This window comes from Aromatoleum sp. (assembly GCF_035254505.1).
Taxonomy (GTDB): domain Bacteria; phylum Pseudomonadota; class Gammaproteobacteria; order Burkholderiales; family Rhodocyclaceae; genus Aromatoleum.
The window spans coordinates 1-44198 of sequence record NZ_DATFAO010000049.1 but is presented as its reverse complement, the minus strand read 5'-3'; the positions used below and the strand labels follow the sequence as shown (position 1 = coordinate 44198).

At 65.8% G+C, this 44198-nt stretch carries 32 protein-coding genes; 15 read left to right on the top strand and 17 right to left on the bottom strand.

Translation table 11 applies throughout. The features are described 5' to 3' along the window. Nucleotides 1–105 precede the first annotated feature (105 nt). The 5 genes from VJ673_RS08840 to def all read right to left on the bottom strand — a co-directional run bounded on the left by VJ673_RS08840 (nt 106) and on the right by def (nt 3308). Nucleotides 106–372: a hypothetical protein gene (locus VJ673_RS08840; protein ID WP_324125709.1), complete on the bottom strand. Its 267-nt coding sequence runs from the start codon at nt 370–372 to the stop codon at nt 106–108. Beyond that, a complete protein-coding gene (gene mobB / locus VJ673_RS08835; protein ID WP_324125708.1) occupies nt 373–885 on the bottom strand; it encodes a molybdopterin-guanine dinucleotide biosynthesis protein B in 513 nt (170 codons plus the stop codon). Between the two features lie 22 nt (nt 886–907). Beyond that, entirely contained in the window at nt 908–1753 is an 846-nt protein-coding gene (gene htpX, locus VJ673_RS08830; RefSeq protein WP_324125707.1) for a zinc metalloprotease HtpX, read from the bottom strand. 107 nt (nt 1754–1860) lie between these two features. Continuing rightward, nucleotides 1861–2808 (bottom strand): methionyl-tRNA formyltransferase, encoded by a 948-nt coding sequence (gene fmt / locus VJ673_RS08825; protein WP_324125706.1) that lies wholly within the window; start codon nt 2806–2808, stop codon nt 1861–1863. Then, entirely contained in the window at nt 2805–3308 is a 504-nt protein-coding gene (gene def, locus VJ673_RS08820; protein ID WP_324125705.1) for a peptide deformylase, read from the bottom strand. Before def ends, fmt begins: the two co-directional genes overlap by 4 nt. A 162-nt stretch (nt 3309–3470) precedes the next feature. Between def and VJ673_RS08815 the strand changes: the two genes are divergently transcribed. From VJ673_RS08815 to VJ673_RS08800, 4 genes are all read left to right on the top strand, one after another. Further along, entirely contained in the window at nt 3471–4496 is a 1026-nt protein-coding gene (locus tag VJ673_RS08815; RefSeq protein ID WP_324125704.1) for a LysM peptidoglycan-binding domain-containing protein, read from the top strand. A gap of 17 nt (nt 4497–4513) precedes the next feature. After that, entirely contained in the window at nt 4514–5686 is a 1173-nt protein-coding gene (dprA, locus tag VJ673_RS08810) for a DNA-processing protein DprA (protein WP_324125703.1), read from the top strand. Nucleotides 5687–5704: 18 nt separating this feature from the next. Continuing rightward, a complete protein-coding gene (locus tag VJ673_RS08805) occupies nt 5705–6172 on the top strand; it encodes a Smg family protein (RefSeq protein WP_324125702.1) in 468 nt (155 codons plus the stop codon). Nucleotides 6173–6280: 108 nt separating this feature from the next. Continuing rightward, entirely contained in the window at nt 6281–8890 is a 2610-nt protein-coding gene (locus VJ673_RS08800) for a DNA topoisomerase III (protein ID WP_324125701.1), read from the top strand. A 37-nt stretch (nt 8891–8927) separates the two neighbouring features. On the opposite strand, the gene VJ673_RS08795 is transcribed toward VJ673_RS08800, so the two are convergent. Both VJ673_RS08795 and VJ673_RS08790 read right to left on the bottom strand, forming a co-directional pair. Continuing rightward, a complete protein-coding gene (locus VJ673_RS08795; RefSeq protein ID WP_324125700.1) occupies nt 8928–10100 on the bottom strand; it encodes an FAD-dependent oxidoreductase in 1173 nt (390 codons plus the stop codon). Between the two features lie 70 nt (nt 10101–10170). Next, on the bottom strand, nt 10171–11127 hold the full coding sequence (locus tag VJ673_RS08790) for a hydrogen peroxide-inducible genes activator (RefSeq protein WP_324125699.1): 957 nt from the start codon (nt 11125–11127) through the stop codon (nt 10171–10173). 164 nt (nt 11128–11291) lie between these two features. Here VJ673_RS08790 and VJ673_RS08785 point away from each other — a divergent pair, with 164 nt between their 5' ends. The 9 genes from VJ673_RS08785 to VJ673_RS08745 all read left to right on the top strand — a co-directional run bounded on the left by VJ673_RS08785 (nt 11292) and on the right by VJ673_RS08745 (nt 26376). After that, a complete protein-coding gene (locus tag VJ673_RS08785; protein ID WP_324125698.1) occupies nt 11292–13334 on the top strand; it encodes a TonB-dependent receptor plug domain-containing protein in 2043 nt (680 codons plus the stop codon). 2 nt (nt 13335–13336) lie between these two features. Continuing rightward, nucleotides 13337–14560: a glycosyltransferase family 4 protein gene (locus VJ673_RS08780; protein WP_324125697.1), complete on the top strand. Its 1224-nt coding sequence runs from the start codon at nt 13337–13339 to the stop codon at nt 14558–14560. Nucleotides 14561–14753: 193 nt separating this feature from the next. Next, nucleotides 14754–19181, top strand: coding sequence for a beta strand repeat-containing protein (locus tag VJ673_RS08775; protein WP_324125696.1), 4428 nt, complete (start codon nt 14754–14756; stop codon nt 19179–19181). 238 nt (nt 19182–19419) lie between these two features. Then, entirely contained in the window at nt 19420–19923 is a 504-nt protein-coding gene (locus VJ673_RS08770) for a hypothetical protein (RefSeq protein ID WP_324125695.1), read from the top strand. A 90-nt stretch (nt 19924–20013) separates the two neighbouring features. After that, complete coding sequence (locus VJ673_RS08765; protein WP_324125694.1) at nt 20014–21486, top strand: DegQ family serine endoprotease; 1473 nt, start codon at nt 20014–20016, stop codon at nt 21484–21486. A 211-nt stretch (nt 21487–21697) separates the two neighbouring features. Beyond that, the gene (locus VJ673_RS08760; RefSeq protein ID WP_324125693.1) at nt 21698–22171 is read left to right on the top strand and encodes a c-type cytochrome; all 474 of its coding nucleotides are present in this window, start codon (nt 21698–21700) and stop codon (nt 22169–22171) included. Nucleotides 22172–22262: 91 nt separating this feature from the next. Next, a complete protein-coding gene (locus tag VJ673_RS08755) occupies nt 22263–22907 on the top strand; it encodes an RluA family pseudouridine synthase (protein WP_324125710.1) in 645 nt (214 codons plus the stop codon). Nucleotides 22908–23037: 130 nt separating this feature from the next. Beyond that, entirely contained in the window at nt 23038–24993 is a 1956-nt protein-coding gene (locus VJ673_RS08750; protein ID WP_324125692.1) for an aconitate hydratase, read from the top strand. Between the two features lie 24 nt (nt 24994–25017). Continuing rightward, the gene (locus tag VJ673_RS08745) at nt 25018–26376 is read left to right on the top strand and encodes an NAD(P)/FAD-dependent oxidoreductase (protein WP_324125691.1); all 1359 of its coding nucleotides are present in this window, start codon (nt 25018–25020) and stop codon (nt 26374–26376) included. Between the two features lie 16 nt (nt 26377–26392). Here VJ673_RS08745 and VJ673_RS08740 read toward each other — a convergent pair whose 3' ends face one another. The 7 genes from VJ673_RS08740 to VJ673_RS08710 all read right to left on the bottom strand — a co-directional run bounded on the left by VJ673_RS08740 (nt 26393) and on the right by VJ673_RS08710 (nt 37312). After that, nucleotides 26393–27088: a cytochrome b/b6 domain-containing protein gene (locus tag VJ673_RS08740; RefSeq protein WP_324125690.1), complete on the bottom strand. Its 696-nt coding sequence runs from the start codon at nt 27086–27088 to the stop codon at nt 26393–26395. 107 nt (nt 27089–27195) lie between these two features. Beyond that, the gene (locus VJ673_RS08735; RefSeq protein ID WP_324125689.1) at nt 27196–27777 is read right to left on the bottom strand and encodes a Tll0287-like domain-containing protein; all 582 of its coding nucleotides are present in this window, start codon (nt 27775–27777) and stop codon (nt 27196–27198) included. 69 nt (nt 27778–27846) lie between these two features. Next, nucleotides 27847–33588, bottom strand: coding sequence for an excinuclease ABC subunit UvrA (locus VJ673_RS08730; RefSeq protein WP_324125688.1), 5742 nt, complete (start codon nt 33586–33588; stop codon nt 27847–27849). A 3-nt stretch (nt 33589–33591) separates the two neighbouring features. Beyond that, nucleotides 33592–33990, bottom strand: a complete 399-nt coding sequence (locus VJ673_RS08725) for a hypothetical protein (protein ID WP_324125687.1) — start codon at nt 33988–33990, stop codon at nt 33592–33594. A gap of 128 nt (nt 33991–34118) precedes the next feature. Then, entirely contained in the window at nt 34119–34676 is a 558-nt protein-coding gene (gene efp / locus VJ673_RS08720) for an elongation factor P (protein ID WP_324125686.1), read from the bottom strand. Between the two features lie 57 nt (nt 34677–34733). After that, nucleotides 34734–35897, bottom strand: a complete 1164-nt coding sequence (gene earP / locus VJ673_RS08715) for an elongation factor P maturation arginine rhamnosyltransferase EarP (protein WP_324125685.1) — start codon at nt 35895–35897, stop codon at nt 34734–34736. A 701-nt stretch (nt 35898–36598) separates the two neighbouring features. Then, nucleotides 36599–37312, bottom strand: a complete 714-nt coding sequence (locus VJ673_RS08710) for a pseudouridine synthase (RefSeq protein ID WP_324125684.1) — start codon at nt 37310–37312, stop codon at nt 36599–36601. A 62-nt stretch (nt 37313–37374) separates the two neighbouring features. On the opposite strand from VJ673_RS08710, the gene VJ673_RS08705 reads away from it, so the two are divergent. Next, entirely contained in the window at nt 37375–37845 is a 471-nt protein-coding gene (locus VJ673_RS08705) for an SRPBCC family protein (RefSeq protein WP_324125683.1), read from the top strand. Between the two features lie 77 nt (nt 37846–37922). Then, on the top strand, nt 37923–38924 hold the full coding sequence (locus VJ673_RS08700) for a recombination-associated protein RdgC (RefSeq protein WP_324125682.1): 1002 nt from the start codon (nt 37923–37925) through the stop codon (nt 38922–38924). Nucleotides 38925–38939: 15 nt separating this feature from the next. Here the strand turns inward: VJ673_RS08700 and VJ673_RS08695 are convergent, their stop codons facing one another. The 3 genes from VJ673_RS08695 to VJ673_RS08685 all read right to left on the bottom strand — a co-directional run bounded on the left by VJ673_RS08695 (nt 38940) and on the right by VJ673_RS08685 (nt 44077). After that, the gene (locus VJ673_RS08695) at nt 38940–42323 is read right to left on the bottom strand and encodes an EAL domain-containing protein (RefSeq protein WP_324125681.1); all 3384 of its coding nucleotides are present in this window, start codon (nt 42321–42323) and stop codon (nt 38940–38942) included. Further along, on the bottom strand, nt 42296–42727 hold the full coding sequence (locus VJ673_RS08690; RefSeq protein WP_324125680.1) for a response regulator: 432 nt from the start codon (nt 42725–42727) through the stop codon (nt 42296–42298). Before VJ673_RS08690 ends, VJ673_RS08695 begins: the two co-directional genes overlap by 28 nt. A gap of 126 nt (nt 42728–42853) precedes the next feature. Then, the gene (locus VJ673_RS08685) at nt 42854–44077 is read right to left on the bottom strand and encodes a CaiB/BaiF CoA transferase family protein (protein WP_324125679.1); all 1224 of its coding nucleotides are present in this window, start codon (nt 44075–44077) and stop codon (nt 42854–42856) included. Nucleotides 44078–44198: the final 121 nt, after the last annotated feature.

Genomic DNA, 44198 nt, shown 5'->3' with positions numbered 1-44198 from the left:
TACTGACTTACTTTTGAGCACTCAATGCTTGCAAAGCGCAGACTCCGAAGAATCCGCTTGCGCCTGCCGTCACCGAGCACTCACACTTATCGGTTGTCCAATTTTTTAAAGAACCGCTGCCGAAGCAGCGAGAAAGAGATTTTGACAAACTTCCTTGTCGCCGTCAAGTACTGCTGTGTTTTTTATTTCCTTCAACACCGCCGCGCTCAACGCTCTTTCCTCTTCCCGCCGCCGCCGCATCTGCCGGCAACGTCGCGAAGAGGGGCGCATTGTATAGAGTTCCGAATATTCGTCAACTGCTTCAACCAACAAATCCTGGCGAAGGTTCAAAGTCCCGCCACGACGAATCCGAGGGCTTGAGAAAACCACCATTCAGGAAACGTGGAGCGTCGTCTGTGTAAACAAGTACTCGACGATGAAGTTGGCGACCGCCTGCGGATCGTTGATGTCGAGCAGCGGGAGTGCGGTGGCGACGTCAGAGTCGCTCGCGATCGCGACAATATAAGGATCGTCGGGGAACAGCAGCGGTGCTCCGACTTCCGCGCGATAAACCTCGATCTTGGGGATCGGTGCGCGCTTGAAGCCTTCGACGAGGACGAGATCGCAGTCGGAGAGCTTGGCGAGCAGGACATCGAGCGGTATTTCGGCGTCGCCGCGCAGTTCGTGCGTCAAGGACCAGCGCCGGCCGGAGCTGATCATGACCTCTCGGCAGCCGGCATGACGGTGCCGCCACGAGTCCTTGCCTTCGTGGTCGATGTCGAAAGTGTGATGGGCGTGCTTGACGAGGGAGACCGTGAGGCCGCGGCCGTCGAGGAGGGCGATGACGCGCTCGATGAGGGAGGTCTTGCCGCTGCCGGACCAGCCGGCGAATCCGATTACCCGCATTCGCGCGGCCAGGTCTGTCTACTTAACGAGCGGCGAGTTCGCGCAGGCGCGCGATACGCTCCTCGGTAGAGGGGTGGGTCGAGAACAGGCTGCGCAGGCCGTCGCCCGAGAGCGGATTCATGATCATCATCTGCGCGGTTTCGGGATGTTCCTCGGCCGTGTGCATCGGGATGCCGCGGGCGTAGGCGTCGATCTTCGCGAGCGCGCTCGCGAGTGCCTCGGGGTCGCCGGAGATCTCGGCTCCGCCGCGGTCCGCACCGAACTCACGGGTGCGTGAGATCGCCATCTGGATCACCATCGCGGCGATCGGAGCAAGGATCATCACGAGAATCTGCAGCGCCGGATTCGGACGATCGTCGTCCCGGCTGCCGCCGAAGAACATACCGAACTGGGCCAGCATCGAAATCGCGCCGGCGACGGTGGCCGAGATCGTCGAGATCAGGATGTCGCGATTGCGGACGTGCGCCATCTCGTGGGCCATTACGCCGCGGAGCTCGCGCTCGGAGAGCATGCGGACGATGCCCGTCGTGGCGGCGACGGCCGCGTGCTCGGGATTGCGTCCGGTCGCGAAGGCGTTGGGCTGATTCTCGTCAATGATGTAGACGCGCGGCATCGGGAGACCGGCGCGCTGGGAAAGGCCGCGGACCATGTTGTACAGGTAGGGCGAGGTGGCCTCGTCGACTTCGCGCGCGTTGTACATGCGCAGCACCATCTTGTCCGAGAACCAATAAGCCCATACGTTCATCGCGCCGCCGAAAAGCAGTGCCATCAGCATGCCCTTCTCGCCCCCCAGCATGGCGCCGACCGCACCGAACAGTGCGACGATGCCCGCCATCAGGATCGAGGTCTTGAGCCAATTGCCGAACATGATGCGTCTTCCTTCCTTATGGGTGAGGGAATGTCAGTCTATTAAATGGGGCCGGTCGCCGTGGATTCAAGCGCCTGCGGGGGCGAGGATCGGAAGCGCCGCCGGAATCAGACTGCCGAATCGAAGCGTTCGCCTGCAGTGACCGGAAAACCGCGCAGAAATTCCCCCGCCGGCATACGGCGGCTACCAGGCTTTTGCAGCTCGGTCACGCGTAGCGCCTGCTCACCGCATGCGATAACCACGCCACTATCATCGGCGGCGAGAACGATCCCCGGGTCGCCTCGGCCGCTGACCGGCTCGGCCGACCACATCTTCACAGGTACCTCGCGCAGCGTCGCCACCGCACCGGGGAAGGGATTGAAGGCCCGCACCGCGCGCGCGAGCTCGATCGCGGAACGCTGCCACGCGAGAGCCGCCTCGGCCTTGCCGATCTTCGCGGCGTAGGTCACGCCGTCGCCGGGCTGAGGAATCGGCCTAAGCTCGCCTTTCGGCAGGCGCCGCAGGGCCTCGACGATCATGCCGGCGCCGAGTGTGGCGAGACGGTCGTGGAGCGTCGCGGTGGTGTCGTCGTCGGCGATTGGAACCGCGCCCTTCATCAGCATCGGTCCGGTGTCGAGCCCCTCGTCCATCTGCATGATCGTGATCCCGGTCTCGGCATCTCCGGCCTCGATCGCGCGATGGATCGGCGCGGCGCCGCGCCAGCGCGGGAGCAGCGAGGCGTGGATGTTGAGGCAGCCGAAACGCGGCAGTTCGAGCACCGCGCGCGGCAGGATCAGACCGTAGGCCGCGACGACCAGCACATCCGGCGCACACGTGACGAGGGCCGCCCGCTGTTCGTCCGTGCGCAGCTTTTCGGGTTGATCGACGGGAATCCCGTGCGTGAGCGCGACTTGTTTGACCGGGCTTGCGGTCAGCTTCATGCCGCGACCGGCGGGCCGGTCGGGCTGGGTCAGCACTAGGGGTACGGAAAAGCCGGCATCGAGGATCGCTTCGAGTGCGGCGGCGGCGAACTCCGGCGTGCCCGCGAAGGCGACGCGCAAAGCGGGGGCGCTCACGCGGTGATCCGCGCTTTCTTGGCGAGCCGCGTCTTGATGCGGTTCAGCTTCAGCGGTGACAGGTATTCGACGAAGACCTTGCCCTCGAGGTGGTCGAGCTCGTGCTGGATGCACACGGCGAGCAGGCCATCCGCTTCGAGCTCGAAAGGCTTGCCGTCGCCGTCGAGCGCGCGCACGCGCACGTGCCCGGCGCGGCACACGGTTTCGTAGATGCCAGGTACCGACAGGCAGCCTTCCTCGCCAATATGCTCGCCTGACTTTTCCAGGATTTCGGGGTTGATGAAGACTCGCAGCTGAGAGCGATCCTCGCTGATATCGATCACGACGATGCGTTTATGTACGTCGACCTGCGTCGCGGCGAGTCCGATTCCCGGCGCCTCGTACATGGTCTCGGCCATGTCCCTGACGAGTTGCCGGATCGAGTCGTCGACCGCCTCGACCGGTTTGGCACGGATGTGCAGACGCGGGTCGGGATAACGAAGAATCGGTAATAGCGCCATAAATGCTTGCCGGGTTAAGTCATTACGTGCAGAATTTCAAGTGCTTTGGCATGCAAAGTGGCATGCCGAGGCATTCGAATCGAGACTGCGGATTGGACCCTCGACCGGCGGGTGATGTTCCGGCAGTACGAGAACCCTGTTTGCTTCTATCGGAAGCGAGTGATGACCCGCATTATATTCTCTCTCCTGTTCAGCGTTGCGACCCTTCTCAGCTCCGGCGCAATCGCGGCCCCCGCTGCCCTGGCCGATAACGCGCCCGACAGCTACACGGTGGTACGCGGGGACACCCTATGGGGCATCTCTGGTCGCTTTCTGAAGGAGCCCTGGCGCTGGCCGGAGGTATGGCGCCTGAATCGCGTGCAGATCCGCAATCCGCACCTGATCTATCCGGGTCAGATCATCGTTCTCGACCGCAGCGGCCCGTATCTGACGATCGGCCGGCGCGTCGGCGAGCAGAAGCTGCAACCGCAGGTCTACAGTGAACCGCTCGACACGGCGATCGCGACGATCCCGATGCAGGCCATCGAGCCCTTCTTGACGAAGCCGCTGGTGGTCGATGAAACGCGCCTGGCGCAGGCCGGCACCATCGTCGCCACGGAAACCAGCCGCGTGTACATGGGCCCGGGCGACACGATTTTTGCGAAGAACGTGAAGGGCGAGCAGAAGGTGTGGCAGGTGTTCCGCCCCGCCAAGCCGCTGGTCGACCCGCAGACCCACGAAGTGCTGGGCTACGAAGCTGCCTTCCTCGGCACGGCGCGGGTCACCGAGGCCGGCACGCCCGCGACGCTGGAAATCGTCGAGTCCGTCGAGGAAGTCGGCACCGGCGACCGCCTCGTCGAAGCCGATGCGCCTGAAGTCTTCTCGTATGCACCGCACGCGCCGGACAAGGCAGTCGAAGGCCGCCTGATCGGCATCTACCGCGGCGTTACTGAGACGGGCCGCAACAGCGTCGTCACGCTCAATATCGGTAGCCGCGACGGCGTGGAACGCGGCCACGTGCTCGCACTGCATCGCAATCGCGGGGCAGTTGTGTACAAGGACGACGAGGGCAATAAGGAATCCTTCGTACTGCCGGAAAAGCGCTTCGGCCTCGCGATGGTGTTCCGCGTCTTCGATCGCGTCTCCTACGCGCTCGTGATGGACACCGACGGTCCGGCGACGATCGGCGACAGCGTCCGCAAGCCCTGAGCGCCGCTTCCCTCTCCGTGGAGGACGATCTCGCCGCGTGGCTGCGGCTTACCCTTCTCCCCGGCCTGGGCCCCGAACGCCAGCGCACCTTGCTCGCCGCGTTCGGGCTGCCCGAGCAGATCTTCTGCGCGAGCCGCAGCAGCCTGGCCAGCGTCGTCGGCGGCGACGCGACCGACCTGCTGCTCGCGGCGCCGGATCAAGCTCGCATCGACGCCGCGCTGAACTGGGCGCGCGAACCCGGCAACCACGTCGTCACGCTCGGTGACGCGGGCTACCCCCAGGCGTTGCTTGAAATTCCCGATCCTCCGGTACTGCTGTATGTGAAGGGTGATCTGGGGCTGCTGCAAAGCGCGAGCCTTGCGATGGTGGGCGCTCGGTCGGCGACTCCGGCCGGCCTCGCCAATGCCGAAGCCTTCGCCGCCAGTCTCGCGTCCGCCGGCCTGACAGTCGTCAGCGGCCTCGCGTTGGGCATTGACGCGGCGGCGCATCAGGGTACCCTGGGCGTCCCTGAGGGGCGCACGATCGCCGTGATCGGTACGGGCGCCGACCGCATCTACCCGGCCAAACACCAGGCGCTTGCGCGTGAAATCGCCGCACGAGGGGCGATCGTCAGCGAATTCCCGCTCGGCACCCCGCCCCTGCCGCACAACTTCCCCCGCCGCAATCGCATCATCGCCGGCCTCTCACGCGGCGTGCTCGTCGTCGAAGCGGCGCTCGGCAGCGGTTCGCTGATTACCGCGCGCCTCGCGACCGATTGCGGGCGCGAAGTCTTTGCGATTCCCGGTTCGATCCATTCGCCGCTCGCCCGCGGCTGCCACCGCCTGATCCGCGACGGGGCCAAGCTGGTCGAGACCGCGGAAGATGTCCTTGAGGAACTCGCATGGGGCGCGCCCCTAGCATTGCGAAGCGACGCCGGTCGGTCGTCGAGACCTGTCGGGGCCCCGAGCCCGGCAGGCCGTCGCCGTCCTCGCGCGGCCGCCGCAGCACCGTCTGGACGGCAGCTCGAAATCCCGCAAGGGCCGCCTGAACATGCCATCGTCCTCAACGCGCTCGGCCACGATCCGCTCGACATCGACACGCTGGCGATACGTTGCAGCTTGACGCTCGATGCGCTCTACGCCATTCTGCTTCCGCTGGAGCTCGACGGACAGATCACCCGACTGCCGGGCGGGCGCTTCCAGCGCCTCTGATTTGTGGGGTGCGCCAACATGTTCGATATCCTGGTCTATCTCTTCGAGAATTACGTTCACGCCACCGCCTGTCCGGAGTCGGACCAGCTCGCGCGCAAGCTCTCGGCCGCCGGATTCGAGCAGGACGAGATCAGCGAAGCGCTGGAGTGGCTGACCGGCCTGCGCAACGTCGGCACGACCTCGCCCCTGCTGATGACGCCCGCGCCGGGCTCCATCCGCCTGTATAGCGCTGAGGAGCAAACGCGTCTGGACGCAGACTGCCGGGGCTTCCTTGCCTTCCTGGAGAACGCGGGCACGCTCGACGCGGCAACGCGCGAAATCATCGTCGAACGCACGCTTGCGCTCGACGGTTTCAACGTCAGCCTGGGGCGCCTGAAGGTGATCGTGCTGATGGTGCTGTGGCAACGCGAGCTGCCGATCGACGGACTGATCGTCGACGAACTGCTGGGCGAAGACTTCGACGACGAAGGCTTGCTACCGCAGTAAGGAAGACCGGCGCCGCTTGCGGACGTTACGGCGGCCTGCTTATCATGCGCCGCTTCATAACCCTATTGACTAAAGCCCTTCGTGGCTTTCCAAGGCAGCCACACCGGCATGAGCAAGCAACTGATCATCGCGGAAAAGCCCTCGGTCGCGCAGGACATTGCTCGCGCGCTGGGCGGCTTCACGAAGGAAAAGGACTACTTCGAGTCGGACGAGTATGTCCTGTCGTCCGCAGTCGGCCACCTGCTGGAACTGGTCGTTCCCGAGGAATACGAGGTCAAGCGCGGCAAATGGACCTTCGCCCACCTGCCGGTGATCCCGCCGCAGTTCGCGCTCAAACCGATCGAGAAGACCGATGACCGCCTGAAGCTCCTGACTCGGCTCATCAAGCGCAAGGACGTCACCGGCCTCATCAACGCCTGTGACGCGGGACGCGAAGGCGAGCTGATCTTCAATTTCATCGCGCAGCACGCGAAGACCGACAAACCGGTGTCACGCCTGTGGCTGCAGTCGATGACAGCCAATGCGATCCGGGAAGGCTTCGCACACCTGCGCTCGGCGCAGGAGGTCGAAGGCCTGCGCTCAGCCGCTGTGTGCCGTGCCGAAAGCGACTGGCTGATCGGCATCAACGGCACGCGCGCGATGACGGCGTTCAACTCTAAGACCGGGGGCTTCCACCTGACCACGGTCGGACGCGTGCAGACGCCGACGCTCGCGATCGTCGTCGAGCGCGAGCAAAAGATCCGCCTGTTCAAGCCGCGCGACTACTGGGAACTCGAAGCGTCCTTCGGCTGCCAGGCTGGCAGCTACGCTGGCCGCTGGTTCGACGAGAAGTTCAAGAAGGCCGAGGGCGACGAGCACGCGACGGCCTTCCGGCTGTGGGACAAGGCGCGCGCCGAGGCAATCAAGGCGAAGTGCGACGGCAAGCCGGGCCAGGTCAGCGAGGAATCCAAACCCTCGACCCAGCTCTCGGCGCTGCTCTTCGACCTGACGAGCCTGCAGCGCGAGGCAAACGGCCGCTTCGGCTTCTCGGCTCGGGTGACCTTGCAGATCGCGCAGGCGCTGTACGAGAAGCACAAGGTGCTGACCTATCCGCGAACCGACGCACGCGCGCTGCCCGAGGACTATCTCGGCACGGTGAAGGACGTGATGCGGGCGCTGCCGGACGCGTACGCGCCTTTCGCGAGCGAGATCGCGAAGCAGGGCTGGGTGAAGCCGAACAAACGGATCTTCAACAACGCGAAGATTTCGGACCACTTCGCGATCATCCCGACCGGCACCGTGCCGAAAAGCCTGTCGGAGGCCGAGCACAAGATCTACGATCTGGTGACGCGGCGCTTCCTGTCGGTCTTCTACCCGGCCGCCGAGTACCGCATCACGACCCGCATCACTCGCGTCGTGGACGAGGCCTTCAAGACCGAGGGCAAGGTGCTCGTCAATCCGGGCTGGCTCGCGGTGTACGGCAAGGAAGGCGTCAAGGACGACGAGGATGGCACGGGCGGGGGCGGCGGCGCGCAGCTTGTCGCGGTGCAGCCGAACGAAACGGTGTCGACGGACGACATCGTCGTGAAGAGCCTCGTCACGAAGCCGCCGGCACGCTACAACGAAGCGACGCTGCTTTCGGCGATGGAAGGCGCGGGCAAGATGGTGGACGACGAGGAGCTGCGCGCGGCGATGGCCGAGCGCGGTCTCGGCACGCCGGCGACGCGGGCGCAGATCATCGAAGGCCTGATCGCGGAACAGTACATTCACCGCGAGGGCCGCGAGCTGATCCCGAGCGCGAAGGCGTTCTCGCTGATCACGTTGTTGAAGGGCCTCGACGTGTCCGCGCTGACTTCGCCGGAACTGACCGGTGAGTGGGAGCATAAGCTCTCGCAGATGGAACGCGGCCAACTGTCGCGGCCCGAGTTCATGCGCGAGATCGCCGAGATGGCGCGCGAAGTCGTCGAGCGCGCGAAGCGCTACGAATCCGATACCGTGCCGGGCGATTTCGTCACGCTGTCGACGCCCTGCCCGAGGTGTGGCGGGGTGGTGAAGGAGAACTACAAGAAGTTCGCCTGCCAAGCCTGCGACTGGAGCGCATGGAAGATCGTGGCCGGGCGCCAGTTCGAGATCAACGAGATCGAGACGCTGCTCCGCGAAGGTAAGGTCGGACCGCTGATGGGATTCCGCAGCAAGATGGGCCGGCTCTTCAACGCCGAGATCAAGCTCAATGACGACAAGCAGCCCGAGTTCGATTTCGGTCAGCCGAAGGATGACGGCGAGGGCGCGGAAGCGGTCGACTTTTCGGGCCAGGAAGCGCTCGGCCCGTGTCCGAAGTGCGCCTCACCCGTGTACGAGCACGGCATGGCCTACGTCTGCGAAAAGTCCGTGGGGCCCGAAAAGTCCTGTGATTTCCGCTCCGGCAAGGTCATTCTGCAGCAGCCGGTCGAGCGCGAGCAGATGACGAAGCTGCTGGCCAACGGCCGCACCGACCTGTTGAAGGGCTTCGTGTCGACGCGCACGAAGCGCAAGTTCTCGGCCTTCTTGGTGCGCGGTGCGGACGGCAAGGTCGGCTTCGAGTTCGAACCGAAGGCGCCGAAAGCGGGTGCGAAGGGCAAGGCGGGCAACGGCAAGCCGGCCGACGGCACGGACGCGGCACCTGCGAAGGCCGGAGAAGAGGCGGCACCCGCCCCTGCGGCGAAGAAGCCGGCCACGCGTCGGCGCAGCGCGGAAAGCTGAAAGCACGGTCGGGCCGGCCGCGCGCCCGCGCGCGGAGTCAGCCCGACCACCAGTGTCCGACGTGCGAGAGCAGGCGATGCGTGTCGTCGGTGGTGGCACCGACCAACGCGAAGCCGCGCAACTTCCCGCTGCGGTCATGGAATAGCGCGCGCACGCCGCGGCCCGTCGCGCACTCGTGCCATTCGCCGTCGAGCCCGCGCGGCGGCTCGCAGATAACAGCCTCGCCGTAACCTGTCTGCAGGCGTCGCGAGCGCGGATGCCAGCGGAGCATGCGGTTTGCCCCCCCCGTCAGGACCCCGGCCAGCACGTGCACACTCTCCTCGATGTCGTCGACATGCGTGAAGACGCGGTTTGCCGTCTGCGCGCATTCGCCGACTGCGAAAATGTGCTCGTCCGAACTCCGCATCCGGCCATCGACGACGACCGCGGACGTGACATCGAGGCCGGCCTCGCGCGCGAGCGTGCTGCGTGGGCGGCTCCCAAGGGCCGCGACGACGACCTCGGCGACGAGGCGGGCGCCCGAGAGCGTCGTGATCTCGAGGTCATAGCCACGCTGCTCGATGCGATGGATGCCGTCCTCGATCCACAGGCTCACCCCCGCCGATCGCAGGTCCTCCTCTATGCGGCCGGCGCAGAGCGTCGGGAAGGAGTCGTGGAGCAGGCGGTTCTGCGGTTCAAGGAGCATCACTTCGCAGCCGCCGCGCAGCAGGTTGCCGGCGAGCTCGCAGCCCGGCAGGCCGCCGCCGAGCACCACGACGCGCTTGCGACCGGCCAGTTCGCTGCGCAGATACGTGTATTCGGCCAAGCTGCTAACGGTCAGAATGCGGTCGGTGGCGCCGCCGCGCATCGCGGAAGGGCGCAGGGCTTCAGCTCCGGTCGCGAGGACGAGGCGGGAATAGGCCTGCTCGTCGTTGGCGTGCCCGCTGGTTTCGATACGCAGGACGCGGCGTTCGCGGTCGATGCCGACGACGCGGCAGTGCGGCTGGATCGTCGCCTCGAAGCGGTAGGCCATCTGCTCCGCAGTCGCGACCACCAGTTGGGCGGCCTCGCGGCGCTGGGCGAGGGCCGTGGCGAGTTCGAACTTCGCATAGGCGGCGCCGTCGTCGGCGGCGGCGATCCACACCGGCTGGCGCGTGTCGATATGGCGCAAGCTCCGCAGCAGGCCGTATCCGGCCATGCCCGTTCCGACGATGACAAGGGGTGCGCTCATGTTCGGCCTCACGTGAAGCCCACGTATCACCAACGCTACGCCGCGCGACGGGACGCGGCGCGGGAATGAATCACGCCGCTGCGCCGACCGCAGCGCTTTCTTGCGGCACTGCGGGACCGATCGGGCGCACGCCGGGGAGCTGGCTTTCGAGGATGGCGGTACGCAGCACGTCGATGGCGCCGCTGCGCGGATAGGTGACGCGCCAGGCGAGCACGACGCGGCGTGAAGGTTCGGGGGCTGCGAAGGGGCGCACGGCGACGAGGTTGTTCTGGGCGGGCAGCTCGTCGGCGGCGGAACTGGGTAGCACGGTGACGCCGAGCCCGGTCGCGACCATGTGGCGGATGGTTTCGAGCGAGCTGCCTTCGAGCGTGCGCTGCAGGCCACTGACGCTGCGGCATTGTGGGCAGACTTCGAGCACCTGTTCGCGGAAGCAATTGCCGGCGCCGAGCAGCAGCAGCTGTTCGTCGGAAAGGCGGTCCGGTTCGATGCTTTCGCGGGCGGTCCAAGGGTGCTCGGCGGGCATCAGCACGCGGAAGGGTTCGTCGTAGACCGGCTGCGCGACGATGCCGGCCTCTTCGAACGGCAGCGACAGCACGATCACGTCGAGTTCGCCCCGTTTAAGCGCTTCGAGCAGCCGCGAGGTGTAGTTCTCGGTGATGATGAGCGGCATGCGCGGCGCAAGCCGATGCACGCGTGGAATCATGCGCGGCAGCAGGTAGGGGGCGATCGTGAAGATCACGCCCAGGCGCAGCGGACCGGACAGCGGATCCTTGCCGGCCGCGGCGATCTCATGGATTTGCGCGGCTTCCATCAGGACCTTTTCGGACTGTGCGACGATGCGCTGACCGGTGGCGGTGATCTTGACCTCGGTCGCACTGCGTTCGAAGAGCTGGACGCCGAGTTCGTCCTCGACTTTCTTGATCGCCACCGACAAAGTGGGCTGGCTGACGTGGCATTTTTCGGCCGCGCGGCCAAAATGGCGTTCGTGGGCCAGGGCGATGAGGTAGCGGAGGTCTGTGAGCGTCATGGCTGCAGGCGTGCCTGAGAGCGAATTCGATAGCGTGCGTTGATGATGGTACTCCGCTTGGGATCTTGAACAGGGTCAAAATCCCTTACTGTCGTGTGCCTTATAATGTTTCAAAACGTGTCCTGGCCTTTGTGGCCGCCAGCGAAAAAAGAAGAATCGTCGCCATGCAACGCACTTCCTGCCATGCAGGCCTGCTTCCGGCAGCCCTGCTTATCCTGTCCTGCCCCGCTGCAGGGCAGTCTCTCGAATCCGAACAGTCGTTCTTCGAGCCGCTGCCCGTCGTGCTGACGGTGTCACGGATGCCGAAGCCGCAACGCGAGACGCCGGCCGCGATCACGATCCTCGACCGCGAGCTGATCCGTGCGACCGGGTATCGCGACATTGGACGCCTGCTACGCTTGGTCCCCGGAATGCAGATTGCGCAGGAAAGCGGCAACGACCAGTGGGCGAGCTATCACGGTCCGGGCACCGACTACCCGAGGCAGATGCAACTGCTGCTCGACGGCCGTCCGTTGTACGCGCCGTATTTCGGCGGCGCCTTCGCCGGCGGCATCCCGGTCGCGATCGAGGACATCGAGCGCATCGAGGTCGTGCGCGGAACGGATTCGGCGGCTTATGGTTCGCAGGCCTTCGACGGCATCGTCAACATCATCACGCGCCACACTTCCGAGGAAGCAGGCAGCGCGGTGATGTTGCGCGGCGGCACGAACGGCATCGCGGGCGGCAGCGCACGCGCAGTGGGCCAGCAGGGGCCGCTCGGCATTCGCCTGACGGTGCAGCGCGAGCGCGACGACGGCATGAGCGGGCTGCACGACGATCGCACGACCAACCGGGCGAACCTGCGCGGGGATCTGCGCATCGGCACTTACGACGAAGTCACGATGGCCGCCGGCGTGATGCACAGCGATCGCGAGCGCGGCTACGACAACAGCCAGTTCAACATGAACCCGGAACGCGAGGCGGCGACGCATTCGGAGTTCGTGCAACTGCGCTGGCGACACGCGCCGACCAGCGATGAGGAGTTCGTGCTATCGACGAACTACGCGCGCGAGAAGGCGCGCGACGAGTGGAAGATCAGCAGCCGCGGGCTGCAGGGACTCGGCGTTCCGCTGCTCGAGGTGCCGGTCAATGAGAACAACACGACGACGCGCCACAACCTCGAATTCGAACATCACCTCAGCGCGTCCGACCGGCTGCGGCTGGGTTGGGGCGCTGAATGGCGCCATGACGAATTCGTGTCGCCCTTCCTCTTCTACAGCGACCCGAAGCAGTCGCAGGAGACCGCGCGGCTGTACGGCAACAGCGAATGGCGCTTCGCCAGAGAATGGCTGCTCAACGCCGGGCTGATGGCGGAGAACGCCCAGTACGACCAGACCCGCCTGTCGCCACGCGTGTTCCTGAACTGGCTGCCGACCGCGGCCCAGTCCTGGCGCGCCGGCTATACGCGTGCGTACCGCCAGCCGGGCATGTTCGATCGCAACGCCGACGTGCGCATTTATGTGCCCGGCACGACGCTTTTACTGCAACAACGCCAGATCGCGAATCCGGACATCGAGCCGCCGCGCATCGACGCCTTCGAGCTGGGCTTCCTCGGCCAGCTGCCCGACGGCCGCGCGCAGATCGACGTGCGCGTCTTTCACGAGGAGACGCGCGACCAGATCCGCCGCGAGACCGTGAACGTGCCGGCGACGAACCCCTTCCAGGCGATCGTGCAGCGCCTGCTCCCGCCTTCGCAGTGGGTCAATCGCGACGACGTGATTCGCGTCGAGGGCATCGAATATCAGTTGCAGGTGCGTCCGTGGGAGGGGGGGCAGCTGCTTTTCAGCCACACGCTGATCAAGGCGCGCTCGGACGAGGAGGCGATCCGCCGCAGCGTCGCCCCCTATACCGCGAGCCTGAGTTGGCTGCAGCGCAGCGGGCCGTGGCAGAGCACACTGACGCTGCTGCGCAGCGGTCCCGTCGATGCCGGCAACGGCTTCACGCCGAGCTACCGCTACAGCGTGCCGGCCTACACGACCGCGGATGCGAGCATCGCGCGCAACTTCGTGCTCGAAGGCGGGCAGCACGTGGAAGTGCGCCTGACCGGCATCAACCTCCTCGGCAAGCACCAGGAGCTCGCGAATTACCCGTTGCAGCGCCTGGCTGGCGACCGGCCGGTGAATCGGGTCGAGCCGCAGGTCGCGCTGAGCGTGACGACTGAGTTCTGAGGATGAATTTTCTCTTCGTCCATCAGAACCTGCCCGGGCAATTCGCCCACGTGGCGCGGGCCCTCGCGGACGACGCCGCGCACCGGGTCGTCGGCATCGGCGACGCGAACATGCTCAGGAACCGGCCGACGCTGCATCCGCGCATTCAAATCGTCGGCTACGAATCGCCTGCTCGCGGGCACAGGGAGACGCATCACTACATCCGCGATTTCGAAGGCCACATCCGGCGCGGACAGAGCGTGATGCGTGCCGCGCAGCACCTCGGGCAGCAAGGTTTCCGACCGGACGTGGTGGTCGCCCATCCGGGATGGGGCGAAGCGCTGTTCCTGCGCGACGCGTTTCCCGAGGCGCGACACATCAATTATTTCGAGTACTACTATCGGGGCCGCGGCGGCGACGTCGGCTTCGATCCGGAATTTCCGACGACGCTCGATGACCGCCTGCGGGTGCGGGTGAAGAACAGTACGCAGTTGCAGTCCCTCGTTTCCTGCGACCACGGCCTTGCGCCGACCCGGTGGCAGAAGCAGCGTTTTCCGGCGGAATTCCAGCCGAAGATCGAAGTGATCCACGAGGGCGTCGATACGACGCAGGTGCGTCCCGATGCCACGGCCTGCGTCTGCGTCGCGGGACAGACGCTAAAGGCCGGAGACGAGATCGTCACCTATGTCGCGCGCAACCTGGAGCCCTACCGCGGCTTCCATACCTTCATGCGCGCGCTGCCGGCATTGTTGCGTCGTCGACCGAACGCGCGCGTGCTGATCGCCGGCGGGGACGAGGTCAGCTACGGCGCGCGGCTGCCGAACGGCAGTTTCCGCGAACTCTACTGCCGCGAACTGGGCGACACGGTCGACTGGTCGCGCGTGCACTTCCTCGGAAAACTGCCCTACGCGCAGTACCTCAAGGTGCTACAAGTGTCGGCAGCCCACATCTATCTGACCTATCCCTTCGTGCTCTCGTGGTCCATGCTCGAAGCGATGGCGGCCGGCTGCGCCCTGGTCGCGTCGGCGACCGAGCCGGTTCAGGAGGTGCTGCGGCACGGCGACAACGGCTTGCTGGTCGACTTCTTCGATGCGCAGGCGCTCGCCGACACGGTCTCGCAGGTGCTGCAGGACCCGGTCACCGCATCGGCGCTACGGTTGCGTGCGCGCCAGACGATCGTCGACCACTATGACCTGCGCACGCGGTGCCTGCCGAGGATGCTGGATTTCCTGACATTGCGGGCGTAAGCCCAGCCCACTGCCTGCATGCGCCCGCGCGCGCGCTCCCTTCCGATGCTCCCACCGTGACTTTCTTGACGTGCGTCAATGCCACAAATGATGAGATCATTTTGTATTTGTTTGTGTCAGCCTGAATGGGTATTCGATTCAGGTGACAGGGTCGGCACGTCGCGGCCACGTCGAGTTCATCAAGGGGGAAAACATGTCTTTGTCGTACACGGATGCAAGCGGTAACCAGTGGTATGTCGACAGCTACGGCAACATCGACAACGGCTACCGCAACTACTATTACACGCTGGACAGCACCAACCTCGCCTTATATATCAATGGCGGGTCGTATTCCACGTCCCTGTCCTGGGGCACGCCGACGGTCGGCACCAATACCCAGGAAGTGACCGGCACCGCTACCGGCATCTCGCTGACACGCAAGACCTACTTCGGCGACGGATTCGTACGCGTGCTCGAAGTCGTCACCAACACCGGCAGCTCAAGCACCAGTGTCAAGGTCGATCTCGGCGACAACATCTACTATGACGGCAATTCGCAGATTGTCGCGACCAGCAGCGGCGATACGACGCGGGACGCGTCCGACGACTGGTATGCATACGGTTCGTCGTATAACGCGACCGCAACCCAACTCGTTCATGTCGTCTCCGGCGGCAGCGGCTCGCCGAGCACGACCACGCAACCATACACCGACCAGCCACACACCTCCTATGACCTGACGCTCGCCGCAGGCGAAACGAAGGTGATCATGCATTTCTATGCGCTCGCGGCCGATACGTCGGGGGCAACGACGATCGGCAACTCGCTCGCCAACCTGAGCAGCAGCGCCTACCTCGCCGGCATGACGGCGGGCGACCTGGGCGGACTCACGAATTTCACACAAGACGTCTCAAGCTCGGTCACGACCACATTGGAGTCATACCAGCTGAATCTGACCTTGACGGGCACTTCGGCGATCAACGGCACAGGCAACGCGCGCGACAACGTGATCGCGGGCAACTCGGCGAACAACACGCTGACCGGCCTCGACGGCAACGACACCCTCGACGGTGCCGGCGGCAATGACACGATGCTCGGCGGACTTGGCAACGATACCTATGTCGTGAACGCCACCGGCGACGTCGTGAACGAGTATGCCAACGAGGGCATCGACACCGTCAAGTCCTCGGTGTCCTATGACATCTCGACCCGGCCCTATCTCGAGAACATCACGCTGACTGGCTCGGCAGCGGTCAATGCGACCGGCAACACCGCGAACAACGTGCTCGACGGCAGTCAAAACAGCGCGATCAACACCTTGACCGGCGGCGCCGGCAACGACATCTATGTCGTCGGAACGGGGGACATTGTCGTTGAGGCGGCGTCCGGCGGCACCGATACCGTCAAGGCCGGCATCAGCTGGACGCTCGGCATGGAGGTCGAGAATCTGGTGCTGACCGGCAGTGGCAACATCAACGGCACGGGCAACGCGCTGGGCAACCTGCTGAGCGGCAACAGCGGCAGGAACAGCCTCAGCGGCGGCGACGGCAACGACACGCTCGACGGCGGCGCAGGCATTGATACGCTCACCGGCGGCAACGGTAATGACACATATCTGGTCGATTCGTCGGGCGATATCGTGGTCGAAGCGTCCGGCGCCGGCACTGACAACGTCATCGCCAGCGTAAACTACGCCCTGACTTCGAACGTCGAAGGACTGACATTGTCAGGCGCGGCCTTCAAGGGCACCGGCAACAGCCTCAACAATACGCTCACCGGCAACGCTATCGACAACCTGCTGGACGGCGGCGCAGGTGCCGACACGATGGCCGGCGGCGCCGGTAGCGATGTCTATGTCGTCGACAATGCACTCGACGTCATTACCGAAGGTATCGGCGCCGGCATCGACACCGTCAAGACCGCGCTGGGCGGCCAAACGCTCGGCAGCAACGTCGAGAACGGCATCCTACTCGGCACCGCGACGTGGATGAACGGTAACGAGTTGGACAATCGGATCGTCGGCAATCTCGCAAACAACACGTTCGCCGGCGGACTCGGAAACGACTCCTTATTCGGTGGCAGCGGCAACGATTCGCTCAGCGGTGGCGACGGCAACGATATGCTGGTCGGTGATCAGGGTGGGCCGGAGGCGCGCGTCGCTTCGAGCGATGCCATCATCAATGGCAAGAGCGTTGCGCTGAACCTTTCGGCGCCCGAGATCGCGAGCGGTAGCGTGCAGGTCACCGGAACGATCAGCTCGGTGAGCCTCGCGCAAGCGGGCGTCAACGTCGTCTACGTCGTCGATCACTCGGGCAGCATGTCCGATTCCTTCACCGGCAGCGTCTCCATCCCCGACATGAACGGTGACGGCTACGGCAACACGACGATGGATGCAGCGATCGCGTCGATGCAGAAGCTCAACCAGTCGATTGTCGACAGCGGCCTGGGCAGTCAGGTGCGCGTGTCGCTGGTGCAGTTCGACGACACCGCCGAGACGATTTACTCCGGCGCGCCCGGGGCCGACGGCAACGGCAACGGTATTGCGGATCTGGCCGAAAGCCTGATGACGCTGCGGCCGGACGGCGGCACCGCTTACAACGCCGCGCTGACCGAAGCGCAGACGCAACTCGCTCAGTTCGGCTCGGGACAGAATATCGTATTCTTCGTATCCGACGGGGCTCCCACAGACTCGGGTTACGAGACCACCGCCGCGCAGATCCGCGCGATGGGCCAGGGTGGCACGGCGATCCGCGCGATCGGCACCGGTGCCGGAGCATCCGAGAACCCGCTCGACATGCTCGACGACGGCATCGACAACAACTCGGCGATCCTCGTGATGAATCCGGAGGAACTGGATGCATCGCTGATCAACTCGTCAGTGCTCGAACTGACCGAGAGCGCGTGGGTTGAGATTTATCGCAACGGCGAAATGGTCGATCTGGTCGGCTCTGACCGCTTCACAGTCGGCCCGTTGGGCGTGCAGTTCGAGTCGACGGCGATTTCGCTGAGCGCCTCGGGCACCGACCAGATCACCGCTAAGCTGATGACGATGTCGTCGACGGGGCAGATGCTGCAGACCGTGCTGCCGATCCAGGTCGGCAGTTTCGTGTCGAACGACACACTCGTCGGCGGCGCCGGCAACGATACGCTCGACGGCGGCGCCGGCACCGACAGCATGACCGGTGGCGCGGGTGACGACACTTACGTGGTTGACAATGCAGGCGACGTGGTCGTCGAAAGCGCAGCCGAAGGCATCGATAAGGTCAGCTCGAAGCTGTCGAGCTACACGCTCGGCGCCAACGTCGAAAACCTCGAGTTGCTCGGCAACGCCGTGACCGGCATCGGCAACTCGTTCAACAACACGATCATGGGCAGCGCCGCGAACAACGCGCTGTCGGGCGACACGGGCAACGACTCGCTGATCGGCGGACTCGGCGACGACACGCTCAACGGCGGTAGCGGCTACGACACTATGGCAGGCGGGGCGGGCAATGACACGTACTACGCCGATTCGACTTACGATTACGTCAGCGAGTCATACAGCGACACCGGGAACGATACCGTCATCGCGAGTTTCAGCGCATCGCTCGGCGGCTATGTCAGCGGCGTATCGACATCGAGCACGTTCTCGTACATCGAAAATCTGACCCTCCCGGAGGGCTCGACGGCCACGAATGCGGTTGGCAGCGCCGCGGCGAACAAGCTGTTTGGCAATTCGAACGCGAACGTCCTGTATGGGCTCGACGGCAACGACACGCTCGCCGGCGGGGCAGGGATCGACACAATGGACGGCGGAACCGGCAATGACGTCTATTACGTCGGCGCCGGCGACGTGCTCATCGACGGTTCCGGCATCGATACCGTGATCACATACGTTAATGGCTTCACGCTCGGGGCTTCGTTCGAGAACCTGACGCTCGCGGCCTCGTCTAGCGTACTGAGCGGCACCGGCAACGCGCTCGCCAACAATCTCGTCGGAAACGCCTACAACAACGTGCTCAACGGCGCCGGCGGCGCCGACGCAATGTCGGGCGGCGCAGGCAACGACATCTATTACGTCGATAATGCGTTCGACAAGGTGGTCGAAACCTCGACCGGGGGTGTGGACAAGGTGATTTCGTCGGTCAGCCACATGCTGAGTGCGAACGTCGAAAACCTGCAGTTGTCGGGTACGAATTCGATCGGCGGGTCGGGCAATGCTCTGGCGAACAATATCCTCGGCAACACCGGAGCCAACCGTCTGCTGGGCTACACAGGCAACGATACGATCAACGGTGGCGACGGCAACGACACGTTGATCGGCGGTCTCGGAGCCGATTCGCTGACGGGCGGTGCAGGCAACGACACCTTCGATTTCGATTCGCTATCAGAGACGGGCACAAGCAGCCTGACATGGGACGTCATTGCCGATTTCGTGTCTGGTCAGGACAAGATCGATCTGTCGACGCTCGACGCCAACACCGCGACGACGACGAATGACGCGTTCACGGGCTTTATCGACAGCGCAACGGCGTTCTCCGCGGCGGGGCAGCTCAAATTCGTCGGTGGCGTACTGTACGGCAACGTGGATGCCGATGCCGATGCCGAGTTCGCCATCCAGTTGAGCGGCGCAACAACGCTTGCAAGCAGCGATCTGTTCGTCTGAGCACCACGTCAGCACATATTGACATCACTCCCGGGCAACCTGACGCGACGACTGGTTCGTCGACACGGTTGCCCGAGGAGTGACCGACAACGGCCATCGCACAGCAATGTCGAGCAGCCTCGTGCGCCTCTGTAACCGGAAGCGTAGGTAGATCTACGCACACCGGTGAGCAATCGAACGAATTTTCCCGCATGACCCTGAAGCCTATGCTCGCACCATCGTCGACGGGGGCGGGGATATGGACCGGAAAATCAGTCGTGTCGCGGTGCGTGCCGATCGGAATATGGTCCGTGGCATGGTGCGCTGGGCCTGTTGCGGGGTCGCGATGATCATGTCCTTGTTCTGCGGCAAGCCCGCCCATGCGGAAGGCGGCGCGGCGCACACGACCTGGATGTGCTGGCAGGACTCGGCGACGAGCCTGTCCTGCCACCTGTCGCAGGACGGCGATACTGCGCCGGCAGCCGTGCCCGAGCCAGCCGCCGGCACGGCCACCCCGGCGAGTTCGTCCAGGACCCGCCCGCTGCCGCGCGTCGCACGGCAAATCCTCGAACGTCCCGAGCAGTTCCAGGGACGGCGGATCTCGATCCCGATGTACAGCGAACCGGAAGAACGGGAATTCATGGTCCAGCTGGCCGAAGCGGTGATGTGCGGCGTACGGAAGGCCTGCAGTGTAGAATTTCTGCGCACGATATCGGAAGTGGCGTTGGCGCAGGATGCCATCGATGACCCGGCGATAAACTGAAATCTCTTCGTCATTGTCGGTTCGCCGGGAACGACCGCATGCTGCGCCCGTCTACAGATGGCACTCATCACGTACGGGGATCAGCAGAAGATGCGAAAAACGATTCTTGTCGCCGTCATGGCGGTCAGCACCGGTTTGGCGGCGGCCTTCGGGCCCGTTGCGGCAACCGCGGCCACCCCTCCCGCCGTCGCTCCCACACCGGGAAGCGCGCCCAACCGCTACGGGCTGCCGGATTTCAGCGATCTGGTCGAGCAGGTCGGTCCGGCGGTCGTGAATATCAGCGTGATTCAGAAGCAGCGCGGGAACGATGACGACGTTGCGGGACTGTCGCCGGACGATCCGTTCTACGACTTCCTGCGGCGCTTCGGCGTGCCTTTGCCGGGGGCGCCGGGACAGCCCGGGCATGGCAACCGCTCGCCGCGCATCAGCCGCGGCATCGGCTCGGGCTTCATCGTCAGCAGCGACGGCTACGTGCTAACGAATGCGCACGTGGTTGGCGAGGGCGAGTCGGAGGTGACCGTGAAGCTGATCGACAAGCGTGAATTCAAGGCGAAAGTCGTCGGCACCGACAAGCGGACCGACATCGCGCTGTTGAAGATCGATGCGACGGGGCTGCCGACGGTGCGCACCGGCGACCCGGAGCGCGCGCGCGTCGGCGAATGGGTGATCGCCGTGGGCTCGCCTTTCGGCTTCGACAATACCGTCACTGCGGGCATCATTTCCGCCAAGGCGCGCCGGCTACCGGACGAGAACTACGTGCCCTTCCTGCAGACCGATGTCGCGATCAACCCGGGCAATTCGGGCGGGCCGCTGTTCAACCTGAACGGCGAGGTGATCGGCATCAATTCGCAGATCTACTCGCGCTCGGGCGGTTTCATGGGGATTTCGTTCGCGATTCCGATCGACGTGGCGCTGAAGGTGAAGGAGCAGATCGTCAAGTACGGCCGCGTGCAGCGCGGCAAGCTGGGCGTGACGATCCAGGGGCTGGACAAGGATCTCGCCCAATCCTTCGGCCTCAGCGAGCCGCGCGGCGCGCTGGTGTCCAACGTCGAGGCCGATTCGCCGGCCGACAAGGCGGGGGTGAAGGCGGGCGACGTGGTGCTCGGCGTCGATGGCCAGCGGGTCGACGATTCGGGCGACCTGCCGCGGATCATCGGCGACAAGCGTCCGGGCACGAGCGTGAAGTTGGAAATCTGGCGCGACGGAAAGTCCCATACGGTCACGACGACGCTCGGCGAAATGCGCAACGAGGCGGCGACCGAGCCTTCCGGCGGCACGCCGCGTGGCGAGGATGCGGGCGGCAAGCTCGGGCTGACGGGGCGAGCGCTGACCTCGGAAGAGGCCTCGCAGCTCGGCGTGCGCGGCGGGGTGGTTGTCGAGCGCGTGAGCGGAGCGGCGGCGCAGGCCGGACTGCAGGCCGGAGACGTGATCCTGGCGCTGAACAACCAGCCGGTGACAAGCCTGCAGGCGCTGCGCCAGTTGGTGGAAAAGGCCGGCAAGCGCTTCGCGCTGCTCGCGCAACGCGGGAGCGCGCGCATCTACGTGCCCATTCGCATCAACTGAGCGCATCAACTGATCAGATCCAGCGGGGCGAGCGGACGGGGACTGCAGGCAGTCCCGTCCCGCCGGATTACCGTCGTCGCCCTGTGTGACTCAGGTCACAGTGGCCTTGGCGATGGAATAGATCTCCCTACACTGCTGTTCATGCATCGGACGCCGGCCTGCAGCGGAGGCGTCCGGCCGCTATCCATCACACATGAAGAGAGATCGAACGATGAACAAGACCTTCCGCTCCACGATCCTTGCGCTGGCCGCTCTGTCGCTCGCGGGCGTCGCAGCCGCCGAAATGAAGACCGAGGACGCGATCCGCTTCCGCCAGTCAGGCTACACCTTCATGGCGTGGAACATGGGCAAGATCAAGGCTCAGGTCGTCGACGGCGCGACGCCGTATAACAAGGAGCAGGTCGCCGCCGCAGCGAATGCCGTTGCCGCCGTCGCGAACTCCGGTATGGGAGCGCTGTTCGCTCCGGGCACCGACAAGGGCAAGGGCTGGAAGGAGACGCGCGTGAAGCCGGAACTGTTCAAGGAGCAGGAGGAAGTCGGCAAGCTCGCGAAGAACCTCGTCGAACAGGCGAACAAGCTGCAGCAGGTCGCGCTCGCGGGCGATCCGGCTGCGATCAAGGCGCAATTCGGCGAGACCGGCAAGGCGTGCAAGGCCTGCCACGACAAGTTCCGCGTCGAGGAGTAATCGCCCGGAAGGGCGGGCGGCCGAGAAGCTCCATTGTCCTCGCGCGCGTTTCTTGGTACAACGCGCATTGTCACTGATCCGCCTGCCTGCCGTGCCGCACCTTGCCCCGACCATTCTCTATAGCGACGACGCGCTGATCGTCGCCGACAAACCCGCCGGCCTGCTGTCCGTCCCCGGACGCGGCGAGCACCTGCGGGACTGTCTCGCCGTGCGCGTGCAGGCCCTCTTCGCCGACGCGCTGATCGTGCATCGTCTCGACCGGGACACCTCCGGCCTGATCGTGCTCGCGCGCGGCGCCGAGATGCACCGGCGGATGAGCATGGCGTTCGAGAAACGGACGGTCGGCAAGCGCTATCTCGCGCAGGTGCATGGTCATGTCGACCACGAGGGCGGGGAGATCGACCTGCCGCTGATCGTCGACTGGGAGAACCGCCCACGCCAGATGGTCGATCCGGTGCGCGGCCGTCGCGCACTGACGCGCTATCGCGTGCTGGCGCGCGAGGGCGCGGGCGTCGATGCGATCTCCCGCGTCGAACTCGAACCGGTCACGGGGCGCTCGCACCAGCTGCGCGTGCATCTGATGACGATTGGCCACGCGATCCTCGGCGACAGCCTCTACGCGCCGCCCGAGAGCGCGGAGCGTCATCCGCGCCTGCACCTGCACGCGGCGCGCATCGAGTTCATGCACCCGCAAACGCAACAGCCGATGAGCTTCGAGAGTTGCGTGCCGTTCTGAACCGCGCTCCAATTTACCCGTCGTTGTAGATTCTTCCGCGCGCCCCAGCGAGCCGGCGGGACGCATCGCGATCCCGGCAACCGGGAATGCCCATTGCTTCCGTCACGCAGATGAACATGGGAGCGTTGCCATGGGCCTCGGCGTTGCACACAAACTCATCAGCAGTCATCTGGTCAGCGGGCAAATGCGGCCCGGCGAGCCGATCGAGCTCGTGATCGACCAGACGCTCAGCCAGGACGCGACCGGCACGATGGTGATGCTCGAATGCGAGGCGTTCGGCATCGACCGGGTGCGGACCCAGGTGTCCGTCCAGTACGTCGACCACAACCTGATCCAGGCCGACTACAAGAATCCGGACGATCACCTCTTCCTGCTCAGCGCCTGCCGCCGCTTCGGCATCTGGTTCAGCCCGCCGGGCAATGGCGTCAGTCATCCGGTGCACATGGAATCCTTCGGCATCCCCGGGAAGACGCTGCTCGGCGCCGACAGCCATACCTGCGCCGGCGGTTCGCTCGGCATGCTCGCGATCGGCGCGGGAGGTCTGCAGATTGCTCTTGCGATGGCCGGCGAGCCGTTTGCGCTGGCGATGCCCAAGATCCTGGGCGTCGAGCTCACGGGCAGCTTGCCGGACTGGGTCAGCGCGAAGGACGTGATCCTCGAGATGCTGCGGCGGCATACCGTGAAAGGTGGGGTCGGACGGATCATCGAATACTATGGCCCGGGGCTCGCCAGCTTGTCGGCAATGGATCGGCACGTGATCGCGAACATGGGACAGGAGCTCGGCGCGACGACGAGCGTTTTCCCGGCGGACACGATGGTCGAGCGCTTCCTGCAGCAGCAGCAGCGCGGGGCCGACTTCGTGCCACTCACCGCCGACCCGGACACGCGCTACGACGAGCACGACGCGATCGATCTGTCGACGCTCGAGCCGCTCATCGCCTGCCCGGGCAGCCCGGACAAGGTGGTGCCGGTGCGCGAGGTCGCGGGGCGCAAGATCTACCAGAGCTACATCGGCTCGTCGGCCAACCCGGGTCTGCGCGACTTCGAAGTGCCGGCACGGATGGTCGAGGGGCGGCGGATTGCTCCCGGCGTCTCGTTCGACGTGAATCCGACGACGCGCCAGGTCGTCGAGAATCTGGTCGCATCGGGCGCGATCGCGAAGCTCATCCATGCCGGCGCGCGCCTTCATCAGACCGGCTGCAACGGCTGCATCGGCATGGGGCAGGCGCCGGCGACCGGGCGCATCAGCTTGCGCACGGTGCCGCGTAATTTTACCGGTCGTTCCGGGACGGAGGACGACCAGGTCTACCTGTGCAGCCCGGAAACGGCCACCTCCAGTGCGCTCGCCGGGGAGATCGTCGATCCGCGCGACGCGGGCATCGACTATCCCCGCTACCGCGATCCGGACCATGTGATGATCAACCGCAGCCTGCTCGTCGCGCCGATCGAGGACGGCCGCGGTGTCGAGCTGGAGCGCGGCCCGAACATCCGGCCGCTGCCGGAGTTCATTCCGGTCGGCGAGGTGCTCGAAGCGCCGGTGCTGCTGAAGACCGGCGACAACGTGTCGACCGACGAGATCCTGCCCGCGGGCGTCGAGGTGCTGCCCTTGCGCAGCAATATCCCCGAGATCAGCAAGCACGCGTTCCGCCGCATCGACCCGTCCTTCTACGAACGCGCGCTGGCGAACCCAGCGCGCAGCTGCTTTGTGATCGGCGGCGCGAACTATGGCCAGGGGTCGAGCCGCGAGCATGCGGCGATGGCGCCCGCCTACTTGGGCGTGCGCTGCATCGTCGCGAAGAGCTTCGCGCGCATCCACCGCCGCAACCTGATCAACTTCGGCGTGCTCCCGCTGCTCTTCGTCGACGGTGCCGAAGCGGCCAACATCGATGTGCTGGACGTGCTGCACATCGACGCGCCCTTGCAGCAGCTCGCGGCCGGCAGCGCGGTGCAGCTCATCAACCGCACCAAGCAGCGCGGCATCGCCCTGCGGCACGACATCACGCCGGAAGAACTGGACACGCTGCAGGCGGGTGGGCTGATCAACCGCGTGCGCCGCAAGCTGCTTGGCGCCGTGCCGGCGCGCTAAGAGCGCCAACGTCGGAGCGAATGCGTGATCAGGCCACAAGACCATCGCTCGATCCTCGCCGAGCAGAAGCTGCCGGACAGTCCGCACCGCATCGTCATCGTCGGCGGTGGTGCGGGCGGGTTGGAGCTCGCGGCACGCCTGGGCAAGGACCTGGGGCGGCGCGGGACGGCCGAGATCGTGCTCGTCGACCCGCAGCCCGTGCACGTCTGGAAGCCGCTGCTGCACGAAATGGCGGCCGGCACCTTGAGCCCCGACGAACGCGGACTGGATTTCCTGCAGCAGGCGCGGCGCCACCACTTCCGTTTCTACCTCGGGGCGCTGACCGGGCTCGATCGCGGGCAAAAGCGGATCAAGCTCGCGCCGCTGCGCGACGACGCGGGCGAGGAGATCGCGCCGGCGCGCACCCTCTGGTACGACACACTGGTCATCGCGGTCGGTGGCCAAGATAACGATTTCGGTATTCGCGGCGTCGCGGAACACACGATTCCGCTCAATCGCCCGCACGACGCCCGGCAGTTTCACCGAAAATTGCTGAACCGCATCGCTCGCACCGAGATCCTGGATCTGGGACCGGTGCGCATCACGATCGTCGGCGGCGGCGCGACCGGTGTTGAGCTTGCGGCGGAACTCGCCGATGCGAGCCGGGAGATCGCCACCTACGGGACGCGCCTCGGAAGTTATCCCGATGCGGTCAAACTGCACGTCATCGAATCCGGTCCCAGACTCTTGTCCTCCTTGCCCGAGTTCATCAGTGAGAAGGCCGAGCAGGACCTCACGGCGAAAGGCGTCGTCGTCCTCATCGCGCGCAACGTGACGGAAGTGCGCGCCGATGCGGTCGTCGTCTCGAACGGCAAGGCCAGCGAGCTTATCCCGAGCGACCTGATCGTGTGGGCTGCGGGCATCCGCGGGCCGGACCTGCTCGCCCGGCTCGACGGCCTCGAATGCAATCGCCTCAACCAGCTGATCATCAGGCCGACACTACAGACCACGCGCGATGACGACATCTTCGCGATCGGCGACTGCACGAGTCTGGTCACGAGTACGGAAGGCCACTCGGTCCCTCCGACGGCGCAGGCGGCGCACCAAGAAGCCATCCTGCTCGCGCGCTCGCTGGCGCGACGCCTGCAGGGCGGCACTCCGCTACCTTTCAGCTTCCACGAACGCGGCTCGCTGATTTCGCTCGGGCCCAAGGAAGCAGTCGGCGACGTCGTCGAAAAATCGCGCGGCCGCGTCTTGGAAGTGCAAGGCGTGCTGGCCCGCTTCAGCTACTGGCTGCTCTACCGCCGCCGCCTCGCAACGCTGGTCGGATTGAAGAAGACGCTACTGGCGATCGTCGGCAGCTGGTTCACGGACCGGGCGGCGCCGCGCGTGAAGCTGCATTGACGGCGCGGGCCGGAAATCACCATGCCGGAACGGACGCCGGAAGTGCTTCAGGGGCGGCCGGAAGAAAACCGCCTGAGACGGCCCACGTGGCGAGCGCGGCGAGAACCAGCGCGAAGACCAACGCGACGACACCGCCCCCTTGGGCCGGCGCGATCGTCGGATCGGCGACGGTCTTGCGGCCGGTGATCATCGGCGCGATCAGGTTGTCCTTCTTCACGTGGGTGTGGAACATGATCGCCGCGACATGCAGCACGACCAGGCCGTAGACGAGCCATTCGGTCTTGCGATGCAGCCCGGTCAGCAGCGTGGAGAGCTCTGCCGATACGGCACGGTAAAGCGGACCGTAGAAGGCGATGTCGTCGTTGGCAAAGGCGCCCGCCAAGGCCTGGGCGGCCATCAACGAAAGCAGCGCGAACACCGACAGCGCGCCGAGCGGATTGTGGCCGACGCCGCGCCAGTCGCCGCGCAGATACGCCCGGAGGGTCGCCGGCGTCGGCGCGAAGTGCGCGAAACGCGCATAGGTCGAGCCAACGAGCCCCCAGGCGATGCGAAAGCTGACGACCGCGACGATCGCGAGCCCGATGCGGCCGTGCCACTCCATCGCGTTCCCACCGACCTTGACGCTGACGATCGCACCGGCGACGAGGGCGACGAGCAGCCAGTGGGCGAGGCGGGTCGGGAGATCCCATAGCAGGATCGGGCGGCGGTTCATCGCTTCATTCCTTTCAATTCACGGGCAAGGTCGCCCTGCCGGTGCATAACACCTGGGGCAGCGAGAAATTCCGTCGCCGGCTCGGCCCCGAGCATTGGCGGTTAAGCTCACAAGGGCTTGGACGCGACGATCGCGCCGCGGACCTGGCCTTCGCTATAGCCAGTCGCACGATCTTCGGGGTAATGCTCGCCGAGGCGTGCTTTCACCTCCGGCGTCATCTTTTCGAGTGGCCCATGGCAGTTCAGGCACAAGGCCTGCGTCGGCAGCGCCTTCGCGTAGCGGTAGATGCGCTGCCCGTCGCGCTCGACGACTTCGCCCTTCTCCAGCGTCGCCGGGTTTTCGCCAGCGGCGACGCGGCGGTCGAATTCCTCCAGCGCGGCGCGTTCCCAGGCGTCGGGCGTCGCGCGCTGCGGGTTGCGCGGCTTGAGCGTCACGCGCTTCAGCTGCCAACCGGTCGATGCGGCGACCTCCTTCGCCATCTTCGGTGCCATGTCGCGACATACCGGGATCGCGCCTTCCGGCCCGGCCTTTGCGATCTCGTCGCCGAGCGCGGCAAGGAGTTTCGGCGGAAGGCTGCTCGCGGCGGCGCGCGCGGCACTCATCAGTTCAGTGTTGTCCGCGGCGAAGACGACAGCCGGCAGCGTGGCAGCCGCCACGACGAGCGTAGTGAAGACAGGACGGAAGCGCATCGGGAAGGCCTCAAATGGAATATAAGTGTTCCATTATAGTATCGCGATCGCGCCTGCCAAGAATTCCATTCAGATCTTCGCTCCCTTCTTCGCCCGCTCGGGTTTTTTCGGCGCGGGGGATGGGGACTGCGCCGCGGCTGGCGCCCCGGCCCGGGCAGCGAGGAACTCGTTCAGGATGCGCGCCGTGTGGGAATCCGCCGCGGCGCAGACGTCCTCCACCGGCCCCTGCGCGACGATGCGCCCGCCGCCGTCGCCGCCTTCCGGGCCGAGGTCGATCAGCCAATCCGCCTCGGCCATCACGTCGAGGTCGTGTTCGATGGCGAGCACCGTGTGACCGGCATCCGCCAATCGGTGCAGCACGCGGATCAGCTTGTCGACGTCGGCCATGTGCAGACCGACCGTGGGCTCGTCGAGCACGTAGAGCGTGTGCTTTTCGGCGGGCAGCGGGCGGCCGCCGGTCTTGGCGCTCTCGCCGGCACGGCCGCGCACTTTGGCGAGCTCCGTGACGAGTTTGATCCGTTGGGCCTCGCCGCCCGACAGCGTCGGACTCGGCTGGCCGAGCGTCAGGTAGCCGAGTCCGACGTCCTGCAGCAGTGCCAGCGGGTGCGCGATCGTCGGGTGCGCGGCGAAGAAGTCGACCGCTTCGTCGACGGGCATCGCGAGCACCTCGGCGACCGTCTTGTCGCGCCAGCGCACGGAGAGCGTCTCCGGGTTGAAGCGCGCGCCGCCGCAGGCATCGCAGGGCAGCTTCACGTCGGGCAGGAAGCTCATCTCGACGGTGGTCTGGCCCTGGCCTTCGCACACCGGGCAGCGGCCGGCGCCCGTGTTGAAGGAGAAGCGCGAGGCGTTCCAGCCGCGCGTCTTGGCTTCGAAAGTCTCGGCGAAGAGCTTGCGGATGGCGTCCCAAAAGCCGACGTAGGTCGCGGGGCAGGAGCGCGGCGTCTTGCCGATCGGGGTCTGGTCGACTTCGAGCACGCGGCCGATGGCTTCCCAACCTTCGATGCGTTCGCAGCCGATCGGTTCGGCGGCACTCGTCTGCGCCTCGCCGCGGCGGCGAGCGCGTTGCGCGTCGGGATCGCCGAGCAGCGCGTGCAGGCTCGCGTGGATCACGTCGCGCGCCAGCGTGGATTTGCCCGAGCCGGACACGCCTGTGACGACGGTCAGGCGTCCGAGGGGCAGGCGCGCGTCGACGGACTGCAGGTTGTGCAGCGTCGCGTTCTTCACAACCAGGAAGGGGTGGTCGTTGCCGATCGGTAGCGGTGGACGCATCGGGTGCCGAAGCGGGGCGCGGAGGCAGGCGCCGGTCGCCGATGCGGGGGCCGCCATCAGGTCGGGCAAGGTGCCTTCGGCGACGACTTCGCCGCCGCGCACGCCCGCGCCGGGGCCAAGGTCGATGACGTGGTCGGCACGTCGGATCGTGTCCTCGTCGTGCTCGACGACGAGTAGCGTGTTACCACGGTCGCGCAGCGCTTCGAGCGTATCGAGCAACATGCGGTTGTCACGCGGGTGCAGGCCGATCGTCGGTTCGTCGAGGATGTAGCACACGCCGCGCAGGTTCGAGCCGAGCTGGGCGGCGAGGCGGATGCGCTGGGCTTCCCCGCCGGAGAGCGTCGGCGCGCCTCGGTCGAGCGCGAGGTAGGCGAGGCCGACCTGCTGCAGGAAGTCGAGCCGGCCGCGAATCTCGGTGACGAGGTCGCGCGCGATGTCGGTTTCGCGGCCTTCGAGCTTGAGGGTGTCGAAGAAGCCGGCGACTTTCGCGACCGGCTGCGACGACAGCTCGTGGATGCCGAGGTCCCGGAAACGCACCGCGCGCGCGACCGGGTTCAGGCGCGCGCCCTCGCAGGTCGGGCAGACTTCGTCGGTGACCTGTTCGGTTTCGGCGAGATCGAGCTCGTTCGCGTCCTCGACGCGGCCGATCGTGCGCTGGCCGGTGCCGTAACAGCTCGGGCACCAGCCGTGTTTGGCGTTGTACGAGAAGAGGCGCGGATCGGGTTCCGGGAAACTGTCGCCGCAGGACGGGCAGGCGCGCAGCGTCGAGAAGGTGTGTGGCGTCGCGCCGACCTTGCCGAGTTCGAGCACCTTGACGACGCCCTTGCCGTGTTCGAGCGCCTCATTGAGCTGGGTCCGCAGCACAGCCTCGTGCTCGGGACCGACGACGACCATGCCGACCGGCAGCTCGATCGTGTGCTCGACGTAACGGTCCAGCCGCGGCCATTTTGAAGTTGGCAGGTAGTTGCCGTCGACGCGCAGTTGGTCGAAGCCTTTGCCCTTGGCCCACTTCGCGAGCGCGGCGTACAGGCCCTTGCGGTTCGTGACCAAGGGGGCCAGCAGTTCGACTGACGCGCCGCGAAAATCGCGCAGGACCTGCGCCGCGATGGCATCGAAACTCTGCGGCGAGACCGGCACGTCGCATTGCGGGCAGTACTGCGTGCCGAGCTTGACGTACAGCAGGCGTAGGAAAGGTTGGATCTCGGTCAGTGTGCCGACGGTGCTCTTTCGGCCGCCGCGGCTCACGCGCTGCTCGATCGCGACCGTCGGCGGGATGCCGAAGAGGGCATCGACGTCGGGACGGGCCGCTGGCTGCACGAACTGGCGCGCGTAGGCGTTCAGTGATTCGAGGTAGCGGCGCTGGCCTTCGCCGAAGACGATATCGAAGGCGAGCGTCGATTTGCCCGAGCCGGAGAGGCCGGTGATGACGGTAAAGCGGTCGCGCGGGATCGTCAGGCTGACGTTCTTCAGGTTGTGCTCGCGCGCGTGGCGGATCTCGATCGCAGGAGCGGCGACCGGGCGGTAGCGGGCGACCGGTTCGGCGACCATTGCCGTCGGTTTGCCGAGCGATTCGGCATAGGCGCGCATCGCGACGCCGGTATGCGAGGCTTTGCAGCCCATTACGGTCTGCGGCGTGCCGGCGACGACCAGTTCACCGCCGTCCTCACCGCCTTCGGGGCCGAGGTCGATGAGCCAGTCCGCGGCGAGCAGCACGTCGAGATTGTGTTCGATGACGACGAGCGCGTGACCGGCGTCGAGCAGTTTTTCGAAGGCGCGCAGCAGGGTCGCGACGTCTTCGAAGTGGAGTCCCGTCGTCGGCTCGTCGAAAAGGAAGAGCAGGCGGCCTGCCTGCGTTTTCGACTTCGATTTCTTGCCGGAGAGCTTTGCCGCTTCGGCGAGGTGGCCGGCGAGTTTGAGGCGCTGGGCTTCGCCGCCGGACAGCGTCGGCACCGGCTGGCCGAGCTTGAGGTATTCGAGGCCGACGTCGGCCAGCGGCGCGAGCGCGGCCTGGACTGCGGCCTGGTCGGCGAAGAAGGCGAGCGCTTCCGAGACCGTCATGTCGAGCACGTCGGAGACCGACTTGTCGCGCCATATGAGTTCCAGCACTTCCGGCCGGTAGCGCTTGCCGTCGCAGTCCGGGCAGCGCAGGTAGACGTCGGACAGGAACTGCATCTCGACGTGCTCGAAGCCCGATCCGGTGCAGGTCGGGCAGCGGCCGGTGCCGGAGTTGAAGCTGAAGGTGCCGGGGGTGTAGCCGCGGGTCTTGGCTTCGGGGAGCGCCGCGAACAGCGCGCGGATCGCGTCCCAGGCGCCGACATAGCTGACCGGGTTGGAGCGCGCGCTCTTGCCGATCGCGGACTGGTCGACCATCACGACGCCGGAGATCTGGTCCAGGCCTTCGAGGCGGGCGAAGGCGCCGGGCGCTTCGGTCGCCTGGCCGAAATGTTTGGCGAGCGCGGGGTAGAGGACGTCCTGGATCAGCGTGGACTTGCCCGAACCGGAGACGCCGGAGACGCAGACGAGCTTGCCGAGCGGGATGTCGATGTCGATGTCACGCAGGTTGTGTTCGCGGGCGCCGACGAGGCGCAACACCGGGTCGTCCTTGCCGACCGGGCGCGGCTTGCGGCCGGCGTCGACGCGTTTCTTGCCGGCGAGGTAGGCGCCGGTCAGCGAAGTCGGGTCTGCGGCGAGTTGGGCGGGGGCGGCATAGGCGACGATCTGGCCGCCGCGTTCGCCGGGACCCGGGCCGATGTCGAGCAGGCGGTCCGCGGCGGACATCAGTTGCGGGTCGTGTTCGACGACAACGAGGGTGTTGCCGGCATCGCGCAGGCGGGTCATCACCGCGAGGATGCGGTCGATGTCGCGCGGGTGCAGGCCGATGGAGGGTTCGTCGAGGACGAAGAGGGTGTTGACGAGCGAGGTGCCGAGCGCGGTCGTGAGGTTGATGCGCTGGACTTCGCCACCGGAGAGGGTGCGGGACTGGCGGTCGAGCGTCAGATACGCGAGGCCGACATTCGCCAGGTAGTCGAGGCGGCTGCGGATTTCGCCGAGTAGCAGTTCGGTGGCTTCGTCGAGGCCTGAGGGGAGTTCGACGCGGGCGATGAAGTCGCGGATTCGGCTCACCGGTTGGGCCATCAGTTCGTGGATGGCGAGGCCCGGTTTTTGCGCGTGTTGTTCGGGGCTGCGATGCGCCGCCGCCGCGGGGGCTTCCGGTGCTCGTTGAACGCGTGGCGGACGCCTCGCCCCGAAAGCCCCCACGTCGGTGGCTCCCTGCGGGGTATTCTCGTTGGCTGTCGCCGTCTCGGTCGTTGTTTTTTCGCCTAGGCGCCAGAGGAGGGCTTCGGGTTTTAGTCTCGCGCCTTTGCAGGCGGGGCATTCCGTGTAGCTGCGGTAGCGGGACAGCAGTACGCGGATGTGCATCTTGTAGGCTTTGCTTTCAAGCCAGTCGAAGAAGTGGCGCACACCGTACCATTTGCGCGGCCAACTGGATTCCCAGCTCTTCCACTCGGGGTCGCCTTCGAGCACCCATTGCTGATGTTCGGGCGGCAGGTCGCGGAAGGGGACGTCCATTGCGACGCCGTATTTCTTCGCCATCTTCGCGAGGTCTTCCTGGCATTCGCGGTAGCTCGCGGTCTGCCAGGGTTTCACCGCGCCTTCGGCGAGGGTCTTGGATTCGTCCGGGATCACCAGCGAAAAATCGACGCCGATCACGCGGCCGAAGCCGCGGCAGGTGTCGCAGGCGCCGATCGGGGAGTTGAAGGAGAAAAGGCCCGGCGTCGGATCGGAATAATGGATGTCACAGTCGGCGCAGTGCAGGTCGCGTGAGAAGCGCCAGACGGTTTCATCGCCCTCCCCTTGCGCGCGCACCGCGAGCCGGCCGTGGCCGTGGGTCATCGCGGTTTCGACGGCTTCGATGACGCGGCTGCGTTCGGCGTTGGAGAAGCGGAAGCGGTCCTGCACGACGTGCAGCAGGTCGCCCGCAGCCGTCGATTCGCGCGCGTGGATGCGCGTGTAACCCTGCTGGTTCAGCAGTTGGGTGACTTCGTCTTCGGTAAAATTCGTCGGCACCGACACGGCAAAAGTCAGGACGAGGCGCGGGTCGTCGGCCGCGCAGCGTTCGGCGAGCGCGGCGTGCACGCTGTCCGGATCGTCGCGGCGCACTTCCTTGCCGCAGCCGCGGCAGTAAAGCTTTGAGGCGCGGGCGTAGAGCAGCTTGAAGTGGTCGGTCAGCTCGGTCATCGTGCCGACCGTCGAGCGCGAGGTGCGGACCGGGTTGGTCTGGTCGATCGCGATCGCCGGCGGCACGCCTTCGATGCGGTCGACCTGCGGCTTGTCCATGCGGTCGAGGAATTGCCGCGCGTAGGGCGAGAAGGTCTCGACGTAGCGGCGCTGGCCTTCGGCGTAGAGCGTGTCGAAGACCAGCGAGGATTTGCCGGAGCCCGAGACGCCGGTGACGACCGTCAGCTCGTTCAGCGCGATGTCGAGCGAGAGGTTCTTGAGGTTGTTCTGGCGCGCGCCGAAGATGCGGATGCGGTCGGACATCGTTTACTTGGTTTCCTTGTCGATCGCCTCTTTACTCTTCTCGGCGGCTTCCCTGAGTTTTTCTCCGGTGCCGCGGGCAGCCTCGAGCGCCCTCTGCGCCGCCAGCCCGGTCGCTTCCTTCGCCTCGGCGGCCTTCTCCTTGACTGTCTGGCTCGCTTCGGCGGCGACTTCCTTGCCCTTCTCCATGCCTTCCTTGGCTGATTCCTTCACCGACTCGGCGGCGGCGGAGGCGGCTTCGCCCGCCTTTTGCGCGGCCTCACCGGCCTTCTGCGCCGACTCCTTCGCGGCTTCCACCGCCTGGCTGCCGGCTGCGCTGGCCTTGTCGGCCGGCTTGTCTTTGCCGCATGCGGCCAGTCCGACGGACAGGCTCGCGATCAGTACGAGAAGCAGGGTCTTCTTCATGTTGGGCTCCTTGCTGACGAGGTGCTCTCAAGATATCGCCAGAAACGGAAAGTTCAAGGCAAACCGGGGCCTGAAATGACGAAGGGCCCGCATGGCGGGCCCTTCCGGAGCGACGCGGAACGCGCGGATTACTTAACGCGGTTCTTGTACTCGTCGGTGCGGGTGTCGATTTCGATCTTGTCACCGATTTCGACGAAGGCCGGCACCGGCAGTTCGAAGCCGGTCGCGAGCTTGGCGGGCTTCATGACCTTGCCCGAGGTGTCGCCCTTGACGGCGGGTTCGGTGTAGACGACTTCGCGGACGACCGAGTTCGGCAGATCGACCGAGATCGCCTTGCCGTTGTAGAACACGACTTCGCAGGCGAGGCCATCTTCGAGGTACTTCAGCGCGTCGGTCATGTTCTCGGCTTCGACTTCGTACTGCTCGTAGTCGGCGTCCATGAACACGTACATCGGATCGGCGAAGTACGAGTAGGTCACTTCCTTCTTGTCGAGCTGGACGACTTCGAACTTGTCGTCGGCCTTATACACCGATTCCGACGGCGCGCCGGTGAGCAGGTTCTTGAGCTTCATCTTCACGACGGCAGCGTTACGGCCGGACTTGTTGTATTCGGCCTTCTGGACGACCAGCGCGTCGGCGCCAACCATGATGACGTTGCCGGAGCGGAGTTCCTGTGCGGTTTTCATGCTGTTTCCTGATGTAGATCGGGCGCGGCAATGGGGCCGCACAATATTAAAAACCCGTTATTTTACCGCTAGTTCTGAAAATTGCACCAGTGCCGACGCGAGGTCGGGCCGCGCGGCGAGGGCCTCGGACCAGCGCTGCGTATGGACTGCCAGCTGCGGCAGGGCCTCGGCAAAGGCGGGCCATGAGGCGGCGAGATCGCCTTCGCCGTTCCACGCCTGCCAGAACGCACGCGCGGCCGCGGCCGACGCCGCGTCGAGGCCGACGAGGAAGCGCGCGAGAAAGGCCTCGAGCTTGTCGTGATGGACCGCGTCGTCCTGCTCGTAGATGTGCCACACGAAAGGGCTCGCCGCCCACTGTGCGCGCACGAAGGAATCCTCGCCACGGACGAAGTTGAGATCGCAGGCCCACAGCAGACGATCGTAGTCGGAGGGATCGAGGAAGGGCAGCAGCACGACGCTGAGCGCGCCGTCGACGAGGACTTCGCCGACCTTCGCCTCCGGCCGTCCGAAATGCCGCAGCACGTCGCCGACGACACGGCCCTCGGGCAGCAGCACGACGGTCGGCTGCGCGTCTGCGGCCCACAGGTGCAGGAGATCCGCGATCCACGGCTGCTCGTACGCGAAGAGGGACACCCAGCGCGCCCCTTCGACCGGCTGCGGGACGCCGAGCCGGCGCAGGAAGTCGGAGCGCCCGCGGAGATCGGCGCGAAACGCGTCGCGCGCCGCGAGCAGGCCCGCCTCGCGCAGCAGCCCGCCCGTCCGTGCCGTGAAGCCGGGAAAGAAGAAGTGCTTGCGCAGCGGCAGGCGGGGGTGCGGCGAGGCGAGGCCGTGGCAGCTTTCGACCCAATCCTCGGCGGACAGGTACTCCAGGTTGATCCACACCGGCTGCGGATCACGCCCGCTCATCGCCGTGAGATAGCCCTCGGGGAGCTCGCACGCGAAGGCTTCGACGACGTGAGCGGCGGGCCTCACATCGGGAAAGGGATCGGTCCAGCGCTGCACTTCGACCCCGTCGACCAGCAAGCGATCCTCTGCCGCCCCCGCCGCCGGACACAGCCGCGAAAAGCTGGCCCAATCGTCCACCCACAGGCGTACTGCACAGCCGTGACCGCTCGCCAAGCCCTTGGCGAGCCGCCAGGTCACGCCGATATCCCCGAAATTATCCACAACGCGGCAAAACAAGTCCCAATCGGGCTCGAATGCATTCGGCGTGCCTGTCATAAGCGTGGAGAATTCCTGTAGAAGGGGCTGAATCCTTTGTGGGAAAAGGCTTCCGCAAAGAAGAAGAAAAAAACGGGACACAAATCATGCACAGCTGAATCCGGTATTTATCTACCGGTTTTCCCTAAGCCGAACCACTTGCCGCGACTGGAGATTTTCCAGTTATCCACAGAAAACGGGCGACTATATATATCTTTATCTTTTAAGTTAACTCAATAAACAAAAGAACAAACCCCAACGGCCCCAAGCCTCGGCGGAATGCCGAACCCAAAGGCCGGTAGCGACCGCTGTGCCGAAAACGGGAAACCCGGTGGCCGACCGATCCCGGGTCGTGCAGCAAAGCGAAACGAAGGCCATAACGTGGACAAGTGCGGGACAAACGGGGGCAGCAATTGTGGGAAAGACCCGAAAACCGGATGAGGCCAGGAACGCTGCACAATTTCCACACAGGTGAACGGGGGGCTTGTCTACCTGCTTTTCCCGCGCTGGAAGGCTTGTCGTCTAAGGGAATGACCGGCTTTTCCACAGAAAACGTTGCCCTATCATTATCTTTATCTTTTAAATTTATAAAAAACTATAGAAACCAAACCCGGGGCAGCTAGCAGGGGCGGGCAGCAGGAAGACCGAGGGAAGGAAACCGAAGGGGCAGCCCCGTTGCAGGGCTGCCGGCAGGAAGGGAAGGAGCGGGGGAGGGAAAGCGCTCAGTGCGCTTCAGGTTCGGCAAGCAGGGCGAGCGCGGCTTCGTCGAGCCAGCGCCACTCTCCCACTGCCAGATCGTCCGGCAGCGAAAGTCCCCCGATGCGGCTGCGGTGCAGGCCTTCGACACGATTGCCGGCCGCGGCGACCATCCGCTTCACCTGGTGGTACTTGCCTTCGGTCACGGTCAGCCTTAGACTCCGCTCCCCCGTTTGCAGACATGCAGCGGCGACGATCGGCGCCGGTTCGTCGTGGAGCTCAACGCCCGCGAGCAGTTGTGCGACGAGCGCATCGTCGACGGGGTGCTTGGTCGCCACCTCGTAGACCTTGGGAATGCGCTTCTTGCCGGAACTCCAGACGTGGATGAACTGGCCGTCGTCGGACAGCAGCAGCAGGCCGGTGGTGTCCTGGTCGAGGCGGCCGACGCACTGCACGTCGCGGTTGGCGAGCGGTTCGGGCAGTAGCGCAAAGACCGGGTGGTGGAACTGCGGCTGGCGCGAGCATTCGTAGCCGGCAGGCTTGTGCAGCATCAGGTAGGCTTTTTCGCGGTAGGTCCAGGCTTCGCCGTCGACCGCGAAGTGCAGTCCGGCAGGCGCGACGTCTTCGAAAGGGTTGTCGACAGTCCGGCCTTCGATGCTGACGAGGCCGGCGCGGATCAGGGCGCGGCATTGCTTGCGGCTGCCGAAGCCCTGGGATTGGAGGATTCGTTCGATCTGCATGAGCGGATGCTAGCAGGCCCTTGCGCGCTACACTAAAGACATGCCGGTGATGGAGCCTGGTCGTGAATTTTGAACATCTGGTCGTGGTCAATGACCCGGCCAATCCGCTCGCCAGTCCGCTGACGCGCGAAGAGGTGTGGTTCGGCTTGTTGTGCCGGGTGCTCGATTCGCGCCCCTTTCTGCCCGGACTGGAGGCTTGCCGCATCCTCGAACGGACCGACACCGAATTCCGACGCGAGCTCGATTTCGGCAACATCGTGATCCGCGATCACGTGACCGTGCAGCCGATGGACTGGGTGCGCTTCGAATCCGAACGCACCGAGACGCACGCCGGCGGCACGCTGACGATCGGCATCGAGGAGCCCGCGCCGGGGACCATGGCGCTGCGCTTCCATTACCGCACGACGCTCAGCGAGCAAGCATCCGGAGACGATGTCGCGTACGCGGAATTCGTGAAGTCGGCCTATCATGAGTCCGACCTCGACACGCTGCGTGTGATCCGCATGATCGCCGAGTCGAGCCGTCTGCATTAGATTTCCGCCTTGCTCCGAATCCGCGTGGCCACGCCCGCGGCGGGCCGGCTTTTACTGAATTTCCGGAAGAAATCCCCATGTGGTTCAAGAACCTGCAGATCTATCGTGTTCCCGTCGGCTGGGATCTCAGCGCCGAGGCGCTCGAGGAGCAGCTCGCGAAGAAGCGTTTCCAGCCCTGCGGCAGCCAGGACCAGGAAACCCGCGGCTGGCTGTCGCCGACCAATGACGAATTCCTCGTGCATCGCGTCGGCGGGCAGTGGCTGATCGCGCTCGGCATCGAGCAGCGCCTGCTGCCCTCGTCGGTGGTCAAGCAGGAAGCCGAGGAGCGTGCGGAGGTGCTGTCGCTGCAGCAGGGCTACAAGCCCGGCCGCAAGCAGATGAAGGAACTGCGCGAGCAGGTGATGCAGGAATTGTTGCCCCGCGCGTTTACAAGGCGCAGGAAGGCCTTTGCATGGATTGACCCGGTCGGGGGGTGGCTGGGTATCGATGCGCCCAGCCAGGCCCGTGCAGAAGACGTCCTGGAGGTATTGCGTCAGTCCCTCGACACCCTGCCGCTCGCGCTGGTGCGCACGGAACTGTCGCCGACCAGCGCGATGGCCGACTGGCTCGCCGGCGGCGAGGCCCCGGGTGGCTTCACGATCGACCAGGATTGCGAGCTGCGTTCGGTGACCGAGGACAAGGCTGCAGTGCGCTATGTGCGCCACTCGCTCGAAGGCGACGAAGTGCGCGGCCATCTGACCGCGGGCAAGCTGCCGACGCGTCTCGCGCTGACCTTCGACGACCGCGTGAGCTTCGTACTGACCGAGAAGCTCGAGATCAAGCGCATCGACTTCCTCGACGTGGTCAAGGAGAACCTCGACCAGCAGGGGACCGACGATGCGCGCGCGCTCTTCGACGCCGGTTTCGCGCTGATGACGGGCGAGCTGCAGCGCCTGCTGCCGGCGGTGGTCGAAGCGCTCGGCGGCGAGCTGAAGGGCGGCGAGGGGACGTCGATGACGGCACCGGTTGCCGCGCCCACGCCTGCCGCCAAGGAAGCGCCGGTCGCCGCTACGGCAGCCGCGGGCGACCCGCCCTGGTAAGACGGCGTTCCGCGCCTAGCGCGCGAGCAGCTTCTCGAACTCCTCGGCCGGCAAGGGCCGGCTGAAGAGGTAGCCCTGGTAGCTGTCGCAGCCCTGCTCGCGCAGGAAGGCGAGCTGTTCGGCGGTCTCGACGCCTTCGGCGAGGACGCGCAGCTTGAGCTTGCGCGCGAGCGCGATGATGCCGGCGGCGATTTCCATGTCCTTGAGGTCCTGCGGGATGCCGCGTACGAAGCTCTGGTCGATCTTGAGCACCTCGATCGGCAGGTTTTTCAGGTAGGACAGCGACGAATAGCCAGTACCGAAGTCGTCGATCGCGAGCTTCAGGCCGAGGCTGCGCAGCTGGCCGAGGCGTTCGACGGCCTCGGGCTCGTGGCCCATGATCATGCTCTCGGTCAGTTCGAGTTCGAGCGAACCGGGCGGCAGGCCGGTGCGGGCGAGGATGTCGGCGATGCGTTCGGGCAGGTTGGTTTGCCAGAGCTGGCGCGCCGAGAGATTGACCGCGAGGTTCAGCGCCGGCAAGCCCGCGTCCAGCCATCGGCGGGCCTGGGCGCAGGCGGTTTCGAAGGCCCATTCACCGATCGGCACGATCAGGCCGGTTTCCTCCGCGAAGGGGATGAAGTTGCCGGGCGGGATCAGGCCTTCTTGGGGGTCCTGCCAGCGCAGCAGCGCTTCGCAGCCGGTCAGGCGGCCGCTCGCGATATCGATCTGCGGCTGGTAGTGCACGACGAAGGCCCGCTGCTCGAGGGCGCGGCGCAGGCGCCGTTCGAGGTCGAGGTGGTGTTGCGCCTCGAGCGTCATTGCGTCGGTGAAGAAGCGGTAGGTGCTGCGGCCCTGCGCCTTGGCCTGGTTGAGCGCGGTGTCGGCGTGCTGGATCAGCGCGGCGGCGGTGCGCGCGTCCTGCGGATAGAGGCTCACGCCGACGCTCGCGCCGACGTAGATGAGCTGCCCGTCGGCGAGCTGGAAGGGCTGCTGCATGCGGTCGATGAGGCCTTGCGCGAGGCTCGCCGCTTCGTCGGGCTTGCTGGTGTTCTCGATGATCACGAGGAACTCGTCGCCGCCCCAGCGTGCGAGCGTGTCGTCGTTGCGCAGGCCCTCGCGCAGACGGTTGGCGATCGCCTTGAGCGCTTCGTCGCCGATCGTGTGGCCGAGGCTGTCGTTGACGGTCTTGAAGCGGTCGAGGTCGATGAAGAGGACGGCGATGCCGCTGCCGAGGCGCGCGGCCTGCTCGATCGCGTGCTCCAGCCGCGACTGGACGAGCAGCCGGTTCGGCAGGTCGGTGAGCGGGTCGAAATGCGCGAGGCGTTCGAGTTCGGCTTCCGAACGCCTGAGCTTGCTGACGTCCGTCATCACGCCGACGTAATGCGTCGGCGCGCCTTCGTCATCATGCACGGTGCTGACGGTGAGCCACTGCGGATATAGCTCGCCGTTGCGGCGCCGGTTCCAGACTTCGCCCTGCCAGTAGCCGCTGCGGGCAATCTGTGCCCACATGCGGCGGTAGAAGACGGCGTTCTGCAAGCCGGCCTTGAAGAGATGCGGCACCTTGCCGAGCGCCTCTTCGGGCGCGTAGCCCGTCATTTCGCACCAGGCGCGATTGACGCTGACGATGCGCCGGTCGAGGTCGGTGATCATCACGCCGTCGCGTGTCGTCTCGAACACCGCCGCGGCCTGGCGCAGCGCGTCGGTCGCGCGCACCTTCTGCACGGCGAGCGCCGTCAGCGCGCAGAATTCCTCGATCAGCGCGATCAGTGCCGGATCGGGTTCGCGCGGGGCGTCGAAATAGGCGGCGAAAGTGCCCAGCACCTTGCCGTCGGGGTCCGAAAACGGAAAGGACCAGCAGGCCCGGAATCCGCTGCGGGCGGCGATCTCGCGGTGGCGGGCCCATAAGGGATCGCTCGCGATGTCGGCTACGAAAACCGCTTCCCGACGGTAGACGGAAGTTCCGCAGGAGCCCTGCCCTTCGCCGGGCTCGAGTCCTTCGACCGCGGTGCAATATTCGGCCGGCAGGTGGGGCGCTGCGCCGTGGACCAGGCGCTCGGTGTTCGGATCGAGCAGCAGGATCGACGCGCGCATCGCCGGTTCGAGACGTTCGAGTCGCCGGACGACGTCGTCGAGGATGTCGGACAGCGGATCGCCGGCGACGAGCCGGTTGAGCACCGCGCTACGCGTGCTCTGCAAGAGTTCCTCGCGCTTGTCGCGCGTGATGTCGGTCCAGATGCCGATGACTTCCGGTACCTCGCCGGCGCCCTTGCGTACCAAACGGACCTGATCGCGGATCCAGAAGCTGCGACCGTTGTCGGCGATGAAGCGGTATTCGTGGTCGAGATGGCCGTCGCGCAGCAGCCGTGGTTGCACCGCGAGTGCGGCCGCGCGGTCGGCGGGATGGAGATGGTCCAGCCACCATCCGGGGATCATCGCCTCGGCCGGCGTCGCGCCGAGGATGCGTTCGACGTTGTCGCTGACCCAGGTCGGGATGAAACTGCCGTCGCACATCCGCAGCGTGTAGAGAATCACCGGGCTCGCGGCGAGCAGATGCGAGAGATGGGCGCTGGTGTCGCGCAACAGCGCCCGCTCGTGCTGCAGCTCGGCCTGTTCGCGGACTTTTTCGAGGGTCGCGGGCAGGGCCTGGAGGTAGCCTTCCTCCTTCGCGATGTAGTCGGTGATGCCCGCATCGAGGGCGCGCGCGATCACCGATTCGCTGCCCTGGGCGGTGACGAGCACGATCGGCAGCGTGAGCCCGCGCTCCTCGCGCAGCCTACGCGCGAGTTCGACGCTGTCGCTGCCATCGACGCGGTAGTCGAGCAGGAGGACGTCGAAGGGCGAGGGCTCGTTGGCGTCGGCGGGCAGATGGGCGAGAACCTCGGCGGCGTCGCGCACGATCGTGAGGCGCAGGTGCGGATGGTGCTGGGCGAGATGGCGCCGGGTCATTTCGGCGTCGCGTTCGTTGCGCTCCGCGTACAGCACCGTGAGCGGGCGCAGCGGCCGCGGCGGCGTGTGGTGGAAGCGGGCGAGCGCGGCGCGCAGGGTCTCGGGCAACTCCGCGAGGTAGTTGCCGTGCTTGACGAGGTAGCCGTCGGCGCCGGCCTTGAGTGCCGCGATCGCCGTGTTCCGGTCGCCGGAGCCGGTCAGCAGCACGACCGCGCAGGGCAGTTGCCGCTGGCGGATTTCGGCGAGGAGTTCCAGTCCGGAGCCGTCGGGCAGTTTCAGGTCGGTGAGGACGACGTCGAGGCCCTGCCCCTGCGCCAGGCGCGCGCGGGCTTCCAGCAGCGTGTGCGCGATCTCGAGCGCGATGTCGGGCGCGACGCGCGACAGCATGCGGCGCGTGAGGTCGGCGTCGGTTTGGGAGTCCTCGACGTAGAGGACCCGCAGGCTGCTCAGCTCGGACGTTCGTTCAGCAAGCACCAGTACTGCTCGACAGTCTTGGCGACTTCGATGAAGCGCTCGAAGTTCACCGGTTTGATGATGTAGGAGTTGGCGCCCAGTTCGTAGGCGTGCTCGATGTCGCCGTCCTCGCGCGAGGTCGTCATCATCACGACCGGGATGTAGGCGAAGCGCGGGTGGGCCTTCAACTGGCGCAGCACTTCCAGCCCGTTGATGCGCGGCAGCTTGATGTCGAGCAGGATCATCGCCGGAAGGGGGTGACCTTCGTTCCAGCGTGAAAAGTAGGCGAGCGCTTCCTCGCCGTCGCGGGCGACTTCGATGATGTAGGCGGGATCGTTGCGCGAGAATGCGCGCAAGGCGAGATCCAGGTCGACGGGATTATCCTCGACCAGCAGGATATGGTAGCCGGGTGGATCGCTTGTCATTGGCGGACCCCATGTCGACGACCCCGCCCGCCGGAAGCGGAAAATGCCGAGGCGGACGGTTGGTGGATGCGAACATGATACTTCATGTTCTCTCCGCCGCCATCGACGGCGTTCCGCAGCCCGCGCTCAGATTACGTTTTCATCCCTCAGGCGGGCGATTTCCCCCGACGCGAGGCCGAGCAGCGACGCGAGCACGCTGTCCGTGTGTTCGCCCAGCAGCGGTGGCGGATTGCGGTACTGCACCGGCGTCGACGAGAAGCGCATCGGGTTCGCGACCTGCGGCACGCGGCCGGCGAGCGGGTGCGGCATGTCGACGCGCAGTCCGCGTGCCTCGACCTGCGGGTCGGCGAACACGTCGGCGAGCGTGTTGATCGGGCCGCAGGGCACGGCGACCGATTCGAGCGCGCGGATCCACTCGGCGGTGGGACGCTGGATCGTCAGCTTGTTGAGCAGCGGGACCAGCGTCGCGCGGTTCTCGACGCGGGCGCGGTTGGTGGAGAAGCGCGGGTCGCTCGCGAGCGTGGGCTCACCCGCGACTTCGCAGAAGCGCGCGAACTGCCCGTCATTGCCGATCGCGAGGATCATGTAGCCGTCGTCGGTCGGAAAGTCCTGGTAAGGGACGATGTTCGGGTGGGCATTGCCGAGGCGGCCGGGCGATTTGCCGGTCGTCAGGTAGTTCATCGCCTGGTTCGCGAGGCAGGCGACCTGCACGTCGAGCAGCGCCAGGTCGATGTGCTGGCCGTAGCCGCTCCTCTCACGCCACGCGAGCGCGGCCTGGATCGCGTTCGCGGCGTAGAGGCCGGTCAGGATGTCGGTCAGCGCGACGCCGACCTTGATCGGGCCGGCGCCCGCTTCGCCGTCGGGGCGCCCGGTGAGGCTCATCAGCCCGCCCAGGCCCTGGATCAGGAAGTCGTAACCGGCGCGCGGCGCATAGGGCCCGTCCTGGCCGAAGCCGGTGATCGAGCAATACACGAGGCGCGGGTTGATCTCTTTCAGTGAGGCGTAGTCGAGGCCGTACTTCTTCAGGCCGCCGACCTTGAAGTTCTCGACCACGACGTCGCATTCGGCGGCGAGCGCGCGCAGGATGCGCTGGCCTTCGGGCTGCGTCATGTCGACCGTGATCGAACGCTTGTTGCGGTTCGCGCACAGGTAGTAGGCCGCGACCGGGGTGTCCTCGCCGGCCTCATCCTTCAGGAAGGGAGGGCCCCAGTGGCGGGTGTCGTCGCCCTCCCCCGGCCGCTCGACCTTGATCACGTCGGCCCCGAGGTCGGCGAGGATCTGCGTCGACCAGGGACCGGCGAGGATGCGCGAAAGATCGAGGACGCGGATGTGGGAGAGAGCGCCTGGCATGGTGAGCCTCAGTTCGAGAAGGCGGCGATGCCGGTGATCGCGCGGCCGAGGATCAGCGCGTGGATGTCGTGCGTGCCCTCGTAGGTGTTCACCACTTCGAGGTTCACGAGGTGGCGCGCGA

What these genes read in the sequence shown, in the direction of transcription:
- VJ673_RS08840 (WP_324125709.1), bottom strand. Translation starts at nt 372, where the DNA reads ATGGTGGTTTTCTCAAGCCCTCGGATTCGTCGTGGCGGGACTTTGAAC.
- mobB (WP_324125708.1), bottom strand. Translation starts at nt 885, where the DNA reads ATGCGGGTAATCGGATTCGCCGGCTGGTCCGGCAGCGGCAAGACCTCC.
- htpX (WP_324125707.1), bottom strand. Translation starts at nt 1,753, where the DNA reads ATGTTCGGCAATTGGCTCAAGACCTCGATCCTGATGGCGGGCATCGTC.
- def (WP_324125705.1), bottom strand. Translation starts at nt 3,308, where the DNA reads ATGGCGCTATTACCGATTCTTCGTTATCCCGACCCGCGTCTGCACATC.
- VJ673_RS08815 (WP_324125704.1), top strand. Translation starts at nt 3,471, where the DNA reads ATGACCCGCATTATATTCTCTCTCCTGTTCAGCGTTGCGACCCTTCTC.
- VJ673_RS08805 (WP_324125702.1), top strand. Translation starts at nt 5,705, where the DNA reads ATGTTCGATATCCTGGTCTATCTCTTCGAGAATTACGTTCACGCCACC.
- VJ673_RS08800 (WP_324125701.1), top strand. Translation starts at nt 6,281, where the DNA reads ATGAGCAAGCAACTGATCATCGCGGAAAAGCCCTCGGTCGCGCAGGAC.
- VJ673_RS08795 (WP_324125700.1), bottom strand. Translation starts at nt 10,100, where the DNA reads ATGAGCGCACCCCTTGTCATCGTCGGAACGGGCATGGCCGGATACGGC.
- VJ673_RS08790 (WP_324125699.1), bottom strand. Translation starts at nt 11,127, where the DNA reads ATGACGCTCACAGACCTCCGCTACCTCATCGCCCTGGCCCACGAACGC.
- VJ673_RS08785 (WP_324125698.1), top strand. Translation starts at nt 11,292, where the DNA reads ATGCAACGCACTTCCTGCCATGCAGGCCTGCTTCCGGCAGCCCTGCTT.
- VJ673_RS08780 (WP_324125697.1), top strand. Translation starts at nt 13,337, where the DNA reads ATGAATTTTCTCTTCGTCCATCAGAACCTGCCCGGGCAATTCGCCCAC.
- VJ673_RS08775 (WP_324125696.1), top strand. Translation starts at nt 14,754, where the DNA reads ATGTCTTTGTCGTACACGGATGCAAGCGGTAACCAGTGGTATGTCGAC.
- VJ673_RS08770 (WP_324125695.1), top strand. Translation starts at nt 19,420, where the DNA reads ATGGACCGGAAAATCAGTCGTGTCGCGGTGCGTGCCGATCGGAATATG.
- VJ673_RS08765 (WP_324125694.1), top strand. Translation starts at nt 20,014, where the DNA reads ATGCGAAAAACGATTCTTGTCGCCGTCATGGCGGTCAGCACCGGTTTG.
- VJ673_RS08760 (WP_324125693.1), top strand. Translation starts at nt 21,698, where the DNA reads ATGAACAAGACCTTCCGCTCCACGATCCTTGCGCTGGCCGCTCTGTCG.
- VJ673_RS08750 (WP_324125692.1), top strand. Translation starts at nt 23,038, where the DNA reads ATGGGCCTCGGCGTTGCACACAAACTCATCAGCAGTCATCTGGTCAGC.
- VJ673_RS08740 (WP_324125690.1), bottom strand. Translation starts at nt 27,088, where the DNA reads ATGAACCGCCGCCCGATCCTGCTATGGGATCTCCCGACCCGCCTCGCC.
- VJ673_RS08735 (WP_324125689.1), bottom strand. Translation starts at nt 27,777, where the DNA reads ATGCGCTTCCGTCCTGTCTTCACTACGCTCGTCGTGGCGGCTGCCACG.
- VJ673_RS08730 (WP_324125688.1), bottom strand. Translation starts at nt 33,588, where the DNA reads ATGTCCGACCGCATCCGCATCTTCGGCGCGCGCCAGAACAACCTCAAG.
- VJ673_RS08725 (WP_324125687.1), bottom strand. Translation starts at nt 33,990, where the DNA reads ATGAAGAAGACCCTGCTTCTCGTACTGATCGCGAGCCTGTCCGTCGGA.
- efp (WP_324125686.1), bottom strand. Translation starts at nt 34,676, where the DNA reads ATGAAAACCGCACAGGAACTCCGCTCCGGCAACGTCATCATGGTTGGC.
- earP (WP_324125685.1), bottom strand. Translation starts at nt 35,897, where the DNA reads ATGACAGGCACGCCGAATGCATTCGAGCCCGATTGGGACTTGTTTTGC.
- VJ673_RS08710 (WP_324125684.1), bottom strand. Translation starts at nt 37,312, where the DNA reads ATGCAGATCGAACGAATCCTCCAATCCCAGGGCTTCGGCAGCCGCAAG.
- VJ673_RS08700 (WP_324125682.1), top strand. Translation starts at nt 37,923, where the DNA reads ATGTGGTTCAAGAACCTGCAGATCTATCGTGTTCCCGTCGGCTGGGAT.
- VJ673_RS08690 (WP_324125680.1), bottom strand. Translation starts at nt 42,727, where the DNA reads ATGACAAGCGATCCACCCGGCTACCATATCCTGCTGGTCGAGGATAAT.
- VJ673_RS08685 (WP_324125679.1), bottom strand. Translation starts at nt 44,077, where the DNA reads ATGCCAGGCGCTCTCTCCCACATCCGCGTCCTCGATCTTTCGCGCATC.